The organism is Stenotrophomonas sp. AS1 (genome assembly GCF_048957655.1).
In the GTDB taxonomy this organism is placed as follows: domain Bacteria; phylum Pseudomonadota; class Gammaproteobacteria; order Xanthomonadales; family Xanthomonadaceae; genus Stenotrophomonas; species Stenotrophomonas bentonitica_A.
In genome coordinates this window covers 1-57,392 of sequence record NZ_JARVXM010000009.1, presented here as the reverse complement: position 1 = coordinate 57,392, position 57,392 = coordinate 1, and the positions used below count along the sequence as shown (strand labels likewise).

At 67.8% G+C, this 57,392-nt stretch carries 50 protein-coding genes and 1 pseudogene (1 of these 51 running past the window's edge); 16 read left to right on the top strand and 35 right to left on the bottom strand.

Annotated elements, in window-relative coordinates; all coding sequences use genetic code 11:
• The 9 genes from PV764_RS17375 to PV764_RS17335 all read right to left on the bottom strand — a co-directional run.
• A protein-coding gene (locus PV764_RS17375) for a catalase family peroxidase (RefSeq protein ID WP_019185541.1) crosses the window boundary here: on the bottom strand, positions 1-413 show its beginning. Its footprint begins 700 nt before the window's first position; 413 of the gene's 1,113 nt are visible here — the first part of the coding sequence; its start codon is at positions 411-413; its stop codon lies off the left edge, out of view.
• Between the two features lie 156 nt (positions 414-569).
• The gene (locus PV764_RS17370) at positions 570-1,940 is read right to left on the bottom strand and encodes a M17 family metallopeptidase (protein ID WP_046274361.1); all 1,371 of its coding nucleotides are present in this window, start codon (positions 1,938-1,940) and stop codon (positions 570-572) included.
• Between the two features lie 28 nt (positions 1,941-1,968).
• The gene (locus PV764_RS17365) at positions 1,969-2,679 is read right to left on the bottom strand and encodes an HAD family hydrolase (protein ID WP_019185543.1); all 711 of its coding nucleotides are present in this window, start codon (positions 2,677-2,679) and stop codon (positions 1,969-1,971) included.
• Between the two features lie 64 nt (positions 2,680-2,743).
• On the bottom strand, positions 2,744-3,220 hold the full coding sequence (locus PV764_RS17360) for a hypothetical protein (protein WP_421117163.1): 477 nt from the start codon (positions 3,218-3,220) through the stop codon (positions 2,744-2,746).
• An 84-nt stretch (positions 3,221-3,304) separates the two neighbouring features.
• A complete protein-coding gene (locus PV764_RS17355) occupies positions 3,305-4,396 on the bottom strand; it encodes an AI-2E family transporter (RefSeq protein ID WP_046274360.1) in 1,092 nt (363 codons plus the stop codon).
• 136 nt (positions 4,397-4,532) lie between these two features.
• Positions 4,533-5,006, bottom strand: a complete 474-nt coding sequence (locus PV764_RS17350; protein WP_399619924.1) for a protein sip-5 — start codon at positions 5,004-5,006, stop codon at positions 4,533-4,535.
• Positions 5,003-5,503: a phage holin family protein gene (locus tag PV764_RS17345; protein WP_019185547.1), complete on the bottom strand. Its 501-nt coding sequence runs from the start codon at positions 5,501-5,503 to the stop codon at positions 5,003-5,005. Before PV764_RS17345 ends, PV764_RS17350 begins: the two co-directional genes overlap by 4 nt.
• Before the next feature lie 8 nt (positions 5,504-5,511).
• The gene (locus PV764_RS17340; protein ID WP_019185548.1) at positions 5,512-5,877 is read right to left on the bottom strand and encodes a hypothetical protein; all 366 of its coding nucleotides are present in this window, start codon (positions 5,875-5,877) and stop codon (positions 5,512-5,514) included.
• Positions 5,878-5,988: 111 nt separating this feature from the next.
• On the bottom strand, positions 5,989-7,416 hold the full coding sequence (locus tag PV764_RS17335) for a Do family serine endopeptidase (RefSeq protein ID WP_399619928.1): 1,428 nt from the start codon (positions 7,414-7,416) through the stop codon (positions 5,989-5,991).
• A 555-nt stretch (positions 7,417-7,971) separates the two neighbouring features.
• Here PV764_RS17335 and PV764_RS17330 point away from each other — a divergent pair.
• Positions 7,972-8,976: a histone gene (locus PV764_RS17330; protein WP_421117162.1), complete on the top strand. Its 1,005-nt coding sequence runs from the start codon at positions 7,972-7,974 to the stop codon at positions 8,974-8,976.
• Positions 8,977-9,218: 242 nt separating this feature from the next.
• A complete protein-coding gene (locus PV764_RS17325; protein ID WP_046274108.1) occupies positions 9,219-9,929 on the top strand; it encodes a hypothetical protein in 711 nt (236 codons plus the stop codon).
• Positions 9,930-9,944: 15 nt separating this feature from the next.
• Here the strand turns inward: PV764_RS17325 and PV764_RS17320 are convergent.
• Together PV764_RS17320 and PV764_RS17315 are read right to left on the bottom strand one after the other, a co-directional pair.
• A pseudogene (locus PV764_RS17320) lies at positions 9,945-12,363 on the bottom strand (DPP IV N-terminal domain-containing protein).
• A gap of 169 nt (positions 12,364-12,532) precedes the next feature.
• A complete protein-coding gene (locus PV764_RS17315; RefSeq protein WP_019185562.1) occupies positions 12,533-12,892 on the bottom strand; it encodes a DUF1428 domain-containing protein in 360 nt (119 codons plus the stop codon).
• Between the two features lie 671 nt (positions 12,893-13,563).
• On the opposite strand from PV764_RS17315, the gene PV764_RS17310 reads away from it, so the two are divergent.
• Positions 13,564-14,136, top strand: a complete 573-nt coding sequence (locus PV764_RS17310) for an Ax21 family protein (RefSeq protein WP_019185563.1) — start codon at positions 13,564-13,566, stop codon at positions 14,134-14,136.
• Between the two features lie 132 nt (positions 14,137-14,268).
• A complete protein-coding gene (locus PV764_RS17305) occupies positions 14,269-14,691 on the top strand; it encodes an NUDIX hydrolase (RefSeq protein ID WP_019185564.1) in 423 nt (140 codons plus the stop codon).
• Positions 14,692-14,709: 18 nt separating this feature from the next.
• Here PV764_RS17305 and PV764_RS17300 read toward each other — a convergent pair whose 3' ends face one another.
• Genes PV764_RS17300 through PV764_RS17275 form a run of 6 tightly spaced genes read right to left on the bottom strand, consistent with a single transcriptional unit; the run spans position 14,710 to position 23,566 of the window.
• Positions 14,710-15,813, bottom strand: coding sequence for a sugar kinase (locus PV764_RS17300; protein ID WP_046274109.1), 1,104 nt, complete (start codon positions 15,811-15,813; stop codon positions 14,710-14,712).
• The gene (locus tag PV764_RS17295; RefSeq protein ID WP_046274110.1) at positions 15,810-16,991 is read right to left on the bottom strand and encodes a GDSL-type esterase/lipase family protein; all 1,182 of its coding nucleotides are present in this window, start codon (positions 16,989-16,991) and stop codon (positions 15,810-15,812) included. The genes PV764_RS17300 and PV764_RS17295 overlap by 4 nt, the downstream gene beginning before the upstream one ends.
• Before the next feature lie 30 nt (positions 16,992-17,021).
• A complete protein-coding gene (locus tag PV764_RS17290; protein ID WP_019185567.1) occupies positions 17,022-17,777 on the bottom strand; it encodes an SDR family NAD(P)-dependent oxidoreductase in 756 nt (251 codons plus the stop codon).
• A gap of 43 nt (positions 17,778-17,820) precedes the next feature.
• Positions 17,821-19,113, bottom strand: coding sequence for an MFS transporter (locus PV764_RS17285; protein WP_019185568.1), 1,293 nt, complete (start codon positions 19,111-19,113; stop codon positions 17,821-17,823).
• Positions 19,110-21,344, bottom strand: a complete 2,235-nt coding sequence (locus PV764_RS17280; protein ID WP_421117161.1) for an oligoalginate lyase — start codon at positions 21,342-21,344, stop codon at positions 19,110-19,112. Before PV764_RS17280 ends, PV764_RS17285 begins: the two co-directional genes overlap by 4 nt.
• The gene (locus PV764_RS17275) at positions 21,341-23,566 is read right to left on the bottom strand and encodes a polysaccharide lyase 6 family protein (protein ID WP_421117160.1); all 2,226 of its coding nucleotides are present in this window, start codon (positions 23,564-23,566) and stop codon (positions 21,341-21,343) included. Before PV764_RS17275 ends, PV764_RS17280 begins: the two co-directional genes overlap by 4 nt.
• A gap of 281 nt (positions 23,567-23,847) precedes the next feature.
• Between PV764_RS17275 and PV764_RS17270 the strand changes: the two genes are divergently transcribed.
• Together PV764_RS17270 and PV764_RS17265 are read left to right on the top strand one after the other, a co-directional pair.
• Complete coding sequence (locus tag PV764_RS17270) at positions 23,848-26,739, top strand: TonB-dependent receptor (protein ID WP_421117159.1); 2,892 nt, start codon at positions 23,848-23,850, stop codon at positions 26,737-26,739.
• Between the two features lie 89 nt (positions 26,740-26,828).
• Positions 26,829-27,572, top strand: coding sequence for a FadR/GntR family transcriptional regulator (locus PV764_RS17265; protein WP_088432357.1), 744 nt, complete (start codon positions 26,829-26,831; stop codon positions 27,570-27,572).
• A gap of 21 nt (positions 27,573-27,593) precedes the next feature.
• Here PV764_RS17265 and PV764_RS17260 read toward each other — a convergent pair whose 3' ends face one another.
• The gene (locus PV764_RS17260; protein WP_266085941.1) at positions 27,594-27,983 is read right to left on the bottom strand and encodes a DUF6165 family protein; all 390 of its coding nucleotides are present in this window, start codon (positions 27,981-27,983) and stop codon (positions 27,594-27,596) included.
• A 235-nt stretch (positions 27,984-28,218) separates the two neighbouring features.
• On the opposite strand from PV764_RS17260, the gene PV764_RS17255 reads away from it, so the two are divergent.
• The gene (locus tag PV764_RS17255; RefSeq protein WP_421117278.1) at positions 28,219-28,857 is read left to right on the top strand and encodes a TorF family putative porin; all 639 of its coding nucleotides are present in this window, start codon (positions 28,219-28,221) and stop codon (positions 28,855-28,857) included.
• Positions 28,858-29,019: 162 nt separating this feature from the next.
• Here PV764_RS17255 and PV764_RS17250 read toward each other — a convergent pair whose 3' ends face one another.
• Together PV764_RS17250 and PV764_RS17245 are read right to left on the bottom strand one after the other, a co-directional pair.
• Positions 29,020-30,195 (bottom strand): MFS transporter, encoded by a 1,176-nt coding sequence (locus tag PV764_RS17250; protein ID WP_019185575.1) that lies wholly within the window; start codon positions 30,193-30,195, stop codon positions 29,020-29,022.
• A 159-nt stretch (positions 30,196-30,354) separates the two neighbouring features.
• Entirely contained in the window at positions 30,355-30,825 is a 471-nt protein-coding gene (locus PV764_RS17245) for a DUF1456 family protein (RefSeq protein ID WP_046274114.1), read from the bottom strand.
• A 190-nt stretch (positions 30,826-31,015) separates the two neighbouring features.
• Here PV764_RS17245 and PV764_RS17240 point away from each other — a divergent pair, with 190 nt between their 5' ends.
• Together PV764_RS17240 and PV764_RS17235 are read left to right on the top strand one after the other, a co-directional pair.
• Positions 31,016-31,468 carry a hypothetical protein gene (locus tag PV764_RS17240; RefSeq protein WP_152663802.1) on the top strand — a complete coding sequence of 151 codons (453 nt, stop codon included), beginning with the start codon at positions 31,016-31,018 and terminating at the stop codon, positions 31,466-31,468.
• 97 nt (positions 31,469-31,565) lie between these two features.
• Positions 31,566-32,315, top strand: a complete 750-nt coding sequence (locus PV764_RS17235) for an SDR family NAD(P)-dependent oxidoreductase (protein WP_019185578.1) — start codon at positions 31,566-31,568, stop codon at positions 32,313-32,315.
• 213 nt (positions 32,316-32,528) lie between these two features.
• Here the strand turns inward: PV764_RS17235 and PV764_RS17230 are convergent, their stop codons facing one another.
• From PV764_RS17230 to radC, 4 genes are all read right to left on the bottom strand, one after another.
• Complete coding sequence (locus tag PV764_RS17230) at positions 32,529-32,885, bottom strand: VOC family protein (protein ID WP_102788887.1); 357 nt, start codon at positions 32,883-32,885, stop codon at positions 32,529-32,531.
• Between the two features lie 114 nt (positions 32,886-32,999).
• Positions 33,000-33,869: an SPOR domain-containing protein gene (locus PV764_RS17225; protein ID WP_399619972.1), complete on the bottom strand. Its 870-nt coding sequence runs from the start codon at positions 33,867-33,869 to the stop codon at positions 33,000-33,002.
• An 18-nt stretch (positions 33,870-33,887) separates the two neighbouring features.
• Positions 33,888-35,576: an arginine--tRNA ligase gene (argS, locus tag PV764_RS17220; RefSeq protein WP_019183971.1), complete on the bottom strand. Its 1,689-nt coding sequence runs from the start codon at positions 35,574-35,576 to the stop codon at positions 33,888-33,890.
• Positions 35,577-35,677: 101 nt separating this feature from the next.
• Positions 35,678-36,367, bottom strand: a complete 690-nt coding sequence (gene radC, locus PV764_RS17215) for a RadC family protein (protein ID WP_070426457.1) — start codon at positions 36,365-36,367, stop codon at positions 35,678-35,680.
• A 194-nt stretch (positions 36,368-36,561) separates the two neighbouring features.
• Here radC and coaBC point away from each other — a divergent pair, with 194 nt between their 5' ends.
• Genes coaBC through PV764_RS17200 form a run of 3 tightly spaced genes read left to right on the top strand, consistent with a single transcriptional unit; the run spans position 36,562 to position 40,646 of the window.
• Positions 36,562-37,821 carry a bifunctional phosphopantothenoylcysteine decarboxylase/phosphopantothenate--cysteine ligase CoaBC gene (gene coaBC, locus PV764_RS17210; RefSeq protein WP_070426458.1) on the top strand — a complete coding sequence of 420 codons (1,260 nt, stop codon included), beginning with the start codon at positions 36,562-36,564 and terminating at the stop codon, positions 37,819-37,821.
• Entirely contained in the window at positions 37,818-38,291 is a 474-nt protein-coding gene (gene dut, locus PV764_RS17205) for a dUTP diphosphatase (RefSeq protein ID WP_046272982.1), read from the top strand. The genes coaBC and dut overlap by 4 nt, the downstream gene beginning before the upstream one ends.
• A 12-nt stretch (positions 38,292-38,303) precedes the next feature.
• A complete protein-coding gene (locus tag PV764_RS17200) occupies positions 38,304-40,646 on the top strand; it encodes a phosphomannomutase/phosphoglucomutase (RefSeq protein ID WP_421117158.1) in 2,343 nt (780 codons plus the stop codon).
• 175 nt (positions 40,647-40,821) lie between these two features.
• Here PV764_RS17200 and PV764_RS17195 read toward each other — a convergent pair whose 3' ends face one another.
• The 8 genes from PV764_RS17195 to pyrE form a co-directional block, all read right to left on the bottom strand.
• Entirely contained in the window at positions 40,822-41,541 is a 720-nt protein-coding gene (locus tag PV764_RS17195) for a response regulator transcription factor (RefSeq protein WP_019183966.1), read from the bottom strand.
• Positions 41,522-44,182: a sensor histidine kinase gene (locus PV764_RS17190; RefSeq protein WP_019183965.1), complete on the bottom strand. Its 2,661-nt coding sequence runs from the start codon at positions 44,180-44,182 to the stop codon at positions 41,522-41,524. Before PV764_RS17190 ends, PV764_RS17195 begins: the two co-directional genes overlap by 20 nt.
• A gap of 37 nt (positions 44,183-44,219) precedes the next feature.
• A complete protein-coding gene (gene kdpC / locus PV764_RS17185) occupies positions 44,220-44,864 on the bottom strand; it encodes a potassium-transporting ATPase subunit KdpC (protein WP_399619986.1) in 645 nt (214 codons plus the stop codon).
• The gene (kdpB, locus tag PV764_RS17180; RefSeq protein WP_026069899.1) at positions 44,861-46,912 is read right to left on the bottom strand and encodes a potassium-transporting ATPase subunit KdpB; all 2,052 of its coding nucleotides are present in this window, start codon (positions 46,910-46,912) and stop codon (positions 44,861-44,863) included. Before kdpB ends, kdpC begins: the two co-directional genes overlap by 4 nt.
• Before the next feature lie 11 nt (positions 46,913-46,923).
• Positions 46,924-48,642, bottom strand: coding sequence for a potassium-transporting ATPase subunit KdpA (kdpA, locus tag PV764_RS17175; RefSeq protein WP_399619990.1), 1,719 nt, complete (start codon positions 48,640-48,642; stop codon positions 46,924-46,926).
• A gap of 12 nt (positions 48,643-48,654) precedes the next feature.
• On the bottom strand, positions 48,655-48,747 hold the full coding sequence (locus tag PV764_RS17170) for a potassium-transporting ATPase subunit F (protein WP_019183961.1): 93 nt from the start codon (positions 48,745-48,747) through the stop codon (positions 48,655-48,657).
• 233 nt (positions 48,748-48,980) lie between these two features.
• Positions 48,981-49,643 carry a hypothetical protein gene (locus tag PV764_RS17165; protein ID WP_046272986.1) on the bottom strand — a complete coding sequence of 221 codons (663 nt, stop codon included), beginning with the start codon at positions 49,641-49,643 and terminating at the stop codon, positions 48,981-48,983.
• 18 nt (positions 49,644-49,661) lie between these two features.
• Positions 49,662-50,321: an orotate phosphoribosyltransferase gene (pyrE, locus tag PV764_RS17160; RefSeq protein ID WP_046272987.1), complete on the bottom strand. Its 660-nt coding sequence runs from the start codon at positions 50,319-50,321 to the stop codon at positions 49,662-49,664.
• A 207-nt stretch (positions 50,322-50,528) separates the two neighbouring features.
• On the opposite strand from pyrE, the gene PV764_RS17155 reads away from it, so the two are divergent.
• The 3 genes from PV764_RS17155 (at position 50,529) to PV764_RS17145 (ending at position 52,930) form a co-directional block, all read left to right on the top strand.
• Positions 50,529-51,329 carry an exodeoxyribonuclease III gene (locus PV764_RS17155; protein WP_019183958.1) on the top strand — a complete coding sequence of 267 codons (801 nt, stop codon included), beginning with the start codon at positions 50,529-50,531 and terminating at the stop codon, positions 51,327-51,329.
• Positions 51,326-52,621: an AmpG family muropeptide MFS transporter gene (locus PV764_RS17150; protein ID WP_341986997.1), complete on the top strand. Its 1,296-nt coding sequence runs from the start codon at positions 51,326-51,328 to the stop codon at positions 52,619-52,621. The genes PV764_RS17155 and PV764_RS17150 overlap by 4 nt, the downstream gene beginning before the upstream one ends.
• An 81-nt stretch (positions 52,622-52,702) precedes the next feature.
• On the top strand, positions 52,703-52,930 hold the full coding sequence (locus PV764_RS17145) for a hypothetical protein (RefSeq protein ID WP_019183956.1): 228 nt from the start codon (positions 52,703-52,705) through the stop codon (positions 52,928-52,930).
• Positions 52,931-52,996: 66 nt separating this feature from the next.
• Here the strand turns inward: PV764_RS17145 and PV764_RS17140 are convergent, their stop codons facing one another.
• Complete coding sequence (locus tag PV764_RS17140; protein WP_399619998.1) at positions 52,997-54,124, bottom strand: anhydro-N-acetylmuramic acid kinase; 1,128 nt, start codon at positions 54,122-54,124, stop codon at positions 52,997-52,999.
• Between the two features lie 66 nt (positions 54,125-54,190).
• Positions 54,191-55,654, bottom strand: a complete 1,464-nt coding sequence (locus PV764_RS17135) for a M23 family metallopeptidase (protein ID WP_046272990.1) — start codon at positions 55,652-55,654, stop codon at positions 54,191-54,193.
• 168 nt (positions 55,655-55,822) lie between these two features.
• Between PV764_RS17135 and tyrS the strand changes: the two genes are divergently transcribed.
• On the top strand, positions 55,823-57,034 hold the full coding sequence (gene tyrS / locus PV764_RS17130) for a tyrosine--tRNA ligase (RefSeq protein WP_019183953.1): 1,212 nt from the start codon (positions 55,823-55,825) through the stop codon (positions 57,032-57,034).
• A 159-nt stretch (positions 57,035-57,193) separates the two neighbouring features.
• Here tyrS and PV764_RS17125 read toward each other — a convergent pair.
• Positions 57,194-57,392 (bottom strand): hypothetical protein (locus tag PV764_RS17125; protein WP_421117157.1); only part of this gene is annotated, 199 nt, incomplete at its 5' end.

Genomic DNA, 57,392 nt, shown 5'->3' with positions numbered 1-57,392 from the left:
CCATCATCGCTGACCAGCTGCAGCGCCATGCTCCGCACGCGGGCCTTGTTGTCGGCGCCATGCGGGTCGCCGCCGCCGATCGAGAGGCGGCCCAGTACCGGCACCTGGCGCTGCCGGAACACGCGTGCCGAACTCAGCGCCGCCCCTTCGGGCGTACCCTGGAAGACACCGCTGACGCACACGCCCTTGGTGTGCGCACGGCGGAAGCCGGGCTGCGGCGGACCGGTCGCCTCGATGGCATCGGTGAAGGTCTGTGCGGTGACGCGGTCGCGGCCGATCCAGCCGGCCAGCCAGGCAAAGGCCAGCACCAGGCCGCCGGCGATCAGGGCGATCAGCGCGATCCACAGCAGCGGTGAGGGAGGGCGTGGACCGCCCGGTTCGCGACCAGCGCGGGTATAGCCGAAGAGCGACATGTCCGGATTCCTGCCTTCACGATGCGTGTGGGGGGGGCGACAGGGGCATGGTGTCAGAACGCGGCGCAGGCCGATATTCACATTTTCGACAACTGTTGAAAACAACGATCCCCGCCGGAGCGGGGATCGTCGGGGTTCAGCCGCTGGTGCGCTGCCTCAGACGGCGTAGCGCGTCTTCAGCATCGCCCAGGCCGAACGCAGCGCCAGCGCTTCGCCACCGGCCGGACGGCCCGGGCGTTCGCCGTCGTTCCAGGCGTACACATCCAGGTGCGCCCAGGTCTGGCCCTCGGCGATGAAACGTTCCAGGTACAGCGCGGCCGTGACCGAGCCGGCCATGCGCGAGCCGGCGTTGGCCAGGTCGGCGATGTTGCTGTGCAGGTAGCGCAGGTACGGGCGCCACAGCGGCATGCGCCAGACCGGATCGCGGGTCGATTCACCGGCCTGCAGCCACTGCTGGGCCAGAGTGTCGTCGTTGCTGAACAATGCCGGCAGATCCGGACCGAGCGCGATGCGGGCCGCGCCGGTCAGGGTGGCGAAATCGAGCACGATCTCCGGCTGCTGCTCGCTGGCGTAGGTCAACGCGTCGGCCAAGATCACGCGGCCTTCGGCGTCGGTGTTGTCGATCTCAATGCTCAGGCCCTTGCGGGTGGCGATCACCTCGCCCGGGCGGAACGCATCCGGACCGATCGCGTTTTCTACCGCCGGGATCAGCAGGGTCAACTGCACCGGCAGCTGTTGGGCCATGATAAGCCCGGCCAGGCCCAGCGCATGCGCGGCACCGCCCATGTCCTTCTTCATGTTGCGCATGCCATCGCCCGGCTTGATGTCCAGCCCGCCGGTGTCAAAGCACACGCCCTTGCCGACCAGCGCAACGTGCGGCTGCCCTGCATTGCCCCAGCGCAGCACGATCAGGCGCGGGGCCCGGTGCGAGGCGCGGCCCACGGCGTGGATGGAGGGGAAGTTCTGCTCGAGCAGGGCATCGCCGGTGATCACCTCGATCTGCGCACCGTGGGCGGTGGCCAGTTCACGCGCGGCGTCTTCGAGCTGCTGCGGGCCCATGTCCTCGGTCGGGGTGTTGACCCAGTCGCGCACGCGCAGGCTGGCGGCGATCACATCGCGCACTTCGGCCGAAGGCGTGGCGGCCAGCTGGGCGGGCGCGCGGTTGGGCGTGCGGTAGCGCGCGAAACGGTAGCTGCCCAGCCCCCAGCCAAGCTGCAGCAGGGTCTCGATCTCCGGCGCCAGCGCGTCGGCCAGTGTCCACACGGTGCCTTCCGGCAGCGCGAACGGTGCATGCGCGTAGCTGTAGACATCGCCCGGGTCGCCGACACCGACGATCGCGCCGGCCAGGCCGTGCTCGCCGGGCAGCAGCACCACGCTGCCACCGCTGCCGTTGAAGCGCTGCGCATCCAGCCACGCGCCGAGCGCGTCGGACTGCCGTGCGCGCCAGCCGGCGTACTGCTCGCGGGTCATCACATGCAGCGGCAGCGCATGCGAGGTATCGGACGTGAAACCGTTGATCTGGGACATGGGATTCGAAGGCTCCTTGGGCGGCCGCTCAGGCATGCGGGACGGATGCGTTCGCATCCAGCCAGTCGGCCAGCCCGGTCAGGGTGTCGAACTGCAGATCGGGCTGCAGTGAAGGATGAGTCCAGGTGTGCTCGACGCGGTTGATCCAGCAGCCGCGCAGGCCCGCCTGCATCGCACCGACCACGTCCATCTCGGCGTGGTCGCCGACGTGCAGCACGTGGGCGGGGGCGACCCCCAGGCGCTCGCAGGCGGCGTGGAAGATGCTGGCGGCCGGCTTGGCCGCGCCGTGCTCGCGCGAGCCGAGCTGGAAGGTGAAGTGGTGCGATACGCCGATCCGCTGCAGGTCGGCATTGCCGTTGCTGAGGGCGGCCACCGGCACGCGCGCGGCGATCCGGGCCAGCGCGTCCATGGCATCAGGATAGAACTCCACCTGGTTGCGCGCGGCATAGAACGCTTCATAGGCCGGTTCCAGCAGGGCCGGGTCGGCGCCGCTTTTCTCCAGCGCCTCGCTCAGCGTCAACCGGCGCAGCGCGCTCAGGTCGTAGTGCAGATGCGGGTTGTCATGGAAGGAGCGCTCGCGCAGTTCACGCATCGCCGCCACCGGGTACATCGCGGCGGTGGCGGGGCTGTGCTGGAGCATCCACTCGTACAACACCTGGTCGATGCGGGCGCCGATGGGGGCGAACGGCCACAAGGTGTCGTCGAGGTCGAGGGTGATGGCTTGGACGGGAAAATTCACCCCGCCATTCTACGCCTGCGCGCGCGGGCTTTCATCGCGCGCGCAGGGAGTGCAGGGCTGTGCTTCAGCGCAGGTCGTAGGAACAGCTGATGGATGCCTGCCCGTCCTGCTGCCGCACGTTCAGGTCATGTCGACCCACCTCCAGGGTGTAGTCGCCAGCTACGCTGTCGCCCATCTTCGCCAGCGCGGCGATCTGCTCGACGCTGGCCGTGCTGAAGTAGGCGGTGTAGCTGTCAACGCCGTCCTCGCCGCTGGCGCCGTCGTACAGGTACAGGCGGTTCACCGGCTGGCCCAGCACAAGCAGCGGCGTGGTCAGCGCATACTCGCCATCGGACAGCTCGCCGTACGCCTGCAGCTCGGTCGGCTTGAGCACCTTCGCCAAGGCAGCGAACTGCGCGGGCGTCAGGTGACGCTGGCAGGTGACCGCCTCGACCAGCTGGCGGCCGGCAGCCTCGGCGCTGGGCGGGGTTGCGGCGAACGTCGGTGCGGTGAGCGTGACAAGGCCGGCGAGGGCAAGACAACGGACAGAGAGAGAAGACATCAGGGCCAGGATCCATCCAGAAAAGTGCGGGTAGTCTGGCAGCATCGGAGATTGCGCGGCGAGTCTGTCCCGGGCCTGACAGGCTTACTCCAGCAGCCGCGCCCAGCCCTGCGTGCCGTCCAATCGTGCCAGTACCAGCTTGATGCAGACCAGCAACGGCACCGCCAGCAGCAGGCCGACCATGCCCCACAGCCAGCCGAATACCATCAGGGCCAGGATCAGGATCAGCGGCGAGATCGCCATCCGGCGGCCGAGCACGATCGGCGTCACCACCTGCCCTTCCACCGTATGCAGGGCGAGATAGCAGGCCGCCGGCAGCAGCGCCTTGAACGGATCGCTGAATTCCACAAAGCCCATCAGCAACATCAGTGCCACGCCGATCAGCGGCCCCACATAGGGCGCGAAGTTCAGCAGGGCGGCCACGGTGCCCCAGAGCAGCGCCTCCTGCAGCGAGATGCCGAGCAGCAGCAGGATGCCGGAGAAGACCAGGCCGACCAGCGTGTTGATCACCGTGATGGTCAGGACATACCGGGAAACCTCGCGCTCGATCGAGCGCAGGATGTCGGCGGTGAACCGTTGCTGCTGGCGGCTGGGGAACAGGGCGATGGCGTGCTTCTGCAGGCTCTGCCCGTAGATCATGAAGAACAGGGTCAGCAGCACCACCGCCAGCACCGAGGCAGCCAGGCGTGGTGCGCGGGTCAGCACCTTGTAGGGATCATCGAGCTGGGTGCGCACGATCTGCACCCGGCGGCTGCCTTCGCCCCCGGCCACGCGCGCGAAGTTCTCCGCGGCCTGGTTGGCCTGCTGCACCGGCTTGGTCAGGTTCTGCACCTGGCGGGCGACCTTGCGCAGCTGCTGCGGTGCTTCCTGGGCCCATTCCATCGCCGGGCCGACCAGCTGCACGCCGAGCGCGGCGGCGCCGCTCAGGCCGACGCCGAGCACCAGCACCGCGCCGAGGAACCGGGGAATCCAGATCTTCTGCAGCATCCGCAGGATCGGGTTGCCGACCAGCGCGAAGAACATCGCCAGCAGGATCGGCAGCACCACGTCCTGTGCCGCCCACAAGGTGAAGGCGACGGCCAGGGTGGCCAGGATCACCAGCGACATCGGGGCGCGCGGGCGCGGCGCGGGCGGTGCGACGACGGCTTCGGCAGAAGGGGGAACCGGGACGCTCATTCGGGTCGCACACGGGAAAGGAGCGCCATTATTGGGCAAGCCGGGTGCGCGTGGCGTGTGGGGTGCGTGCAAACGAAGAAAGGCCCCGCGGCAGCTGCCGCAGGGCCTTCGGAAGATGCTGCCGACCGCAGTGCGATCAGCGTTCGGACAGATCCGTGGCTGCTTCAGCCGGTTGCGGCTGGGACGGCGAGGCCGGATCAACCCGCCGCTCCGGCCCGAGCCGTGGCGCTGCCGGTGCCGGTGCCGGTGCGGCCTGACGCGGGGACTGATCGGCCGCGTCATCCACCTTGTCTGCGGCCTGCTCGGCGGTATCGGCCGCTTCGCTGGCCTGCATCGAGGCGAACGCGGCCTGGGTGCTGGCGACCAGATTGGAGACCGAGCCGATCATCTGCAGCCATCGCGCGCCCTGCACTTTCGCACCGAGACCGGTGGGCTCCAGCTTGCCGGCCAGGAAGCCGCCGGCGAGACCGACGGTGATGATCCGCAACGGCGTCCATCCGGCGCGCCAGACGCTGCTGAGGGTGAACCAGCTGCTGCGGGTTTTCTCGACCCGCACCGCCACCACCAGCTCGGCGCGCTGGACACGTTGCCGCAACGCTTCGAAATTCATCGCTTCACCCCCGTGGTATCCACGTCGGCATCGGGATCTTCATCGCTGGGTTCGTCATACAAACCCAGCCGCGACAACTGGCGCCGCGTGGCATGCATGCCGGTATGGCGGAAGAAGAACGACACCCGCCACATCGCGTAGCCGGTGACCAGCAGGCTGACGATCGACGTGATCAGCAGCGAATGGAACCAGGACAGGCCCCAGCGCTGCATCAGGGCAATCAGCGTACCGGCCAGCAACAACCAGGCCGATGCACCGAACACGATCGCCACGCCGGCCCAGGCCAGTGCCCGGCCAAACGCGCTGCGCGCCAGCGCGAAATCGGCCGAAGCCAATCGTCGCAGGGAGCGCAGCGTGTGCTTGGCCGAATCGACTGTCTCACGGCCGGCCTCACCGACCTGACGGATGCTCTCGTCCAGGCGTGGTGCTTTTTCACCGCTGTCCGGTGGCGGGGTATCCGCGCCACCGGGAGCGGTCGACTGGGCTTGATCGCTCACGCCGCTGCTTACTTGTCGCCGCCGCTACGGGCCAGCTTGGCGATGATCCAGCCGGCCGCGAAGGCGACGCCGAAGGAGGCCAGCGGGCGCTCGCGGATCAGTTCAGCGGCGCTGTCGACCAGGTCCTTGCCCTTGTCCATCAGTGCATCGACCTGTTCCTTGGCGGCGGCACCACCGAACTCGGCCGCGGCCAGGCCGGACAGCGCGGTATCGGACAGTTCGGCCTTGACGTTGGCCTTGCCGATGCGCAGCTCGTCACCGGCAGCACCGGTCGCGCCCTTGATGGCACCGCCGGCAGCGGTGGCGGCCGACTTCAGGTGCGAGCCGGCTTCGCCCAGGTGTTCCTTCAGGTTCTCGGTATTGGTGGGGCTCATCGTGTTTCTCCTGCTATGCGATGGGGAAGGTGACCGCGGACGATCCGACGGCAACGAACACAAGGTAATAGCACCGGCCGGGTGTAAGCCACGTTACGGCTGCCGCCGCGTTCAGCGCATCACCAGCTGGCCACCGCCGTTTCCACGGATGATCCGCAGCACCAGCTGGGACGGACGCTGCTGGAAGTTGGCACGCCAGCTGGCGAGATCGGCAAACTCACCTGCCGTCGCCGCGGTGATCACATCGCCCTGCGCCAGCCCGGAGTTGGCGGCGCGGCTGCCGCGTTTGACCTCGCTGACCAGCACGCCACTCACGCCGGCCTGGCGCAGCGACTCGGGCAGATCGACGAAGGTGGCACCGCTCAGGCGCGGGTCGAGCGATTCCCCGGTGACCGCGCGCGCCTGCTCCTTGAGCGTGGCCTTGATCTGCAGCGGCTTGCCCTCGCGGCGCACGTCCAGGGTCAGCGTGCTGCCGACCGGCTGCAGGCCTTCCACGTTGTGCAGCGCCTGCGCGCTGTCCACGCGCTGGCCGTTGGCCGACACCACCACATCGCCCGGCTTGAGGCCGGCAGCGGCGGCACCGGAGCCGGCCAGCACGCGGGTGACCAGCGCGCCGCGCGTCTCGGTCAGGCCCAGGCCCTGCGCGATCTGCTGGGTCAGGTTCTGCGCCTCGATGCCGAGCGTGCCACGCACCACCACGCCGTGCTTGACCAGCTGGTCCACGACGTCGCGCGCCAGGTTGGAGGGGATCGCCAGGCCCAGGCCGATATTGCCGGCCATGCTGCCCTGCGGGTTGAAGCTGGCGGTATTGATGCCGACCAGCTGCCCTTGCAGATTGACCAGCGCACCGCCGGAGTTGCCCGGGTTGATCGAGGCATCGGTCTGGATGAAGTTCTGGTAGCCCAGCCCGCGGATGCCGCTGCGCCCCACGGCCGAAACGATGCCGGAGGTGACCGTCTGGCTGAAACCGAACGGATTGCCGATCGCCACCACGAAGTCGCCGACGCGCAGCTGCGCGCTGTCGCCGAGCTTGATCTCGGTCAGGTTGCCGGTCGGAATCCGGATCAATGCGACATCGGTATCGGCATCGGAGCCGATGAATTCCGCCTTGACCGTGCGCCCGTCGGCCAGGGTCACCTGCACGTCGTCGGCGTTGTCGATGACGTGGTGGTTGGTCAGGACCAGCCCCTCGGCGGCATCGATGATCACACCCGAGCCCAGCGATTCGTTGATGCGCTCCTGAGGCACTTCGGGGAACAGCCGGCGGAAAAAGGGATCGTTGAAGTAGGGGTTGCGCACCCGTACCACCTGCTTGGTGTTGACGCTCACCACGGCCGGCATCACCCGTTCCAGCATCGGTGCCAGCGACGGCACCGCCTGGCCGGCGACCGCTGCGGGCAGCGCGGCCGTGGTCGGGATCGTATACGCGGCCGGCGCCGCCTCGGCACGGTTGTCCAGGTGCGCATTGATGGCCGTGGCAGTGAACCCGCCGAAGGCAGCGGCGAGGGCGAGCGTGAGCAGGGTCGGGAGCGGTCGCATGGTCCGGCGGTTCCGTGTCGGAGGGGACGGGGCAGGGGAAAACACGTATACGGTAATTCAACCTGAATGAGTGTGTCCGCTACCGGCTAAACCCTGGATGAAATTCATTGCCGGCGTCGTCGCGCCGCACGACGGATGGGCGCCGGCAGCCAGGGCGATGTGTGCCGCTGGCCACCTGCAGAGCGGGTGCGCCACGATACCCGCGGCAGGGGAAGAACGTACCGGCAGGCGCGTCCATCGGCCGCGCCCGCGCCATCCAAACCAGCGCAAATACGCAGTACGAGGGCACGGAATGGATCAACTACGACGATCCATCATTGCATCGCCGGGCGCGGCGGACATGCGCATCGAGACACATCGCATGCATCTTCTGCGGGAACGCCGATGCTGTTTTCAAGGGGTTTCGTGCACGCGGCCGGTGCGTTGCTTGCTGTCGCCGATGAGGGTGCTACTGTCGACTTGGCACGTGCATCGCATCAAGACCGTTCCACGATGGACCGCGCCGGTATAGCATCGCCAGCGATTTGACTAACCAGGCCCCTTAGGAGGCACTCAATGAGCAACGGTAATGGTGTGACCACGGTTCTCTCGCAGACCGTCGAAGATGCAAAAGAAACCGCCACCAACGTCGGCGAGACCATCGCACACGTAGCGGAAGATGCAGTGGCTTCGGTCAAGAAGACCGCCAAGCGCGCGCGCAAGGCTGCCACCACCCAGGTCGCCAAGGTCAAGAAGGCCGTGACCAAGGTCGAGAAGACCGTCGCCAAGAAGGCTGACAAGGCGGCCAAGTCGGTCGGCAAGACCCTGGCCACCGCCAAGCAGAAGCTGGAAGCGGCCAAGAAGAACGCCAAGGCCGAAGCCACCGCGATCAAGAAGCAGGTCGCCAAGAAGAAGGCCACCGCTGAAAAGGCCGTGACCAAGACCACCAAGGCTGCCGGCAAGAAGGCCACCACCGCCAAGAAGGCCGTGACCAAGAAGGCGGCTGCTGCCAAGAAGACCGTGACCAAGAAGGTCGCCACCGCCAAGAAGGCCGTCGCCAAGAAGACCGCGACCGCCAAGAAGGCCGTGACCAAGAAGACCGCCGCCGCCAAGAAGACCGTCGGCAAGAAGGTCGCCGCTGCCCGGACCGCTGTTGCCAAGAAGTCGGCGACTGCCAAGAAGGCCGTGACCAGGAAGACCGCAGCGGCCAAGAAGGTTGCCGGCAAGAAGACCGCCGTCGCCAAGAAGACCGTCGGCAAGAAGGTCGCCACCGCCAAGAAGGCCGTTGCCAAGAAGTCGGCGACCGCCAAGAAGGCCGTGACCCGGAAGACCGCGACCGCCAAGAAGGTGGCCGGCAAGAAGACCGCCGTCGCCCGCAAGTCGGTCGGCAAGAAGGTCGCCACCGCCAAGAAGGCCGTGACCAAGAAGACCGCAGCGGCCAGGAAGACCGTCGGCAAGAAGGTCGCGACCGCCAAGAAGGCGGTGGCCAAGAAGGCCCCGGCCCGCAAGGCCGCTCCGGCCAAGCGTGCTGCGGCCAAGCCGGTTGCCCGCAAGGCACCGGCCAAGCGCGCGCGCAAGTAAGTCGTCCTAACGTGCTGCTCCTGCCTGAGGGCGGGAGCGGCATGGTGGGCACGGCCACGTGCCCGTCCCGGTCATTTCGGCGGTTCCGGTCGAGCGCATCGCGTCACTGTGCGATCAGGCTCCCGGATCATGCCCCACTGTTCCGTCTCTTCCTCGAATCCTGCGCTCGGTCGACGTTTGCTTGACGGTGCTTCCCTGCGTCTGTTGCTAACCTGACCGGCAGACGTCCACGGGAAGATGCAATGCGCGGTCTCGACTTCACCTCCTGGCAGGCCATGCTCTCCACCCTGGCTGGGCTGGCGATCATCACCCTGATCGGTGTCGGCATACGGCTGCTGGTCATGCAGACCATGCAGCAGCGCCGCGAGCGTGAGAACCGGCAGATCAACGAACGACTGCGCACGCTGATCGCGGCTTACAAGGTCCTGGGCGGTTCGTTCACCGGCACGCTCGATGTCGATCCTCGCCATCGCCGCGATTTCCGCGCGCTGCCCGGCGGCAGCGAAGCCGGTGATGCGCTGCACCTGCCGGCGGAGGCCGAGAACGGTGGCGAGCGTGCGCGGCGGATCCGTGATGCGGTGGAAGCGGCCCTGTCGGACATCGTCCTGCTGGGCACCGACGAGCAGGTGCGCCTGGCCGCCCACGCCGCCAACGAGATGGCCCAGGGTCGCCTTGTTCCCACGGCCGAGCTGGTGGTGTCGCTGCGCGACTTCATTCGTCAGGCGCTGGATCTGGATCCGATCCCGGCCTCGGTCACCATTCCGCGCCAGGGTCCCGCACGGCCCTCGGCCGGTGCGAAGGGCAAGGGCGATGCGGGTGACAAGGGCGGTGGCAAAGGGGGCGGAGGCGGAGGGATGGGCGGTGGAGGCGGGGGTGGCATGGGAGGAATGGGAGGAATGGGCGGTGCTGGCATGGGGGGCGGAGCGGAGGATGCCGCCGATACCCATCGCTGAGCGAGGCGCGTCACCTCACGGCGAGGCGGCCGCCCCGATCCGGTAGGGCGGCGGCGTCGCGCCCATCAGATGCGTGACGAAGTAATCCCACATCCGGCGCATGTAGTAATCGTCGTTGCGGAACAGTTCGTGGTCCTGGTTGGGCAGGTAGAGCAGGTCGTAGTCCTTGTTGGCCAGCGTGAGGGCGCGCGCCAACTGCAGGGTCAGCGCCGGCATCGCGTTCTCATCCAGGTCGCCGTAGACCAGCATCAGCCGACCCTGCAGGCGATCGGCCAGTGCATCGTTGGCCAGCGGCTGGAACAGCGCTGGCACTGCATCCGGTGCTGGGCGCACGGCGGTGCCGTCTGCATAGACCGGCTGGCCGCCGACCAGGCGGTCCATGCCGTGGATCGCGCCGCCGTACATGCCCTGGAAGCTGTGGCTGCCGGCCGAAGCCACGCCGACTTTGTAGAAGGTCGGATGACGCAGCAGCGCACGCGCCGCACTGTAGCCGCCGAAGGAATGCCCATAGATGCCGACCCGCGTCGGGTCCATGCCCGGATAACGTACGGCAAGCGCGCCGATCGCCGCGACGTGATCGTCCAGCTGCAGATCGGCCGCGCTCAGGAAGCTGGCATCGTGGAAAGCCTTGGAACGTCCGGGTGTGCCACGCGCATCGATGCTCACCACCACGAAGCCGAGCTGGGCCAGGCTGGAGCGCGCGACGGGGTTCATCGTCGCGGTGGCGTCGACGAAGCCCACCGGGGTATTGGTGATGTGCGGTCCGCCGTACATGGCATCGATGACCGGATGCCGTCCGTCCTCGCGGTAACCAGGCGGCAGATAGACCGTGGCCTGCAGTTCGGTGCGTCCATCGGCGGCCAGGACACTCACCCGCTGCGGTGGCGTCCAGCCGGCGGCGCGCACGGCGCGGTCGTCGCCGCGCTCCAGTTCCAGCACGACCCGGCCATCGGCCGTTGAGCGCAGCACGCTGACTGGCGGCTGGTCCACCCGCGAGTAGCCATCGACCACGTACGCCGCCGAGGGCGACAACAGGTGGGAGGGACGCCCGCCCATGAGCACACCGGTTCCGCCATCGATCGCATGATCGGCCGCTTCAGGTGTGAGAAGGACCGGCGCCCCACCATCCAGCGACACGCGGTACAGGCGTCGTTGATACGGATCACCCGGCTCGCGCCCGCCCGCAGTGAACAGCACCTGGCGACGCACCTCATCGACGCCGACCACATCGCGCACCAGCCATGCGCCCTTGGTGAGCTGGCGGACCACACGTCCATCGCGTCGATCGACCAGGTACAGATGGCCCCACCCATCGCGCTGCGAGAACCAGACGATGCCGTCGTCGTGCTGCAGGACATGCACCGCCGGCCGGTTGTAGGGATAGCTGTTGAGCTGCACGCGGGTATCGCTGCGCTCCTCCTGCACGGTGCGCACGCTGCCGGTACTGACATCCACCTCGACCAGACGCAGCCGTGCAGGGTGGTCATAGCGCGCGATCGCCGTATAGACCTTGTCGGCATCGGCCGACCAGCCCCAGCACGCCAGCTTCGGTCAATGCATGCCAGCCCTCGGGAACGGAGATGCTGCGTGTGGCGCCATCCACCTCGCTGACGAACCACGCATCGCGGACCTGCTCGACGTCGCCCAGCAGGCCCAGCCGTACTTCGTGCACGACCGGGCGGAAGCCGGTGGCCGGCGCGGTGGCCAGGTAGGGATAGGGCAGGACGCGGCGTTCGTCGTAGCGCACGCCGAACAGGCGCTGGCTGTCCGGAGACCAGGTCACCGCGAACGGTGGTATCTGCATCCGGCCTTCCCGGCGCGGAATGCCGCGCAATGCAAAATCGGGCAGTACCCCATAGCCGTACGAAGGCTCACCATCAAGAGTGAGCGCCCGTCGTTCGCCGTCGGCGCCGCGCCGCAGCCACAGATTGTCCTGCTCGACCCGCACGCTGTGCCGACCGTCAGGCGCAGGCAGGTCGCGCGGATCGGCGGCAGGCGATGACTGCACCTTGCACGGCATCGGCAGCGTGCATGCCGCCACCCGCTGTGCGTCCACGCGCAAGGTAATCCGTAGTCCATCGTCGCCGCTGGCGACGCGGTCCACCTGCTGCATGACGTTGCCCGGATCAGCGACCCCGGCAGCCTGCAGCGCCGTACGCATCACGTCGTCGTCAAACAGCGCCGCGCGCGTGGAGCCCACCGGATCGACCAACACGTAGCCGGTGCGGCCATCGTCCTCTTGGCGGGCATACCAGAAGCGGCCGTCCTGCAGCCAGCGCGGCGCGACGCTGGCATTGCGGACCTTGCCGCGCAGCTGCTGGTCGAGCACGCGCTCGGCGCGCTGGTACTGCACCAGGCCCGGCGCCTCGGCCCCGGCCGGTGGGCTGGTGATCGCGGTGACCGCCACGCCGAGAAAGAGCAGACAGTGAAACATCCCCGAACGTGGTGCGGCCATGCGTATCGCTCCCTGATGACGGTCGCCCCGCAGGCGGCATCGTCATCATGGCGCGCGCTCCTGCCAGCCTGGAGCACCGAGCATGCCGGTGCTCCAGCGCGCACTCAAGCGGCGCTGCGGCAGCGGGTGCGCCCCTCGGGGCCCCCGCTCACTGTGTCAGTTCCACCACCGGCACGAAGCCACCGTAGATCATCCGCTTGCCGTCGAACGGCATCGGATTGTTCTCCGGGTTCATCCGCGGGTCCTCCATCATCTTCTGCATACCGGCATCGCGGGTGGCTTTGTCCGGCCATTCGATCCACGAGAACAGCACGGCTTCATCGTCCTTGGCCGCCACCGCGCGATGGAAGTCGGTCTGCTTCCCATGCGGGACATCGTCGCCCCAGCACTCCACCACGCGCAGCGCGCCATGCTCGATGCAGATCGCATCGCCCATGTGCGCGTGTTCCAGGAATTTCGCTTTGTTCGCGGTCGGCACGGCAAGTACAAAACCATCGATGTAGGCCATGGCAGAGCTCCAGATGACGCGCCGGGATGGGCGTCTTCAAGACATACGACGAACCGGGGGACGGAATCTCGACACTGCGCCCGCTGGCCTTTGCGGCCAGTGAAGTTGTCCAGACGGGTCATGGAGTGAACAAATTCAGCATCCGCTACGTCCTTTAGGGCTGCCTTTGGGACAAATGTCAGAAAAGTCTGAGTCATTGAGGGGAACATCCTGATAGTCCAGCTGACGCATTCAGCTCATGATGGCCTTGCCGGGCAGGACGCCCCACGGCGCCCTGCGGTCCAACGCCCCACGGCACGGACCTCGGTGCATCCAGGAGGATGGACGCGTTAGCCGATAACTCCCCAAGAGCGGCTTCCCCAGCGCGTGACGCCCCGAAAGGGCACCGTCGTGACCAGAATCCTTTCCGGCGCCGTCCACCTGCGCGCCGCGCCTTCCCCTTTGCATGACGCCCCCGCGTGATCCCCGCGGCAACGGGCGCTCACGCCGTCCTCGCCTGGAAAAAGTCACGCGCGTATGCCAGAGCGCGTCTGAACGCCGCCCCAAAATTCACTTTTGTGGACGCGGTCAACTTCAGGGCGGGTTGTGTCGAATAACGGAGAATTTACATTCCCGATGCAGTCCGGCCTCCATGCCGGGTGCAAGTAGTCCAAGACATAAAGGTGTACCCCATGAAGACTTCGTTGATTGCTCTGGCCCTGGCCGCCGCCCTCCCGTTCACCGCTTCGGCGGCTGAAGGCCTGTCCTACAACTATGCTGAAGCCGACTACGTCAAGACCGACGCAGATGGCGGCAAGGCCGATGGTTGGGGCGTGAAGGGTTCCTACGCCTTCCACCCGAACTTCCACGCCTTCGGTGAGTACAACCAGCAGAAGACCGACATCGGCGACTTCAAGATCGACCAGTGGCGCGTGGGCGTTGGCTACAACCAGGAAATCGGCAACAGCACCGACTTCGTGGGCCGCGTCGCCTACAACAAGTTCGACCCGAAGGAAGGCCAGGACTTCAACGGCTACAGCGCTGAAGCCGGTATCCGTACCGCCTTTGGCCAGCATGCCGAAGTCTATGCCATGGCTGGCTACGAGGATTACAGCAAGAAGCACGGCGTCAATCCGGATGGCCAGTTCTACGGCCGCCTGGGTGGCCAGGTGAAGTTGAACCAGAACTGGGGCATCAACGGCGACATCAAGATGGATCGCCATGGTGACAAGGAATGGTCGGTCGGCCCGCGCTTCAGCTGGTAATTCCAGCGTGACCGCATCGCCACGCGCCTGACCGGCGTGGCAGGAAAGGCCCGGCATTGCCGGGCCTTTTTCGTGGGCGCGATCCAGGCACGGGGCCCGAGGGATAATGAAGCACCGCCATGGAGATGCCCGATGCCCCCGTCCTCTGACCTGCAGCACCCACGCCTCGGCTGCGGCGCCGTCATCCAGCGCGATGGCGCGATCCTGCTGGTCCAGCGCGGGCGTCAGCCTGAGCAGGGCCACTGGGGCCTGCCCGGCGGCAAGGTCGATTGGATGGAGACGGTCGAAGATGCCGTGGTGCGCGAGGTGCAGGAGGAAACCGGGCTGCGCGTCGCAGTGACGCGTTTGCTGTGCGTGGTCGACCACTTCGAGCCGACATTGGGGCAGCATTGGGTGGCCCCGGTGTATCTGGTGCGTGCGCTCGACGCGACCGTCGCATCGGTGAAAGAGCCCGAGGCGTTGCTCGGGCTGGGCTGGTTCATGACGGATGCGCTGCCGGCGCCGCTGACGCTTTCTGCGCGGAAGGCCCTGGAACACCTCTCGATCGCGAACTGAGCTGCACCGTGGCGGCGCTCAGCGCCGCGCCGCCGCCCCATCGCCGCGCGCCACGGCCTCCACTTCAGCCAGGCTGGTGACAGCGCAATCGCCCGGCGTGGACATCGCCAGCGCGCCATGCGCGGCGCCCAGGTCCACCGCTGCCTGCTCGCCCTTGCCGCTGAGCAGGGCATGCACCACACCGGCCACGAAGGCGTCGCCACCGCCGACACGGTCGAGCAGGTCTACTTCGCGCGCGTCGGAGACATACAGCTGCGCCCGCGTGCGCAGCGCACCGGCCCACCCATGCCGGGCCGCCGTGGCGGCGTCGCGCAGCGTGAACGCCACCGCCTGCAGCGCCGGGAACTGCGTCATCGCGCGCACGGCGGCTGCCTCGGCCGGACCGACATCCATCGGCGTGTGGCGGCGACCGAGATCGCTCAGGTCCATGCCCAGGCATGCGGCGAACGAATACTCATCGCCGATCAGCAGATCGCATTCGGCGGCGATGGCGCAGTTGGTGTGCCGCGCGGCCTCCGGGTCCGGATGGCTGTTCCAGAGGCTGGCGCGGTAGTTGAGATCGTAGGAGACCGCCACGCCGTGCCGGCGCGCAGCACGCACCGCCGCAATTGCCGTCGCCGCGCTGTGCTCGGACAGGGCGGCGAAGATCCCACCGGTATGCAGCCAGCGCACGCCGTGCTGGCCGAACAGCGCGTCCCAGTCGAAGGCCTCCGGCTGCAGTTGCGAGGCCGCCGAGTACGCGCGGTCGGAAATGCCCAGCGGCGCACGCGCCCCGAAACCACGCTCGGTGAAGTTCAGGCCCATGCGGGTGTTGCGGCCGATGCCATCGTAGTCGCGCCAGAGGATCTGGCTGGCATCCACGCCACCGGCCTGGATCAGCTGCTGGGCGAGCAGGCCAAGCTCGTTGCGCGGCAGGGCGGTGAGCACCCCGGTGCGGTGTTCGAACGTGCTGCACAGGCCACGCGCCACGTTGTACTCGCCGCCGCCTTCCCACACGGTGAACTGGCGCGCGCTGCGGATCCTGCCCTCGCCGGGATCGAAGCGCAGCATCACTTCGCCCAGCGCCAGTGCGTCCCAGCGCTGGCCGTTGTCGGGTGCGACAACGAAGGTCTGGGCCGTCATCGTACCGGGCACCCGAGCAGGGCCAGATCGATGCCGTCGGCCATGCGCCGGTAGCCTTCATCGTTGGGATGCAGGTGATCGCGGGTGATGTCCTCGGGCAGGTTCTCCGGGTTGGCCGGGTCGCGCAGGATCCGGTCGAAGTCGATCAGGCCATCGAAGCCGCTGCGGCCACCGCGCATCCAGGCGTTGAGGGTGGTGCGGGTGGCGGCCGCGATCGGCTCGTAGCGGTCCGAACCACCGAACGGCGTGATCGTGGCGGCGATCGGGCGGATGCCGTTGCTGTGCAGGCGTTCGGCGATCTGCCGGTAGCCCAGCACCATGTCCTCGGCGTTGCGGCCGGGCACGGGTGGGGTGCCGCCGTCGTGGCGGATGTCGTTGATGCCTTCGAACAGGATCACGCGGTCCACGTTCGGCAGCGCGATCACGTCGCGGTCCAGCCGCGCCAGCGCGCTGTGGCTGCGGCCATGGTCCATCACCTTGTTGCCGCTGATGCCGGCGTTGACCACCACCACCTGGTCCGGGCAGGCCTGCTGCAGGCGGGCGGACAGCAGTGCGGGCCAGTCGCCGTTGCTGCCGCGGGTGGCGGTGGCCCCTTCGGTGATGGAGTCGCCCAGGGCCACCACGACGATCGGCTTGCGGGTGCGTTCGGCCAGCACGGCCGAGACCACGTTCTGCCGGTAGGCGAGTTTGACCGCATCGCCGACCGTGGCAGCGCGGCCCTCGGCAATGCGCAGCGCGGTACGCCGGACGGCCGGGCGGGTGGCATCCGGGAAGTACACGGTGAGCGAGACGTCGGCCAGCGCCGGTGCGGTGATCGCGACCGGGTCGCTGAGCAGGGCGGCGCCGACCGGCACCACCACCTCGCCACGTCCATTGAAAGTGACCGGCCTGGCCGCGTTGGCGGTGCCGGTGAGGTGGGCCGAGGCACTGCCGATATGCAGCGGCGCCTGGCCGAGTTCATTGCTGATGCGGAAGCGCAGCGCCCTGGCCGAACTGGCCAGGCGCATGTCCTGGCGCACGGTCTGGTTGGCAAACTGCACCGGGGCTTCGGGGGTGCCATCGAGACGGTCCGGGGCCGGCGAGGCGGTCCAGGCCGGCACCCAGACCTGGGCCTGGGCGGGCAGCGCCGCAGCGCTGGTAGCGAGTGCAAGAGAGAATGCAGTGATCCAGCGCAGCATGGCGGCCCTCCCAGGCGGTCAGCAGGTCAATCAGGAGAAGTAGGTGCCGCCGTTGACGTCGACATTGGCACCGGTGATGAAACCGGCGGCGTCCGAAGCGAGGTACACCGCGGTATCGGCGGCTTCCTGCGGACGGCCCTGACGGCGCAGCGGCGTATTGCCGGCCACCGCGGTGCGCACTTCCGGCTTGGTGAATTCATCATGGAAGCGGGTCGCGATCATGCCGCAGCACAGCGCGTTGACGCGGATGCCGCGCGGCCCCAGTTCCTTGGCCATGGCACGGGTGAAGGTCATCACCGCGGCCTTGGCGGTGGCGTAGATCGCCGCGCCGGGGCCACCGCCATCGCGGCCGGCCTGCGAAGCGAAGTTCACGATCGCGCCGCCTTCGGGCATGTGCGGTACCACCGCATGCGTGGTCAGGTAGACCGAGCTCATGTTGAGGTCCATCACCTTGTGGAAGAAGGCCTCATCGATCTCGGCCAGCGGACGGCGCTGGACCATGCCACCGGCGACGTTCACCAGCACGTCGATCTGCGGGCCGAACGCGGCCTGGGTCGCGGCGACCATCGCCGCCACCGCCTTGGCATCGGTGACATCGGCGCGATGCACGATCGCGGTGCCGCCGGCGGCTTCGACCTGCTTGAGGGTCTCCTGCGCGCTGGCTTCGTCGTTGGCGTAGTTGATGCACACCTTGGCACCGGCCGCGGCCAGCTTGAGCGAGATCTCGCGGCCGATGTCACGGCCGCCACCGGTGACGATCGCCACCTTGTCCTTGAATTGGGTCATGAAACACTCCTGTGATGCGTTGGGGGAAAGGGAAGAAGGGAACTCAGCGGCGCTCGACCGGGCCGTGGATTTTTTCCACGCGACCGGTGACCAGCCACAGCGCCAGCAGGGAGGCCGGCACCAGGGCCGCCACCAGGATGAAAATCGGTGCGTAGGAGTCGTGGGTCATCGCCGGCACCAGCCAGGTGGTGATCAGCGTGCCGGCCACCGCGGCCATGCCGCCCAGGCCAGCCACCGAGCCGACCGATTTGCCGCTGAAGATGTCGCCGGGCAGGGTCTGGATGTTGCCGATCGCGATCTGGAAGCCGAGCAGCACGAAAGCGATGGTGATCACCGCCCAGACCGGATCGGTGGCCAGCACCGCACCGATCAGCGCCGGGGCCATGATCGCGCCGCCCAGGGTGATCACCACCTTGCGGGCTTTATCCACGCTCCAGCCGGCACCGATCAGACGGCCGGACAACCAGCCGCCGCCGAGGCTGCCGATCATCGCGCCTACGTAGGGCACCCAGGCGAAGATGCCGATCTGCTTGATGTCGAAACCGAAGGTATCGGCGAGGTAGATCGGCAGCCAGGACACGAACAGCCACCAGATCGGGTCCAGGAAAAACCGCGAGATCAGGATGCCCCAGGTCTGGCGGTGGCCCAGCAGCTGGCGCACGTTCGGTACGTACTCGGCCACCGGCACCGCCGGCTGCTCGGTCGGCGCATCCAGGATCAGTGCACGCTCGGCCGCGCTTACCCACGGGTGTTTGTCCGGGCCGGCGCGGTAGATGATCAGCCACGGCAGCAGCCAGATGAAACCGATCGCACCGATCAGGATGAAGGTCCCGCGCCAACCCAGCCACAGGAACAGCACGGCGATCAGCGGCGCGGAGATGATCGCGCCGATCGAGGCGCCGGCGTTGAACACGCCCTGCGCCAGTGCGCGTTCCCGCGCCGGGAACCACTCGGCATTGGCCTTCACCGCGCCCGGCCATGCACCGGCTTCGCTGATGCCGAGCATGGCGCGCACAATGCTGAAGGACAGGATGGAGTGGGTGACCGAGTGCAGCGCGATCGAAATCGACCACACCGCGATCGAGAGCGCAAAGCCCAGGCGCGTACCGATGATGTCGAACAGGCGCCCGAACACGAACTGGCCGGCGGCGTAGAACAGCATGAACACCGTGACCAGCAGCGCGTAGTCTTCCTTGGTCGCGCCGACATCCTGCGAAATCTGCGGCCACATCACCGCCAGCGCGTTGCGGTCGATGTAGTTGATCACCGTGGCGACGGCGATCAGCGCCACGATCAGCCAACGGACATAGGTGCGGGCCTGCGTGGTGACCTTCATTTGCTGTCCTTGCCGGTGGCGGTATCGAAGCGCTTCCAACCGCCGTCCCAGCGCCAGCTCTGGCCATCGCCACTCACTTCATGCGATCCGCCCTGGGTGGGGTCGTCGGCGATGCCCAGCGCCAGCCGCTTGCCGCCGGCCAGGTCGAGCACCAGCACATCCGCATCCTTGCCACGGTAGTGGGTGAGGCGATCGATGCGGCTGTTGGCGCCGCGCACGGTCTCGGCGGTGCCGTCGTACTGGCCGTGCGGTTCGAGCACACCGTAGAACGTGGTGGCGGCCTGGCCATCCACGCGCTGCAGCAGCATCGGCTCACGGCGCAGGTTGAACGATGGATCATTCGCGCCGCTCTCGCCGATCAGGGCGCGCGAGGGTGCGGTGCTGGCGAACCGGTAGGTATAGAAGCGACCGTCCAGCAGCCAGGTCAGGCTGCGCGCATCGCGGGTCGGCTCGCTGGCCGCATCGACCCACACATGCTGGTAGCCGTTGGCCTTGCCCAGCACCGGACGCGCGGCGACGGCGGACTGGGTCTTGAAGCCGACGTCCATGATGTGCCCATTGAAATGCAGCGGCAGGTCATAGCGCGCGGCCTTGCTGCCGGTGACGCGCAGCAGGTCCAGCACCACCGGCTCGCCCAGCGATGGGTGCGAGAGCAGCGCCTGGGTGCGGGTGAAGCTGACCCCGTCGTAGGCGCCTTCCATCCGCGCGGAGGCGATCTGGGTATCGTCGCTGACCGCGAACAGCAGCGGCGTCGGCGCCAGCGGCTGGCCCTTCTTCCAGTCGCCACCGAAGTGGCTCTGCTCGTTCACCACCAGCGTGTTGTGCGCGATGGTCTGCCGGGCCCAGCTGTTGTTTTCCGGCAGGTAGATGCCACCGGCCTTGGCCTCGATGTTGAGGAAACGCGCGGCACCGTAATCGGTGACCACGCGCTGGCCGTTGTCGTAGAACAACCAGTTGAGCTTGTCGAAGTGGCCGTGGCCCATGCCCTGCTTGGTGTTCTTCATCACCAGCGCCTGGCCGTTCTCGCCGCCCATGCGCAGGATCGCCAGGCCGCCCTCGGTGCCATCCGGGCCATCGCGCAGCAGGGTCGGCACGAACGCAAACGGTTTGGCCTTGTTCTCCGCCAGCGCCTGGGCCACCTGCAGGCCTTCCGGCGAGAGCAGCACGCGCTTCTGCATCCTGGCTACCGACAGCAGGCGGGCATCGCGGGTCTGCGCGTAGGCGATGTCGATGCCGGCCACCAGTTCCTCGGTGTCCAGGCCTTTGTCGAGGATGGCGTCGTTGATCGGGATGAAGTAGCCGCCGTAGCTGCTCTGCACCAGCGCATCGACCGCCTTGAGCAGCACCCCGTCGCGGCGCTTGAAGATGCCGCGCTGCGGTTCGTTGCGCTCGATCGCGTTGGCGAACAGGATGAACGGCGCCAGCGCATACCGCTGGTAGTACGGGCCTTCCTCGTAATAGCCATCCGGCGAGAACAGCTGGTCGACCTGCTTGAGGAAGCCGGCGCTGCCATCGCGTTTGCTGCCCTGCAACGCCTTGTCGACGTAGCTGGCATCGCGCAGCACGTAGCCGGTCATGCCCACGGCCGCCACGGCCCAGGTGGCGTGGTTGTGGATCTTGTCGAAGTTCTCCGGCGTGCCGGACAGGAAATCGGCCATCGCGCGGAACACGTTGTCGTCGATGGTCGTGCGATCCGCGTCACTGAGCGTGTCGCGGATCGCGTCGTAGCCCTGCGCCGCGCTGACCAGCCACACCGAATCGTTGAGGGTCTGCCAGAACAGCCGGCCGGGAATCTGGCCGCGGCCCTGCGGGTGCGCGCCCAGCCCCGGGTAGAGCTTGGCGTAGCCCAGCAGCAGGTCGCGGGCGAAGGTGGCGTAGGCCTTGTCGCCGGTCAGGCGGTACAGCGCGCCGGCGGCCTGGATGGCCTGGTAATTGCGCTTGTGTTGTTCGTGCGTGTAACCGCCGCCCTTGTCCTTGGGCACCGGCACGTCGATGCCGGCCTTCATCATCGCGCGCACGCGCTGTTCGGCGCGCTGCTGTTCCTTGGCGAACAGTGGCGAGCGCGCACCCTCGGCACGCATCTGCGTCCACTGCGCAGCAATGACCAGCACCGGTGCGGTGGCGGACGCCGCGGGCGCCTGCCGGACGGCGGGTGCGGCCTGTGCGGCGGGCAACGCAGCCCCGCCAAGCGTGGCGGCAAGCAGCAGCATCAGGGGCGGGGCGTGATTCATGGCAGGGCCTCAACAGGGGTATCGGACAGCAACGGCGCGGTGGCCGTCAGCGGGTTGTCGCCCATGCGCAGGGTCGGTTCCCCGACGCGATGGCTGAAACGGATGCGGCCGCTGCGGTCGAAGCGGTTGTCGCGGATGCTGGCGAACTGCACGCCATGCAGGCGCAGGCTGGTGTCATCGGCGACGCCCACCTGCTCGAACTGGTTGCCGTGCACCTGCAGGGCCGGGCCGAAGGTGCTCTCGTCGGTGCCACCGCGATACAGGTTCAGGACCGGCCCACCGGTGCGGCGGAAGCGGGAGTCCAGCAGATCCACCTGCTCGGCGTTGTAGGTGCCCAGATCATCGGTCTCGGCGGCCGCGGCGATCACGCTGCCGGTGATGTCCTCCACCGTGACGTTCGAGAGCGCGATCCGCGCGGCCAGGCTGCCCTTGCCGGTGGCGATCACATCGAAGGCCTTGTTGGCGGTCAGCCCGTGCACGTGGCTGTCTTCCAGCAGGAGCGTGTAGTTGAACGCCTGGCTGCCCGGCGGCACGCGGATCACCGCATTGCCGGCCGCATCCGGTGCGAGCGCACCGTCGATGTCCAGTCGCGCCAGTCGCAGCGAACCCCCCGCACTGATCTCGAACAGGCTGGGCCGCGAGAACTGCACGCTGGCCTGGCCACGCGCGGGACCTGCCACGCTCCAGGGATGGTCCACCGCGAGCACCTGGCTCACGGTGTAGCGGCCACGCTGCAACTGCAGCCGGTCGCCCGGGGCGCTGGCAGCCACGGCGGCGGTGAGGGTGTCCTCCCCCGGCGCGACCGTGCGTACCGCGCCGCTGTCCAGGGCGGTGGTGGTCAGCGTCTTGGGGTACCAGTCCACGCCGACCTGGTCGCGGGTGATCGGGGCCAGATCGCGCGGGGCCCCGGCATCGATCGCCGCGGTGGGGTAGAGCAGGCCGTTGGGCGCGCGCTGCAGGGTCAGGGACTGGCCGCTGACACCGCCGGGGAAGCCGGGCGATACGGCCGGGCTCTGCACGTTGCCGGCGAAGGTGATGCCGGAGAGGTCACCCTGCGCGCGCAGCAGCTCGCGTTTGCCATCGCCGATGAACAGGTTGCCGGCGATGCGGCTGTTCACCGGCATCGCATTGCGCTCCTCATCCAGCCCCGCGCCCAGCAGCACGGTGCCGACCTGGATGAAGCTGTTGCGTTCGATCACCGCGTGATCGATCTGCTCGTACCGGTTCAACGGCGCGTCGTGGGTACCGGCCATCACACTCAAGGCCGCGGCGAAGTTGTCGCCCGCGATGCCTTCGAAGTAGTTGTCGCGCACGGTCTGGTGGCGGTTGATCACACGCACCCCGCCGGTATGCGCCTTGCCATGGCCGAGGAACACATTGCGTTCGACCCGATTGCCGTGGCCGTGACGCAGCACCAGCGAGCCGCGCGAGTCCTGGAAGACGTTGCCCCGGTAGATGTTGCCGCCGGACTTGTTGGAGACGATCTCCACCTCGCCATCGCACTGCTCGAACCAATTGTTCTCCACCACGGTGCGCGAATCGGACTGCGAATCGTGGCTGGTGCCGATGCGCATCGTCTCGCCGCCGTTGGAACCGAGGTTGGGGCGCGGGCCGAACCAGTTGTGGTCGATGCGGTGCTGGTTGTCCAGGCCGCTGGTGGCGTTGCGCACCACCACCAGGGTGGTGCCTGCATTGGTCTTGCCGACCAGCTGGTTGTGGTCGAAACGGTTGTGCTGCCCGTACAGCGCCACCCAGTGATCGGACTGCTGGCGGTCCGGTTTGTTGTAGCGGTCGATCACGATCCCGCTGACCCGGCTGTGGTTGGCCCACTCACTGGCCGACCGCCGGAACGAGACCACTTCGCCACCGGGCGCCCAGCCATCGCGGAAGACCAGGTTGGACACCTCCAGATGCTCCCCGGCCAGACGCAGCTGGGATTGGCCGCTGAGAATCACCTTGCCGGGGGTCTGGGCCGTCAATCTAATTGGTTGACCAATTTTGCCGGTTCCCCGGAAAAGCAGGTCCACGTCACGCCAAACGCCGTCGGCCAGAATCACCGTATCGCCGGGGGCAAGCGCGCGGGTGGCGTTGGCATAGGCAGTGGCGTCGCGCACCAGGTAATCGGCGGCCGTGGCCGGGAATACGGCCAACGACAGGCTCAACAGCAGGGCGTTGGCCATGGGACGCAGCACCATCGGTGCATGCGAGTGTTGCAAAGTCACGGGGTTACCCTCCCAGATGAACCGTGGCGACTGACGCGAACCACGATCCTAACAGGTTGCCGGGCGCGAGCGTCAACCACAATCACATACCACTTTAGGCGCATGTGGTCTGCGGTTTGCGCATTTTTCTGCTGCGTCCGCACATTAATTCAGCGCAAAGTGGTCTGGACGGTGGTGCGGGGTAGACTTTAGTACCAATTCATTGACATTGGTTCATCAGTCGTGAATCTTCCGGATCGAATCCGTGTAATCGGACGATCCATCCTGGGAGGGAGATCACGATGTTGCATGACCGCCGTACGGCCTCGCCACGAGGCCTCCGCCACACCGCGCTGCACAGCGCGCTGTTCTATGCCCTGTGCGCCACCGCGGCCCTGCCGCTGGCACACGCACAGGACGCCGATGCCCCGGCCTCGCCGCCGGGGCAAGCCACCACGCTGGATCAGGTCCAGGTGACCGGCATCCGCGGCACCATCCAGACCTCGATCGACAAGAAGCGCGAGGAGACCGTGGTCTCCGACGTACTGGCGGCCGAGGACATCGGCGACCTGCCGGCGCTGTCCATCGGTGAAGCGATCGAAACCATCACCGGCGCCTCCACCCACCGCGAAAAAGGCGGTGCGTCGGAAATTTCCATCCGCGGCCTGGGCCCGTTCCTGGGTTCGTCCACCTTCAATGGCCGCGAGGCCACCAACGGCAGCGGCGACCGCTCGGTGAACTTCAACCAGTTCCCGTCCGAGCTGATCAACACCGTGGCGATCTACAAGACCCAGCGTGCCGACTTCGTCGAAGGCGGTGTGGCCGGCACGATCAACATGGAGACGGTTAAACCGCTGGAGTACGGCAAACGCACGTTCCAGCTCGATGGCCGTGGCACTTGGCAGGACTACGACGACCGCCTCAAGGACAAGGACGGCGTCGGCTGGCGCGGTACCGCCAGTTACATCGATCAGTTCGACATGGGCAACGCCGGCAAGCTCGGTGTCTCCATCGGCGTACAGGCGCTGGAAGGCAGCAACCCGGAAGAGATGTTCTCCAGCAGCTCCACCTGGGTGGCCTGCGATGGCCGTGAAGTGGTCGGCGCGACCCGCAACTGCACCCAGGTCAACGGCAACCAGGTCGCCAATGGCGTGCCGTACTACCTGGTGCCCAGCAGCCGCATCTATCGCCAGTTCATCGAACACGACAAGCGCGATTCGCAGTTCGCCGCGCTGCAGTGGCGCCCCAGCGACCTGGTGGAAGTGAACCTGGACTACCAGCACTCCAAGCGCGATTACACCGAAGACCGCTCGGATCTGTCGCTGTCTTCGATGATGCGCAACCTCAACAACCGCGTGGTCACCGATGATGGTGCGCTGCTGCACCACACCGGCAGCACCACGGTCGATTCCACCGGCAATTTCCTGGAGCGCCAGGAGGAATACACCGGCGGCGGGCTCAACGTGATCTTCCGGCCGAGCCCGGCGTGGACGCTGTCCACCGATCTGTCCTATTCCAACACCCAGCGCGATCAGATCGAACGCAGCACCCGCCTGCGCGCCGGCCGCACCGACGTCAACGGCAGGCCGGTCGGCGGCATCAAGAACACCCGCTATGTTGATTACACCTACGATTACAGCGGCGATGTGCCGAGCATCACCCTGGATCCGGCGTTCGATGTGAACAATCCGGACAACTTCACCGACTCGGCCCTGGTGCGTCGTCGCCAGCAGCACCGCGAGCACACCATCCGTGCTGGCCGCTTCGATGCCACCTTTACCCCGGAAAGCGGCTTCTTCACCGCCATCAAGGGCGGCCTGCGCCGCTCCGAGGCGACCTACACCGATTACACCGATACCGTGGATGTGACCACCACGAACGTCGCGGCGATCCGCGCCGCCAACCTCGCTTGCCGCCAGGCGTTCCCGCAGGACGATTTCCTGGCCAATGCCAGCGGCAACACCATCGACCAGTGGGCCAGCTTCGACAGCCGCTGCCTGTTCAAGGCGTTCACCGGCGTGGACGATACCGGTCTGAGCGCGGACCTGCGCAACCCGGCCAACAACGATGTCACCGAGAAAACCAGCGCGCTGTACCTGATGGGCGACTACAGCGCCGAATGGTTCGGCCTGCCGGTGACCGGCAACATCGGTGTGCGTGGTGTGCGCACCGAAGTGCGCTCGGTCGGCCTGCGCAGCGGTCTGGATGTGATCAACAATCCCGACGGTACCGTGACCCTGGAACCCACCGGCGATTTCACCTCGCAGGTGCTCAAGTCCAGCAATACCGAATGGCTGCCCAGTTTCAATGCTGCCTTCGAGCTGCGCCCGGACCTGCTGCTGCGCGTCGGTGCCTATCGGGCGATGTCGCGGCCGGACCTGGCCGCCGAAGGCTTCGGCCGCACCTTCAACCTGGGTGAGGTGGATACCGAGTTCAACAGCGTGGGCGATGCGCTGCGCAGCATCACGGCCACCGGCAACCCGCGCGCCAAGCCGTTGATGTCGTGGAACGGCGACCTCTCGCTGGAGTGGTATGCCAACGAAGACACCATGTTGTCCGGTGCGCTGTACTACAAGCAGTTCAACGGCGGCTCGATGCCGGTGATCGTCAACGAAACCTTCGATATCGATGGCCAAAGCGTGACCGTGCCGGTGGAGCAGCTGGCCACCAGCGACCAGAAGAGCGATCTGTTCGGCGTGGAGTTCACCGCCTCGCACAGCTTCTCCTACCTGCCGGGGATCTTCTCCGGGCTGGGCGTGAAGGCCAGCTACAACTACGCCGATTCCAACTTCAAGACCGAAGACCTGCGCCTGGGCGAATCCACCGACCCGGCCACCGGCGTGGTGACCCCGGGCATCGTCGAGCCGGCCAACATCTTCGGCCTGTCCAAGCATGTCGCCTCGGCGCAGGTGTACTGGGGCCTGGGCAAGCTCGACCTGCAGGCGATCTACAAATACCGCTCCGACTATTACCAGCAGTTTGTCGGCGACCCGTCGCAGAACCGTTATGTGCGGGACAATGGCTCGCTGGACTTCCGCGCCACTTACAAGGTGAACAAGCACCTGTCGCTGTCGCTGTCGGCCAGCAACCTCACCGATGAGCCGCGGGTGTCGGATATGCCCATCCTCGGCAGCTTCCGCGAGTACACCACGTACGGGCGGCGGTATTATCTGGGGGTGCGCTACCGCTTCTGAGGTCAGTGGCGCGGTTTTTCCGACCGCGCCGCTCTCTGAAGGCGCGGTCGCGTGTCGGTCCCCAGCCACCTGTCAGCAGGCCTTTGATGATGTCCGAACCCCGTCTGTACCAGTCCATTGCCGCCGAAATCGTCGCGCTGATCGAGAAGGGCGAATTCCCGCCGGGCTCGCGCCTGCCGGGCGAACGCGACCTGGCCGAACGCCTGGGCGTGAGCCGGGTGACGGTGCGGGAGGCGGAAATCGCGCTGGAAGCGCAGGGCCTGATCACCATCAAGACCGGCTCGGGCGTTTACGTGAAGGCCAAACCGTCACAGGCGCCGGGCGCACTGCCCGATGTCTCGGCGTTCGACCTGACCGCCGCCCGCGCGGTGATCGAGGCCGAGGCCGCAGCGATGGCGGCCAGCCGCATCACCGATGCCGAACTGGAGGACCTGGCCGGCCTGATCGCGGCCATGGTCGACCCCAATTCGGGCGAAGCGGCGGCCAGCGAGGCCGACCGCCAGTTCCACCTCTCGATCGCGCGGATCGCCGGCAACCCGGTGGTGGAGCACTGCGTGCAGCTGATCTGGCGGATGCGCAACGAACTGCCGCGGGTCAAGCAGGTGTATGCCAACGTCTGCCACAACGACGATGACACCCGCGACGAGGAACACACCCGGATTCTGGACGCCTTGCGCCAGCGCGACCCGGCAGCGGCACGGTCGGCCATGCGCAACCACTTCCAGCGTCTGTTCGAATCGATGCTGGAAGCCACCGAGAACGAAGCGCTGGCCGAAATCCGCCGGCGGACCCAGCAGGACCGCGAACGCTTCATGGCCGCGACCGGGCACTGAGCCCGGCGCGCGCCGGCGCGATTACTCGCCCTGGTACTGCTTCTCTTCGACCAGCTGCGAGCCGGCGATGCGGTTGATCTCGTTCTTCACCTTGACCCGCTCGCCATTGGTGCCATAGACACCGCGCGCCAGCTGGATGAAGGCATCGTCGAAGACCTGCGCTGCTTCCTTGTCGCGCAGCTGGTCCTGGATTTCCCACATGCGCTCGTTGATCGCCTTGAGCTGCGTCTTCAGTGCTTCCAGCCCCGGCTGAGCACTTACCTGCTGCTGCCACAGCGGCCACAGGCCCTCGAGTTCCTTGCGGACGTTGGCGTTCTTGCCGGCATCGGTGATGCGTTCGGCCTTGATTTCCAGGATGGTGATCTTGTCGATCAGCTCGCCAATCGATACCGGGGTCAGGATCGCGTCCACGCCATTACTCGCAACAGGTCAGAGTGGGCATGATACCGCGCACCTCCCGGCGCCACCCTGACGCAGGATTTACAGAAACGTTGCGCCGATCGCGCGGCGGCGCCATGGCGACTTTACGCGGTGCCCGCGGACACTGTCGCTCTCGACGGCGCAGCCGTCATCTGGAGCGGGACACGTGGTGGGTAAACAATCAAAACAGCGCCTGCGCGGCGGCGTGGTGCTGGTGGGGCTGATCATGAGCGGGGCGGCGGCGGCCGCTGTGGAAGGCAATGCGACGCTGACCTCGAACTATGTCTGGCGCGGGAGTTCGCAGAGCGACGGCGATCCGGCCGTGCAGGCCGGCGTGAAGCTCAGCGCGCCCAGTGGCTGGTACGCCTCGGCCTGGGGCTCGGGGGTCTCGTTCCGGCCGGACAACGGCGCGCGCAGCGAATTCGATGTGGTGGCCGGCTGGAGCGGTGGGGTGGCGCCGGACTGGAGCGTGGACGTCAACCTGACCCGCTACGTCTATCCCTCCACCACGGTCGATCTGGACTGGACCGAGCTCAACGGCAGCGTGACCTGGCGGCAACGCGCCTGGCTGCAGGTCGGGGTGTCCGACAACGCGCTGGCCGGCGGCCACGGTGGCACCTATGCCCAGCTCGGCGGACGCCTGCCGCTGGGTGAGCAGTGGCGCATCGAGGGCGCGGTGGGCCACTACTGGCTGGACAGCGCGCAGGCCGATGACTACCTGCATGGCCAGCTCAGCGCCATCTGGAAGGTGCACGGCCCGTGGGAGCTGCGCCTCACCGCGCACGACACCGATGGTGCGGCCAAACGCCTGTTCCCCGGCAACGCAGGCTCGCGCGTCGAGTTCGCGGTACAAACCGCCTTCTGACGGAGCGCCCACCCACCCCGCGCGGTAGAGCCGACCGTTGGTCGGCTGCTCGAGCCAACCTCACCCGATACTCCAGACGTCGGGTGCGAATCCCACCGGGTAGAGCCGACCGTCGGTCGGCTGCCCCAGGCGGCGCGCAATGCCGCCGATCAACGTTCGGCTCTACCGGCGTACTACCGCCACCGTCCACACCGCGATCGCCACCATCGCGACGCCGGCACCGGTCACGCACACGCCGGTCCAGCCGAAGCGATCAAAGACCTGCGCCGAGACCAGTGAGCCCAGCGAGCCGCCGATGAAATAGCCGGTCATGTAGCCGGCATTGAGCCGGTTGCGGGCGTCCGGACGCAGCGCATAGACCACGTTCTGGTTGCTCACGTGCAGCAGCTGCGCGGCCAGGTCGAGCACGATCACGCCCAGCACCAGTGCGATCAGCGAGTGCGTGGAAAAGCCCAGCGGCAGCCACGATGCGGCCAGCAGCACCAGCGCCACGGTCGTCGCCAGCGCCGCCTTGCCCCGGTCGGCCATGCGCCCGGCCACGCCCGCGGCCAGCGTGCCGGCCGCACCGACCAGCCCGAACAGGCCGATCGTCGCATCGCTGTAGCCATACGGTTCGGCGGCGAGCAGGAACGCCAGTGGCGTCCAGAAGATCGCGAACATCGCAAAGCTCAGCGCACCCAGCACGGTGCGCAGGCGGAACACCGGTTCCTGCGCGAACAGCGTACCGATCGAGCGCAGCAGCTGCAGATAGCCCAGCCCGGCGGTCTGATGGAAGCGCGGCAGATGCCGATAGAGCATGCCCGTGGTCAGCACCAGCGCGGCCGCGGCGATCCAGTACACGGTGCGCCAGTCGCCCAGCGAGGACAGTGCCCCGGCCACGGTGCGTGCCAGCAGGATGCCGAGCAGCAGCCCGCTCATCACCGTGCCCACGACCTGGCCGCGTTCTTCGGGCCGCGCCAGCGTGGCCGCGAACGGCACCAGCACCTGCGCCACCACCGAGAACAGGCCGGTCAGCGCGGTGCCCACCAGCAGCCACACGAACTGATGGCTGAGCGCGCTCAGCACCAGCCCCGCCGCGGACAGCAGCGACATCACCACGATCAACCGGCGGCGCTCGAACAGATCGCCCAGCGGCACCAGCAGGATCAGGCCCGCCGCATAGCTCAGCTGGGCGACGGTCACCACCGTGCCGGCCCGCGCGAAGGACACGCCGAACTGGCCGGCGATGGTATGCAGCAGCGGCTGCGCGTAGTAGTTGCTGGCCACGGCCACGCCGGTGGCGAAGGCCATCAACAGGACCTGCCAACGGCTGAGTGGCGAGGGCGCGTCGTTGCTCATGACGGGCTCCGGGAAAGAAGGGGCGCCAGTGTCCGCCTGATGGGCGAAAGGGGGAAATGAAACGTCTTCATCCCATGCATCTGAAATCCAGATGGCTCACCCACGCCAAGCAGTTGAGGCGCGTGGCCCCTGCATCGGAGCCACGCATCAACGACGTCTTCAGGCGCCGCGCACGCGCAGGGTCAGGCCCTTGAGGAAATTGCGCAGCATCTGGTCACCGCAGGCGCGGTAGTTCTTGTGGTCCGGCTGACGGAACAGCGCGGACAGTTCCGGCTTGGAGACCGAGAAACCGGCGGCGTCGAACACTTCGTGCATGTCCACGTCCTTCAGCTGGAAGGCGACGCGCAGCTTCTTCAGCACCAGGTTGTTGGTGATGCGCTTTTCCACCGGGCGCGCCGGCTGGCTCTCGTCGCGGCCGCGGAAATGCACGATCAGGCCATCCAGGAAATGTGCCAGGGTGCGATCGTCGCAGGGCACGAAGCCTTCCTCGTCTTCCTTGCGCAGCCAGCCGGCCACATCGGCCTTGTCGACCACGAAGGCTGGATCGGCCAGGGCACAGGTGTCGGCGATCATGCCGTCGCTGAGGTCGAGCATGTAGCGGATGCTGCGCAGTACATCGTTGTTGATCATGGGACGTCCAATACCGCCGGCGCGGCTGCGCGGCTGGCGGCCATTTTACCCCGTGCCGGGCGCGCGGCCGGCTGCGACCGGTGGTCGCTGTCATCTGGCTGCCACGAAAGTGACGCACAGTGCCGCGATTAGGCATCGACAGGCAGTGGAGCAGGCAATGCGCAGGTGGCAGGTTCTCGGGTGTGTGGGCATGTTGCTGGCGGCCCCGGCGTGGGCGCAGGCCCCCTATGTGGCGCTGGAGCAGCGGCTGGATCCGCAGGCGCTGGCCGACGTCGGGCTGACCCCGGCCCAGTTGCAGGCCCTGAACCGCCTGCTGCGCCAGGCCCAGGCCGATGCCCCCGCCCCGGTGGCCGTCGCGGCGGCACCTGCCGCAGGCCCGGGTGTGCCGACGCCGGCCCCGATGTTCCCCGGGCTGGACGACGGCCCCATCAACGCCAAGGTCACCGGCCAGGTGGACGGCTGGGCCCCCGGCACGGTGTTCACCCTGGACAACGGCCAGCAGTGGCAGGTACTCAAGGGCGAGATGAAGCTCAAGACCGCCCGCAGCAACCCCGGGATCGTCGTGGTGCCCGGCATCGCCGGGCGCTGGTTCCTGCAGGTGGATGAAGACCTGCCCAAGGCGCGGGTGTTCCGCATCCGCTGACGGGACGACCCGTGGCGCCGGTCAGCCGGGTGGCGCCCGGCGCCACACCGGGCGCGCATCGGTGCGAAAATGGTCGGGATCTTCACGGAGTACCTCGATGACCCGTACCGCTCTGATTACTGGCGCCACGTCCGGCTTTGGCGCCGCCGCTGTCCACCGTTTCGCCCAGGCCGGCTGGCGCGTGATCGCCACCGGGCGCCGTGCCGAGCGCCTGCAGCCGCTGGTCGACGCCTACGGTCCCGAGCGCGTGCATGCCGCGGTGTTCGACGTGCGCGACAGCGTGGCGATGGAAGCGGCTCTGGCCGCCCTGCCGGCCGGTTTCGCCGACATCGACCTGCTGGTCAACAACGCCGGCCTGGCCCAGGGCACCGCCCCGGCGCAGAGCGCCTCGCTGGAAGACTGGCGCACCATGATCGACACCAACGTCACCGCCCTGGTGACGCTGACCCATCGCCTGTTGCCGCAGCTGGTCGCGCGCAAGGGTGCGATCATCAACATCAGCTCCGTTGCCGGCGTCTACCCGTACCCGGGCGGCAATGCCTACGGCGGCACCAAGGCCTTCGTCAGCCAGTTCTCGCTGGGCCTGCGCTCGGACCTGCACGGCAGCGGCGTGCGCGTGACCACGATCGAGCCGGGCATGGCCGAAACCGAGTTCACCGTGGTCCGCACCCATGGTGACCAGGCCGCCTCGGACAAGCTCTACACCGGTGCCAACCCGATGACCGCCGACGACATCGCCGAGCAGATCTTCTGGGTCGCCTCGCTGCCGGCGCACCTGAACATCAATCGCCTCGAAGTGATGCCGGTCAGCCAGTCGTTCGCCGGCTTCCAGGTCGCGCGCGACTGATCCAAGGGTACCGCTGGCCAACACCTCGGCCACACCCGAACGGGAAAACACCTCGGCCGCACGCCCGAACCGGCGAACGCTTCGGCCGCACGCCCGAAACCGGTAGAGCCGACCGTTGGTCGGCTGCCCTTGGCGCATACCCACCGCTGACGGCAGCCGACCAACGGTCGGCTCTACCTGCATCCTGGCAGCCGACCAACGGTCGGCTCTACCTCAGGCGGCCGTCCACACCGCCAACTCATACCCATCCGGATCGCGGAAATGAAACCGCCGCCCACCCGGAAAATCGAACGCCGCCTGGCAGATGTCCGCGCCGGCCGCTTCCACCCGCTGCTGCGTGGCTACCAGGTCATCGGCATACAGAATCACCAACGGCCCACCGGCGCGCACCGGCGCGTCGGTAGTGAACCCACCGCGCAGGCGGCCATCGTAGAACTCGGTATAGCCCGGGCCGTAATCGGTGAACGACCAGCCGAACACGCTGCCGTAGAACGCCTTGCTGCGCGCGATGTCAGCCACGTTGAATTCAATGTTGTCGATCCGGCGATCATTGCCGTGTGCGGTGCTCATGGAGGCGTCTCGTTGAAAGGTAGCCCCGTAGAGCCGACCGTTGGTCGGCTGCCCTGGGCGGTAAAAAAAACGCCAGGCAATACCCGGCGTTCCTGTATATGTCGCGGCGCGCGGCTACTGCGCCTTGATCGCCATCGCCTGAAGCCCCGTCCCATCCAGCTTCTGCTTCGCCTCGGCCAGCTCCCCGGCGCTGCCATACGGCCCCATGCGCACGCGGTACACCGTCTTGCCGTTGATCTGTGCCGATTCCACCCGCGCGGCCAGGCCAATCATCGCCAGCTTGGCCTTGGTGGCCTCGGCATCGCCAGACGCGCCGAATGCACCGGCCTGCAGGATGTAGCGCACGTTGCTGGCTGCCGGCTCAGCCGCCCCGGCAGCCGGCGTCGCCGTCGCCGCCGCCGGCGTCGGTGCAGCCGGAGCCGCCGCCGCGGTCTGCGCCGGCGTCGTCGCCGGAGCCGTGGTCGCCGCCGGGCGCTCCGCCACCGGAGCCGGCAGCGGGGCGGCGCTCACTGCCGCAGGCGAGGTGGTCGCGGCGGTGCTGGTCGGCGCCGGTGCGGGCGGCAACGGGCGGCCTTCCAGCGCGGCCTGCGCGCGCTGTGCTTCGGCCTTGGCACGGCGCTGGTCTTCGGCGCGTGCGCTTGCGGCCAGCTCCGCATCGGACATTTCCACTTCCTTGCCGGGCAGCAGAGTGTAGAAGTCGTACTGCGTCGCCGCCGGCTTGGCCGGCTCGGCAGGCTTGGCGGCACCCGGCTTGGGCAGCTCGGTGCCGACGTCGGTGTCGGCATCGCTCACCGGTGCCGGCTGGGCGTTCGGGTCCGGCTGCGGGCCGACCCGCAGGAAACCGTCACCGTCGTTCTTGAACAGGTTGGGTGCCGCCAGGAACACCACGGCCGCAATCGCCACACCCGCGACCAGCCACACCCATCCCGGGGTGCCCTGGTTGCTGTTGCGCCGTGCCTGGCTCTTGCCGCGTCGTGCTGCCATTTACTGCTTCTCCACTGCTTACATTTTTTCCGGGGCGGATACGCCCAGGATGTTCAGACCATTGGCCAGGACCTGGCGCGCGGCGCAGGCCAGCGTCAGCTTGGCGTTGCGTTCGCTTTCGTCGGCCACCAGTACCTGCGTGCCGTGATACCACGTGTGGAAGGCATGCGCCAATTCACGCAGGTACTGCGCGATCAGGTGCGGTTCCAGCGCCAGGCCGGCCGCCTCCACGACTTCCGGGAAGCGCGACATTTCCACCATCAACCACAGCGAGGCCTCATCGCCCAGCGAGGACAGCCCGGCCAGCCCTTCGGCCGGCGTGTAGCCCAGGCCCTTCTCCTGCGCCTGGCGCAGCAGGCTGCAGACGCGGGCATGCGCGTACTGCACGTAGAACACCGGGTTGTCGTTGCTCTGCTGGCGGGCCAGATCGATATCGAAGGTCAGCTGCGAATCGGGCTTGCGCGCGATCAGGAACCAGCGGGTCGCATCGCGGCCGGCTTCTTCGATCAGGTCGCGCAGGGTCAGGTAGCTGCCGGCACGCTTGGAGAGCTTCACTTCCTCGCCGCCGCGCATCACCGTCACCATCTGGTGCAGCACGTATTCCGGCCAGCCCTTCGGGATGCCGACGTCCAGCGCCTGCAGGCCGGCGCGCACGCGCGCCAGCGAACCGTGGTGGTCCGCGCCCAGCTCGGTGATCGCGCGCTCGTAGCCGCGCTGCCACTTGCTCAGGTGGTAGGCCACGTCGGGCAGGAAGTAGGTGTAGGTGCCGTCGGACTTGCGCATCACGCGGTCCTTGTCGTCACCGAAGTCGGTCGAGCGCAGCCACAGCGCGCCGCCTTCCTCATAGGTGTGGCCGGCCGCATTGAGCTGGGCAACGGTCTCTTCGACCTTGCCGTCCTTGTACAGCGAGCTTTCCAGGAAGTAGATGTCGAAATCCACGCCGAACGCGGCCAGGTCCTGGTTCTGCTCGTTGCGCAGGTAGGCCACGGCGAAGCGACGGATCGCATCGAGGTTGTCCGGGTCGCGCTCGCCGACCACCGAATGGCCTTCCAGCTCCACGGTGGCGCCGGCCAGGTAAGCCTTGGCCACATCCTCGATGTAATCGCCGCGGTAGCCCGCTTCCGGCCAGCCGGCGTCGTCGGGCTTGAGGCCCTTCGCACGTGCCTGGGTGGACAGCGCCAGGTTCTCGATCTGCACGCCGGCGTCGTTGTAATAGAACTCGCGCTTGGCGTTCCAGCCGTTCACTTCCAGCAGGCGCGCCAGGCAGTCACCGATCGCCGCCGCGCGGCCGTGGCCGACATGCAGCGGACCGGTCGGGTTGGCCGACACGTATTCCACGCCCACGGTGCGGCCGTTGCCGCTCAGGTTGTGGCCGTAATCGGCGCCTTCCTTGAGCACACTGGCCGCTTCGCGCTGGTAGGCGCTCGGGGCAAGGTGGAAATTGATGAAGCCCGGGCCGGCGATCTCGACGCGGGCCACGTCATCGCTCTTGGGCAGCGCATCAAGCAGCGCCTGGGCCAGGGCGCGCGGATTGCTGCGCGCCGGCTTGGCCAGCAGCATCGCGGCGTTGGTGGCGAAATCGCCGTGCTCACGGGTCTTCGGGCGTTCGACCACGAATTCCGGGGTCAGGGTATCGGCCGGCAGAGTGCCGTTGGCGCGCAAGGCTTCGATGCCTTGGCTGATCAGGGCGCGGAGGAGATTTTTCACAAGGCCTGCTTTGGGACTGGAGCGGCGGAATCGGCAATTTTAGCCCAGAAGCCACCCCGATCCATTGAACCGGGGCCGAGCGGCGGCGTTTCCCGCCCGGATCAGGCCGCTGCGATGCCCATCCAGCCGCGCGCGGCCATCGATACCGGGGCCCCGTCGCCGATCACGACGTGGTCGAGCAGGCGGATGTCCACCAGGGCCAAGGCCTGCTGCAGCAGCGTGGTGATCCGGCGGTCTTCCAGCGAGGGTTCGGCACTGCCGGAAGGGTGGTTGTGGCTGACGATCACCGCCGCCGCGTTGTGCAGCAGGGCGCGCCGGACCACCTCGCGCGGGTAGACCGCCGCCGCGTCCACCGTGCCGCTGAACAGCTCCTCGCAGGCCAGCGTCCGGTGCTGGTTGTCCAGGAACAGCGCGGCGAACACCTCGTTGGGACGCGACCGCAGCCGCTGCTTGAAGTAGCGCCCGGCGGCGGCGGGGTCGCGCAGGCTGTCGCCCCGGGCCAGCTCGGCGGCCAGATGCCGGTGCGCCAGTTCCAGCCCGGCCACCAGCTTGCAGCTGCGGGCCGGGCCCAGGCCGGGCAGGGCGGCCAGCGCGGTGGCCGGCAGATCAAGCAGGTTGCGCAGGGGGCCGTGGGACTGCAGCAGGTCGCGCGCGGTCTCAACCGCATCGCGCCCGCGCAGCCCCGAGCCCAGGAAGATCGCCAGCAGCTCGGCATCGGACAGGGCGCCGGCGCCCTGGGCGAGCAGCTTTTCGCGGGGACGCTCGGCACTGGGCCAGTCTCGGATCGACATGGCCTCAGTCTCCGCCGATACCTTGCCCGCCACCATCGGTGAACCAGGCGCCATCGTGTCGGTAAATGCAGGGAATCGTGCCAAGTCCGGCGGTTGCTTATGACGAAAACCTGCCTCCTTATGCCGCTGGCGCATCAGGCGGCCTACAGACCATCGGGTAAGCTAATCGCCTCGGTTCGACAGGAACACCCAAGGTGGCTGACTCCCCCCAGGCTTCTCCGGCGGCCGCGCGCCCGTTGGAAGGCCAGAAGCTGTTGTTGTGCGTTGGTGGCGGGATCGCTGCCTACAAGTCGCTGGAACTGGTGCGCCGCCTGCGCGATGCCGGGGCCCAGGTGCAGGTCGCGATGACCGCCGGGGCCCAGCAGTTCGTCACTCCGCTCAGTTTCCAAGCGCTGTCCGGCCAGCCGACCCGCACCACCCTGTGGGACAGCGCGGCCGAGCAGGCCATGGGCCACATCGAGCTGGCGCGTTGGGCCGACCGCATCGTGGTCGCGCCCGCGACCGCCGATCTGCTCGCGCGGCTGGCCAATGGCCACGCCGATGACCTGGTCACCACCTTGTGCCTGGCCACCACCGCGCCGCTGACCGTGTGCCCGGCGATGAACCACCGCATGTGGCTGCACCCGGCCACCCAGGCCAACATCGGCCTGCTGCGCGAGCGCGGTGCCCAGGTGATCGGGCCGGAAGACGGCCCGCTGGCCGAAGGCGAATCCGGCCCCGGCCGGCTCACCGAACCGCACGCGATCGTGGCCGCGCTGGCCACGCTGCAGGCACCGGCCCCGGCCGAGCCGCCGGCCGCCAGTGAACTGAAGGGCCTGCGCGTGCTGATCAGCGCCGGTCCCACCTATGAAGACATCGACCCGGTGCGTTACGTCGGCAACCGCAGCAGCGGCAAGATGGGCTATGCCCTGGCCGCCGCCGCCGCCCGCCTCGGCGCGCAGGTGGTGCTGGTCAGTGGCCCGGTCCAGCTGGCCACGCCTGCCGGTGTGCAGCGTGTCGATGTGCGCTCGGCCGCACAGATGCGCGAAGCGGTGCTCGCGGCACTGCCGGCCGACATCTATATCGGTGCGGCCGCCGTCTCCGATTACACCCCGCGCCAGGTCGCCCCGCAGAAACTCAAGAAGACCGCCGGCACCCAGAGCCTGACCCTGGAGCTGGTGCGCACCCCGGACATCCTGGCCGAGGTCGCCGCGCAGACCAACGCGCTCAAGCTGGTGGTCGGCTTCGCTGCCGAAACCCACGACGTGGAGAAGTACGCGCGCGGCAAGCTGGTGGACAAGCGCCTGGATCTGGTGATCGCCAACCAGGTCGGGATCAGCACCGGCGGTTTCGAAAGCGATGAAAACGCGGCCACGGCCTACTGGCAGGGCGGCGAACAGGTGTTCCCCGGCACCTCCAAGGCCGTGCTGGCCGAACAACTGTTGTCCTTGATTGCCCAGAGGTTGCACGCATGACCATCGATTCCTCCCTCCAGCCCCTGCAGGTCAAGCTGCTGGACCCGCGTTTCGGCGACGAATGGCCGCTGCCGGCCTATGCCACCGAACACAGCGCCGGGCTGGACCTGCGCGCGGCGCTGGAAACCGAGCTCACCCTGCAGCCGGGCGATACGGCGCTGATTCCCAGCGGTATCGCGATCCATATCGCCGATCCGAACCTGGCCGCGGTGGTGTTGCCGCGCTCGGGCCTGGGCCATCGCCACGGCATCGTGCTGGGCAACGGCACCGGCCTGATCGATGCTGATTACCAGGGGCCGCTGCTGATCAGCGCCTGGAACCGCGGGCGCGAGCCGTTCACTCTGCAGCCCGGCGATCGCATCGCCCAGCTGGTGGTGCTGCCGATTGCACGCGTGGCGCTTCAGGTAGTGGATACTTTCACCGACAGCGCCAGGGGAACGGGTGGATTCGGCCATACCGGGGTGCGCTGACAGGGGAGCTTGATGAGCAAGGCGAAGGCGGAAGGACGGCCGCGGTTCACGACAGGGCGCTCGGTGCCGCTGTTGGCCGTGCTGCTGGTGCTGTTGGCGGGCTGGTTCGGGTGGAGCGGTGTGCGCCAATGGCGCCAGGCGGCCGTTGGCGCCGAGCTTGAACAGTCGCGTGACCGCGTGGTCGAGGGGCTGCAGACGGCGGTGACGGGTCAGCTGGGCAGGTTCGGCAAAGTGCTCAAGACCGGGCCCGTTGCCAGTGCACTGGCCAGCGGCAACGCACAGGGGGCGGCCGTGGCCATCCGCGAAGGCTGGCCGGGCGTGGAAGACGTCCAGGTCCTGACCGCCGATCTCGATGCGGCCTACGCCGATCCGAAGGCCTTCGGTTACTCGCGCCTGGCGCTGCTCGAAGCCGCCATCGCAGATGACAAGCCGGTGGCCCGCGTCGTACGCGATGCCGGTGGGCAGCGTCTCGGCCTGGCGGCCGCCGTCGATCTGGGCCCGCAGGGTGCGGCGGTCGTCTATGTGCGCCAGCCATTGCTGCGTTTGACCGGCGTGTTCGATCAGGTTGCCGTGCCCGCCGACGGTTACCTCGCACTGCGCCAGGGCAACCACAACGTCGTCGAACAGGGCAGCCGCGCGCTGTCCGGCGGCGCTGAAGCGTTGGCGCGCCCGATCGGCACCAGTGGGCTGCGCCTGTCTGCAGCGGTGCCGGACATCGAACCGGGCCCGTTGGGGCTGGGGGCGATCTCCAGTGCGATCGTGGCGCTGTTGCTGCTGCTGATCGCGGTGCTGCTGGTGCTCGGCAAAGGCAAAGTGCCCTTGCCGCGCCGCCGCGGTGCGGATGACGGCGCCGCCGACGCCGGCCCGACCCTGAGCGAAAGCCTCGCCCAGGCACCGCTTGCGGTGGAGGCCGTCGACACCAGCGACGAGGCAGCACCGCCGACGCCGTCCGTGCCGGGCGAATCCGTTGCCCCCGATATCTTCCGCGCTTACGACATCCGCGGCGTGGTCGGCCGCGAGCTGACCCCCAAGGTCGCCGCCCTGATCGGGCAGGCGATCGGTTCGGTCCTGCAGGTGCAGGGCCTGCGCGACATCGTGGTGGGTCGCGATGGCCGCCTGTCCGGCCCCGAACTCACCGCCGGTCTGATCGAGGGCCTGCGCCGCGCCGGCTGCAACGTCACCGACATCGGCCTCGCACCGACCCCGGTGGTGTACTTCGCCAGCTACCACCTGCGCGCCGGCAGCTGCGTGGCGGTGACCGGCAGCCACAACCCGCCGGACTACAACGGCTTCAAGATCGTGGTCGGCGGCGAGACGCTGTCCGGTGATGCGATCACCGAGCTGTACCACCGCATCCGCGATGCGCAGCTGCACGTGGCATCAGAACCGGGCAGCTTCCAGACCCGCGAGGTCAATGCCGATTACATCCAGCGCATTGCCGATGACGTGCAGCTGGACCGCCCGCTCAAGGTGGTCGCCGATGCGGGCAACGGCGTGGCCGGCGAACTCGCCCAGCCGCTGCTGGAGGCGATTGGCGCCGAGGTCATTCCGCTGTACTGCGATGTGGACGGCAGCTTCCCGAACCACCATCCGGACCCGAGCGACCCGCACAACCTGGAAGACCTGATCCAGACCGTGAAGCGCTTCGACGCGGATATCGGCCTGGCCTTCGATGGCGATGGCGACCGGCTTGGCGTGGTCACCCGCGAAGGAAAGATCATCTATGCCGATCGGCTGTTGATGCTGTTCGCGGCCGACGTGCTGATGCGCAACCCGGGCGCGCTGGTGATCTACGACGTGAAGTGCACCGGCAAGCTGTCCGACTACGTGCTGCGCAACGGTGGCAGCCCGCTGATGTGGAAGACCGGCCACTCGCTGATGAAGGCCAAGATGCGCGAGACCGACGCCGAGCTGGCCGGGGAGATGAGCGGCCACTTCTTCTTCAAGGAACGCTGGTTCGGCTTCGACGACGGTCTGTACGCCGCCGCGCGCCTGCTGGAGATCCTGGCCCAGCGCGATGAGACGCCGTCGGAGGTGCTCGACGAGCTGCCCGACAGCGTCTCTACCCCGGAGTTGAAGGTGCCGGTCGATGCGGGTACCCCGCACGCGCTGGTGTCCTTGTTCGTCTCCTCGGTGCAGGTGGAGGACTCGCCGTTCGCCGGCGCGCGCCTGTCCACCATCGATGGCCTGCGCGCCGATTTCCCCGATGGCTGGGGCCTGGTGCGCGCATCCAATACGACGCCGGTGCTGGTGCTGCGTTTCGAAGCCGACGACGAGGCGGCACTGGAGCGCATCAAGGCACTGTTCCGCGCGCAGCTGCAACCGCTGCTGCCGGGTGTGGAACTGGGCTTCTGATCTGTGGGTACCGACCGTGGCGATCAGCGGTAGTGCCGGCCGCTGGCCGGCGCTTCGCATTCCTTGAACGTGACGTGGAGCCGGCCAGCGGCCGGCACTACCGTGCATCTGCGCCACGTGCATGTACATCCATGCCATGCCCATGCAGCTCCACGCCATGCGTGGATGCCGTCGATCACCCCTTGAAGCGCAGCCCCACGCCGGGCTCGGTGAACAAATAGCGCGAATCCAGCGCCGAATCGCCCAGCTTGTGGCGCAGCTTGCCGACCAGGATCCGCAGGTAGTGGGTGTCGTGCTGGTGGGTCGGCCCCCAGATCTCCTGCAGGATCTGCGGCTGGGTCACCACCCGCCCGGCGTTGCGCAGCAGCAGCGACAACAGTGCGTACTCCTTGCGGGTCAACGCCACCGGCGCGCCGTCCAGGTGCACTTCGCGCCGGACCAGATCGATATGCAGGTGGCCATCATCGAACTGCGGCAGCACGCCTTCGCTGGACACCGTGCGCGAGCGCAGCAGGGCACGCACGCGCGCCATCAACTCCTGCGTGCCGAACGGCTTGGTGACGTAGTCGTTGGCACCGGCATCCAGGGCCCGCACCTTCTCGGTCTCGCTGGCGCGCACGGTCAGCATGATCACCGGCACCTGGCTCCACTGGCGCAGCTCGCCAAGTACCTCATGGCCTTCCATGTCGGGCAGGCCGATATCCAGGATCACCAGATCCGCCCCTTCGCCGACCAGTGCTTCCAGCCCGGCCTGGCCGGTCGCGGCCTGGGACACGCGGTAGCCCTGCGCGCGCAGGCTGATCTCCAGGAAGCGCCGGATCTGAGCTTCATCATCGATCACCAGCACGCGCGCCGGCGGCACGCCGTGGGAAGCCTCAGGAATCGTCGTTGTCATCGGCGGGGTGGGGATGCAGCAAGGGCAGGGTGATGCGGATCAGGGTACCGCGTCCGTCGCGGCCCGGCAGCGCCTGTACGCTGCCGCCATGCGCGCCGATCATGCCCTGGCAGATGGTCAGGCCCAGCCCGGTGCCATGCCGGCCACGGTCGCCGCGCTCCACGCTGTAGAACATGTCGAAGATGCGCGCGCGCTCCTCGTCCGGGATGCCCGGTCCGGCATCGAGCACGTCGATGCGCAATTCGCCCTCGACCAACCGTGCCTGCACCTCTACCGCCGCGCCGGGCGGGGAGAACTTGGCGGCGTTCTCCATCACGTTGAACACGGCCTGTTCAACCAGCGCCGGATGCACCCAGATCGGCGCCAGCTCAGCGGGTATGTCCAGCTTCAACAGCACATCGGGCTGATAGCGCTGCAGGCGGCGCGCGGCCGAGCCGACCAGCTCGTCCACGCCGATCCAGTCGCGGTTGATCTGCAGCCCGTCATGGCCCAGCCGGGTCATGTCCAGCAGGTTCTGGATGTAGCGGTCCAGGCGCTCGCCTTCCACCAGGATGGTGTCCAGCAGGGCGCGCCGGTCGCTGGCGTCCATCGCATCGGCATAGCTGGAGAGGCTGTCGGCCGAGCCGATCATCGCTGCCAGCGGCGAGCGCAGGTCATGCGACACAGACGACAGCAGCGCCGAACGCAGCCGCTCGGTCTCGTTGCTCACATGCGCCTTTTCCAGGTCGGCCACCAGCTGGGTGCGCAGCGCGGCCTGCGCGATGTCGTCCACCATCGCTTCGGCCAGCTGCCGTTGTTCCGGTGTCAGCCGCGGTGCCTCGCGCGGGAAGCGCATGCCGGCCACGCCGATCGCGCGGTCGTCGCCGTCCAGCAGCGGCAGGAACCACCAGCCAGCACCGGCCAGGGTATCGGTGAAGCGTCCGCTGGGTTGGCCATGCCGGTGCGCCCAGTCGGCCGCGGCCAGATCGGTGTCGCCCGGTGCGGCGCTGCCGCTGGCACTGGTGTACTGCCCGATGCGCAGCCACGCCGGGGCGTCCATCGCCTGTTCCAGTGCCTCGCGGCCGGCCTGCGCGACCTGCTCGTTGCTCGCCGCACTGGCCAGTTGCCGGCCCAGTGCCTGGCGCGCATGCGCGTGCCGGTTGGCCGCGCGCAACGCGACCACCTGCATGCGCAGGCGCGAGGCCAACCGCCCTGCCACCAAGGCAGCGGCCAGGAACAGGAAGACCGTGATCACGCCCTGGCGCGCACTGATCGCGAAGGTGAAGCGCGGCGCGATGAAGAAGAAGTTGTAGGCCAGGAAACACAGCGCGGCGGCGATCACCGCCGCACTGGTGCGGCTGCGCGCGGCGACCATCACCACCGCCACGATGAACACCATCGACAGGTCGTACAGCCCGATCCAGCGCTCGGCGACCAGCGCCACCAGGCAGGCCGCCGCCGTGGCGCCGAGCGCCAGCAGCGCGTCCTTGCCGGCGCTGCGGCTGGGAATGGACAGCCCCGACCGCCGCGCCCGCGCCCGCGCCTGTGGTGTGCCGATGATGGTGATCTCGAAATGCGCGCCACGACGGATCAGCTGCTGGGTCAGCGTGCGGTTGAGCATGCGCGCCAGCGGCCGCTCGCGCGTGCGGCCCAGCACCAGCGTGGAGACCCCGTTGTGTGCGGCGTGATCGAGCAGCGCATCGGCGATGCTGGAGCCATGCAGCAGTTCGGCCTCACCCCCGAGGCGGCGGGCGAGGGCGAAGGCGGCATCGATCTCGCGCCGGGTCTGCTCGTCGTGCGCGCGCGCCTGCACCGTCACCACCGTCCACGGCGCATCGCGCCGCTCGGCGATGCGCCGGCCGACCCGCACCAGGTACTCGCTCTGGCCGCCGCCATCGATCGCCACCAGCACGCGGCGGCGCAGCGGCAGGTTGCCTTCGCCGCGCGCGGCACGGGTCTCGCGCAGGCTGCTGTCCACGCGGTCGGCGGCTTCCTGCATCGCCAATTCGCGCAGTGCGGTCAGGTTGGCCGGCGAGAAAAATGCCTGCAGCGCCTGCGCCGCCTGCTCCGGCACATAGACCTTGCCCTGCTGCAGGCGCTCGATCAGTTCGCGCGGCGGAAGGTCCACCAGCACGATGTCGTGCAGGCGGTCGAGTACCGCATCCGGCACGGTCTCGCTGACGCGCACCCCGGTGATGCGCATGACCACGTCGTTGAGGCTTTCCAGGTGCTGGATGTTGACCGTGGTCCACACGTCGATGCCGGCATCGAGCAGTTCCATCACATCCTGCCAGCGCCGTTCATGGCGACTGCCGGGCACATTGCGATGCGCCAGTTCGTCGACCAGCACCAGGGCCGGGCGACGCGCCAGCACCGCGTCCAGATCCATTTCTTCCAGCGCGTGCTGTTGGTACTCGCGTTGCAGCAGCGGTACCTGCGGCAGGCCCGCCAGCAGTGCCGAGGTCTCGGCGCGGCCGTGGGTTTCCACCAGCCCGATCACCACGTCCACGCCGCGGCGCAGCTGCTCATGCGCGCGGGTCAGCATGCTGAAGGTTTTGCCTACCCCCGGGGCCGCGCCCAGGAACACAGTGAGCTTGCCGCCGGCTTCGCGCTGCAGGGTGTCGACCAAGGCATCGGCCTGGCGGGTACGGGAGTCGCTCATGGGCGGGGATTGTGCGCCGCTTCGCGCGATCCCGGCATCACGGTCGGGCCTTGAGATCCTCCAGCGCCAGGTTCAACGTCATCACGTTGACCCGGGACTGGCCGAACACGCCCCATTGCGGGCCCAGCGTGTTGGCCTGCACCAACGCGGCGACGCGCTCGGCCGGCAGGCCACGGCTGCGTGCCACGCGGGCCACCTGCACCTGCGCGGCGGCCGGGGAGATCTCCGGGTCCATGCCGGCGCCGGACTGGGTTACCAGATCGCCGGGCACCTGCGCGGCAGGCACGCCTTCGCGTGCGGCCACCGCCGTGATCGCCGCCTGCACCCGTTCCTGCAGCGCCGGGTTGCTGCGCGCCATGTTGCTGCCGGCCGCGGCCATCGGGTCATAGTTGGCCGCCGAGGGCCGCGCCTGGAAGTAGCCATCGCCGACGAACGGCTGGGCGATAAGCTGCGAGGCACGCACCTGCCCGTCGCGGATCAGCAGGCTGCCATCGGCCTGCGCCGGGAACAGCAGCCGGCTCACGCTGGTCGTGGCCACTGCATAGGCCAGGCCGAGCAGCAACAGGCTGCTCACGCCGAGCACGAGGGCCGGGCGCCAGGCGCTGTCCTGCTGCAGGTGGAGGGAGGCGGCCGCGCGATTGCGCGCCGAACGGGGAACAGAAGCAGCTAACGAGCGGTTCATGCGCCGAACACCGAGACAAGGAAGAGGTCGATCAATTTGATGGCCGCAAACGGCAGCAGCACGCCGCCCAGGCCATACACCAGCATGTTCCGGCGCAGCAGTGCGGTCGCCGTGGCCGGGCGGAAGCGCACCCCGCGCAAGGCCAGCGGGATCAGCGCCGGGATCACCAGGGCGTTGAAGATCAGCGCCGCCAGCACCGCATTGCGCGGGCTGGACAAGTGCATCACGTTCAGCGCCGCCATCGCCGGCAAGGTGGAGGCGAACAGCGCCGGCAGGATCGCGAAGTACTTGGAGACATCGTTGGCCAGCGAGAACGTGGTCAGCGCACCGCGGGTGATCAGCTGCTGCTTGCCCACTTCCACCACCGCCAGCAGCTTGGCCGGGTCCGAATCCAGGTCGACCATGTTGCCGGCCTCCTTGGCGGCCTGCGTGCCGGAGTTCATCGCCAGCCCGATGTCGGCCTGGGCCAGCGCCGGGGCGTCGTTGGTACCGTCGCCGACCATCGCCACCAGCCGCCCACCGGCCTGCTCGGCGCGGATGCGGGCCAGCTTGTCTTCGGGGCGGGCCTCGGCGATGTAGTCGTCCACACCGGCTTCGGCGGCGATCGCCGCAGCGGTCAGCGGGTTGTCGCCGGTGATCATCACCGTGCGGATGCCCATCGCGCGCAGCTGCGCGAACTTCTCGCGCATGCCGTGCTTGACCACGTCCGACAGCTCGATCACGCCCAGCACATGGCGGCCTTCGCACACCACCAGCGGGGTGGCACCGTTGCGCGCCACCTGTTCCACGCGGCCCGGCAGCTCCGACGGCACGGTCCCGCCCAGCTCACGCACATACGCGGTGATCGCATCGGAAGCGCCCTTGCGGATGCGGCGGCCGCCGTCCAGATCCACACCGGACATGCGGGTCTGCGCAGAGAACGCAAGATAGTCCGCACGGTCCGGCTCGGCGGTGGTGCAGCCCTGCTCACGCGCGAGACGCACGACCGATTTGCCTTCCGGCGTCGGGTCGGCCAGCGAGGACAGCAGCGCTGCTTCGCGCAGCTGCGTGGCATCAATCCCCGCCAGTGCATGGAAGTGCGTGGCCTGGCGGTCGCCATGGGTGATCGTGCCGGTCTTGTCGAGCAGCAGCACGTCCACGTCGCCGGCCACTTCCACCGCCTTGCCGGACTTGGCCAGCACGTTGGCGGCCAGCGCCCGGTTCATGCCGGCGATACCGATGGCCGGCAGCAAGCCGCCGATGGTGGTCGGAATCAAGCACACCAGCAGCGCGATCAACAGCAGCGGATCGACCTGCACACCAACGAACGCACCGATCGCCGGCAGCGTCGCCACCACCACCAGGAAGGTCAGCGTCATCGCCGCCAGCAGCAGGGTCAGGGCGACCTCGTTCGGGGTCTTCTGGCGGTTCGCGCCTTCCACCAGGGCGATCATCCGGTCCAGGAAGCTGTGGCCCGGCTCGGCGGTGATGCGCACGATGATCTGGTCGGAGAGCACCTTGGTGCCGCCGATCACGCTGCTGCGGTCGGTACCCGCTTCGCGCAGCACGGGGGCCGATTCGCCGGTCACCGCCGCTTCGTTGATGGTGGCCAGGCCCTGCACGATCTCGCCATCGGCCGGGATCAGTTCCCCGGCACTGACGATCACATGGTCGCCCGGGCGCAGTTCGGCCGCCGGGACCTGGGTCTCGCTGGCCCCGGCATGCGCGGCCGCCAACCGGCGCGCGCTGAGGTCCTGCCGGGCGCGTCGCAGCGAGGCGGCCTGGCCCCGGCCGCGCGCTTCGGCCACCGCCTCGGCGAAGTTACCGAACAGCACCGTCAGCAGCAGGATCGCGGTGACCGCCAGGCCGAAGCCCAGCGGCGCATTGCCGGTCAGCGTGACCAGGGCGCTGACCACTGTGCCGACCATCACCACGGCCATCACCGGGCTGTGCAGCAGGTGCCGGGGCGAGAGCTTGATGACGGCGTCGCGCAGGGCACGGCGCCAGCCGGCGCCGTCGAGCAGGCGCTGGCGGCGATGGGAAGAAACGTTCAACGGATACGTACTCATGGAAGGCGGTCTCAGTGCAGCGTCAGCGACAGGTGATCGGCGACCGGGCCCAGCACCAGCGCCGGCATGAACTGCAATACGGTGAGGATGACGATCAGCGCGATCAGGGTCAGCGCGAAGGTCGGGGTTTCAATCTGCAGCGTGCCGGCCGATTCCGGCGCCCGCCGCTTGGCCGCCAGCTGCGCGGCCACGATCAACGGGATCACCAGCACGGGGTAGCGGCCCAGCAGCAGCACCAGGGTGCAGCTCAGGTTCCACCACACCGTGGCATCGCCGAGGCCTTCAAAGCCCGAGCCGTTGTTGGCGAACGCCGAGGTGTACTCGTAGAACACCTGGCTGACGCCGTGGAAGCCGGGATTGGAGGTGCCGGTGATCGACGGGATCGCCAAGGTCAACGCGGTGAAGCCCAGGATGGTGATCGGCTGCAGCAGCACCAGCAGCGCGAGCAGGCGCACCTGCGGCGTCTCCAGCTTGCGACCGAACAGTTCCGGGGTGCGGCCGGTCATCAGGCCGGCCAGGAACACGCCCAGCAGCAGGTACACGATGAACTGCTGCAGCCCACAGCCGATGCCGCCCCAGATCGCATTGACCAGCATGTTGACCATCGGCACGGCGCCGGCCAGCGGGCTGAGCGAGTCATGCATGCCGTTGACCGAACCGTTGGATACCTGGGTAGTGATCGCGGCCCACAAGCCCGTGCCATCGGCACCGAAGCGCACTTCCTTGCCCTCCATCAGCAGCGGGCTGGCCGCAGTGGCCGAGTGGCCTTCCAGCCACACCGTGGCGGCGATCGACACACTGGACATCGCCAGCATGCAGCCGAACACCAGCCCGGCCAGGCGCTTGCGCCCGGTGAAGGCGCCGAGCATGAAGATCACCGCGATCGGAATCAGCAGGATGCCGATCAGTTCCAGCGCGTTGGACAGTGGGGTTGGGTTCTCCAGCGGCATTGCGCTGTTGGGGCCGTACCAGCCACCGCCATTGGTGCCCAGCTGCTTGGCCGCGACCATCGCCGCGACCGGCCCGAGCGGCAGCTTCTGCGTGTCCATGCCGGCCGAGGCGTCGATCGGCGTGGCCTGCGGACCGCCGGCGAGGGTGGCGGGCACGCCCTGGCTGGTCAGCAGCAGCGCCCACAGCAGGCACAGCGGCAGCATGAAGCGCACGCTCGAGCGCACCACATCGGCGTAGTAATTGCCCACATCGACGCGGCGGTCCGCACTCAGCAGCGCAGCCTGGTCGGCCGGCACATCCTCGGGGCGCGCGCCGAACAGCGCACGCAGGGTGGCCACCACCAGCGCCAGGCCCATCATCGGCGTCACCACCTGCAGCCCGGTGATCGCGGTCATCTGCGAGAAGTACGACAGCTGCGCCTGCCCGGAATAGTGCTGCTGGTTGGTGTTGGTCAGGAACGACACCATCGTATGCAGCGCGGTATCCCAGCGCATGTTGGGGATCTGGTCCGGATTGAACGGCAGCCAGGCCTGGGTCATGAAGACGGCCTGCACCAGCACCGCGATCACCACGTTGCTGAGCAGGAAGGCGCCCACGTAGCCACGCCAGGACATGCCGCGCGCCGGGTTCACTCCCAGCAGCCGGTAAAGGGGTTTTTCAACCAGCCCGAACAGCGCATCGCCACGCATTGGGCCACCGCGCATCAGCCGGGCCAGGTACAGCCCAAGCGGAAAGGCCAGCACGATGCTGGCCAGCAGGATCAACAGGATCTCGGTCATGGTCGGCTCCGGTCAGAAGGTTTCGGGCCGAAGCACGACGTACAGCAGATAGGCGGCGGCAACGAGCACCAGCACGCCGCACAGCAGGGAAAGCCAGGCAGACATGGTCGTGGCCTCAAACGCGGGAAAGGGAGCGCACGGTGCGCGGGGCGCCGGCAGGAAAGACAGACAGATACGGGCTCATGGGACGTCCAGGTGGAACCACTCCACGTCAGGCGCTCATGGTCTGCCTGCACGGCATAAACGCTCCACGCCCGAAACCGGCGCCCCGCGTAAAAAGTGCATAAAAAAGGCGGCCCCAAGGCCGCCTTCGTTTCAACGCCATCGCACCTCCGCCCTTACCCGCGCGGATCGCTCCCCACACCCTTGAGCAACCGATAGCGCTGCAGCGTGCTCTCGATCTCCACGTCCAGCGCCCGGCGCTGCTGCTCGAACGAGGCCTGCATGCGCCGCTGCGTCACCAGCTCGGCATGCCGCTGGCGGATGCGCTCGGCCTGTTTGTCCGGCACCGGCTGCCCATCCAGCTCGCGGTTGCCCGCACTGGCCAGCAGGGTGACCAGCGCATCACGCACGCTGGCCACGTTGTAGCTGGCGGTATGGATGTTGTTGTCCAGGATGCCGCTGCGCTCGGCGAACACTCGGCGCAGGTCGTCCTCGCTCTCGTACGTGGCCAGCATCGCCTGCTCGGTACGCTGGCGGGTCTGCTCGGCGGCCAGGTCCAGGCGCTGCTGCGCGGCCTGCGCCGCGGCATCGGCGCGTTCCTCGTCGGTCAACGCGCGCTGCACTTCCCCACTGCGCATGCCGCTGCGCAGGTTGAACTCCTCGCGCGCACTGTTCACCGCCTCCTGGGGCAGGGCATCACTGCAGATCCGCTCGCTGCCCTTGTTCCAGCAGTACAGCTTCTTCGGCGCTGCGTCGGCCGCGCGCTTCTGCGCCTGGGCAGGCAACAGCGGCACGGCCAGCAACAGGCCGACAACGGTGAACGTGGCAAACCTGGACATGGTGAAAGCCCCCTGCTCTCAACGCGTAGGACGGCTGCCGTAGCGGGAACGATAGTCCTCCAGCGGCTGCCGGTAGCCCACAAGTTCCGGATTTCCGGAGGCAAAATCAAGCAGGTCGGCCAGCGTGGCCACGGCGACCACCGGAATGCCGGCTTCTTCGGCCACGGCCTGCGCGGCCGAACGGCGGTCGGTTTCCGAGGCGATCTCCTGGCGGTCCAGGGCCACCACGATGCCGGCCGGGGTGCCACCGGCGCCCTTGATGATCGCCAGTGCTTCGCGGATCGCGGTGCCGGCGGTGATCACGTCATCGACGATCAGCACGCGCTTGCCATTCATGTCCGCGCCGATCAGGTTGCCGCCTTCGCCGTGGTCCTTGGCTTCCTTGCGGTTGAACGACAGCGGCAGGTCGCGGCCGCGCTGGGCGAATTCACAGGCGGTCGCGGTGGCCAGCGGAATGCCTTTGTAGGCCGGGCCGAACACGACATCGAACTTCAGGCCGGTCGCTTCCACGGCATCGGCGTAGCAGGCCGCCAGCTGGGACATGCGCGCGCCGGAATCAAACCGGCCGGCATTGAAAAAGTAGGGGCTCAGACGGCCGGACTTCAGGGTGAACTGGCCGAAACGCAGGGCATCGGCGGTCAGGGCCAGTTGCAGGAAACGGTGGCGATGGTCGCTCATCAAGACTCAATTCAATTCATTTGGAGCGCAAATCGTAATGCATGCCCGCACTTTTCCGCTCGCCGGGCCCTGCGGCCCGGTGTCGCACGGGCTGGCGAGACGGCTTCGCCAGATGGCCGCAGGCGGTAATGCCGTCCGTTTCCAGCCAGCCCCTGCAAGGGCCGAAACGGTATGCTCTTGCGGGTATCGTTCCAGACCCGGGTCAGCATGCGCATCATCAGTTTCAACGCCAACGGCATCCGTTCCGCCGCCACCAAGGGCTTTCTCGAGTGGTTCCGCGCCCAGGACGCCGACGTCCTGTGCATCCAGGAAACCAAGGCCCAGGAAGACCAGCTGACCGACCCGATGTTCCGCCCGGACGGGCACCACTGCTTCTACCGCGACGCCATCACCAAGAAGGGCTACAGCGGCGTGGCGATCTACAGCAAGCGCGAGCCGGACCAGGTGATCACCTCGCTGGGCTGGGCCCCGTTCGACGATGAAGGCCGCTACATCGAAGCCCGCTACGGCAACCTCAGCGTGGTCTCCTTCTACATCCCCTCGGGCAGCTCCGGCGATCTGCGCCAAGGGTTCAAGTACGAGGTGATGGAGTGGCTGCGCCCGATCCTGGCCGGCTGGCTGGCCAGCGGCCGCGACTACGTGCTGTGCGGCGACTGGAACATCGTGCGTTCCGCGCTGGACATCAAGAACTGGAAATCCAACCAGAAGAACTCCGGCTGCCTGCCGCCCGAACGCGACTGGCTCAACGGCCAGTGCGTGGATGCCGACCAGGCGCTGGACATCGCCGCCGGCCAGGGCTGGACCGATGCCTACCGCCTGCTGCACCCGCAGGGCGAGGACTACACGTGGTGGAGCAACCGCGGCCAGGCGCGTGCCAACAATGTCGGCTGGCGCATCGATTACCAGTTCGTCAGCCCGGGCCTGCGTGACCGGTTGCGCAGCTGCTCGGTCTATCGCGATGAACGCTTCTCCGACCATGCGCCGTTCACGGTGGACTACGCCCCATGACCGAAGCGGTCGAGCCGGTGTCCTACAAGGGGTGGGCGGGGATCAAGCGCGCCTTCGGCACGCCCTCGGCGCTGACGATGGCCTTCCTGGGCTTCGGCAGCGGCCTGCCGTTCCTGCTGATCGCCTCGCAGACGCTGTCCACCCGCCTGCGGGATGTCGGCCTGGACCTGGGCAGCATCGGGCTGATCAGCCTGGCCAGCTTCTTCTATCTGATGAAGTTCGTCTGGGCGCCGCTGATCGACCGCTACGCGTTCCCGTTGATCGGCTTCCTCGGCCGACGCCGCTCGTGGCTGCTGGCCTCGCAGATCGGCGTCACCGGCGGGTTGTTCGCGCTGGCCTTCGTCCGGCCCGAACTCGGCGTCACCCCGCTGGTGCTGTGGGTGCTGGTGGCTTCGTTCGCCGGTGCGACCCAGGATTCGGTGGTGGACGCCTACCGCATCGAGATCGCACCGGAGAGTGCCCAGGCGGCACTCGCCGCGACCTATACGCTGGGCTATCGCATCGGCCTGATCCTGGCCGGCGCGGGCGCGCTGTACCTGGCCCAGTTCGAGAGCTGGATAGTGGCCTACCTGGCCATGGCTGCGTTGATGATCCTGCCGATCATGACCACGCTGCTGTGCCGCGAGCCGGAGCAGCCCGAGGTGCGCATCCAGCGCCGGATCGATTTCTTCGGCGCGTTCTGGCAGCCGATCGCCAGCTTCTTCAGCACCAATGGCGTGGTGCTGGCGCTGGTGCTGCTGGCCTTCGTCGGGCTCTACAAATTCCCGGACCAGGTGATCGGGGTGATGGCCGGTCCGTTCTATCTGGATTCGGGCTTCACCAAGGCCGACATCGCTACCGTCTCCAAGCTGTTCGGCGTGTGGATGGGTATCGGCGGTGCATTCCTTGGCGGCATCGCGGTGGCTGCATTCGGCTTTCGCCGCATGTTGCTGGTCGCCGCGCTGGGCGTGGCGCTGTCCAACCTGGCGTTCCTGCTGATGGCGCACAATCCGGGCCAACTGTGGGCGTTCTATGCGGCGCTGAGCGCGGACAACCTGTTCCAGGGCTTCGCCGGCACGGTGCTGGTCGCCTTCATGTCCTCGCTGACCGACCGCAACTTCACCGCCACCCAGTACGCGCTGCTGGTCTCGCTGGCCAACCTGCCGGGCAAGTTCGTCGGCGGCGTCTCCGGTTACATCGTGGAGGCGAGCTCGTACAGCACCTTCTTCATCCTCAGCGCCACCACGGTCATCCCGACCCTGCTGCTGCTGATCTGGCTGTGGCCACGGATCCGGGACCGCAGCTCGGCCTGAGTGGTTTGCGTGCCGGCAGAGCCTGATGGATCATGCCGGCACAGTCGCCGCGGGGTTGGCGGCGCGCCAACGGGGAGAACGATGGCTGATCTACTGCTGCGGGATATGGACCCGCTGTTGCTGGAACGTATCCGCCGCATCGCAGTGGCGCGTGGCTGGTCCCGCGAGGACACCTGCGTGGCATTGCTGGAACAAGGCCTGTTCGCCAGCGAACTGGAGGTCCGCAGCGGCTTCCACGATCCCGAAGTCGATGCGCTCGCCGATGCCATCGCGGCACTGCAGGCGCTGCCGGACGCGCAGGGGCTGTAACGGCGGCACGCGCCGAGCCGCGCATCGGCGATCACCGCCGCACGCAGCGCCCGCCGCTGTGGCGCCTCAGGCCGGGTGGATCGCCCCGAGAATCCGAGGTCCGCGCGCGCCACTCACGCTCGGCAGATTGCCCGGCAACCCGGCCAGGGTGCGCTGCGCCAACCACGCAAACCCCATCGCTTCCAGATAATCCGGATCCAGCCCGTGCACCGCGCTGGACTCGATCACCACGCCCGGCAGGCGTGCGCCCAGGCGCCGCAGCAATTGCGGATTGCGCACGCCACCGCCGCACACCAGCACCCGCTGCGCGCCCGGCAGGTGCGCCAACAGCGCATCGGCCACCGTCGCGGCGGTCAGCTCCAGCAGGGTCGCCTGCACATCCGCGCCGGAGACCTGTCCCTCACCCAGTTGCGCCTGCGCCCAGTCCAGGTGGAACTGCTCGCGCCCGGTGCTCTTGGGCGGCGGCAGCGCAAACCACGGATCGGCCAGCCACCGCGCCAGCAGCGCCGTATCGACCTGGCCGCTGGCCGCGAATGCCCCGTCGGCGTCGAACGGTTCGCCGCGGTGGCGCTGGCACCAGGCATCCATCAGCGCATTGGCCGGGCCGGTATCGAAGCCGCGCGGGGTGCCCTGGCGCGGGATCAAGGTGAGATTGCCGATGCCGCCCAGGTTGAGCACGGCGCGGTCTTCGTCGCTGTCACCCAGCATCGCCAGGTGGAACGCCGGCATCAGCGGCGCGCCATGGCCGCCGGCGGCCACATCGCGGCGGCGGAAATCGGCCACGGTGGTGATGCCGGTCAATTCGGCGATGCGGTTGGCGTCGCCGATCTGCATCGTGAAGGCAGGATCGGCCAGCGGCCGATGGCGTACGGTCTGCCCGTGCGAACCGATGGCGTGCACCTGGGTGCGGTCGATGCGCGCGCTGTCCAGCAGCCGGTTGGCAGCCGCGGCGAACGTGATCCCGACCTCGGCATCGAGCCGGCCCAGCGCGTCCAGCGAGGTGATCGTGCCGCCTTCGCCCAAGGCGATCAGCTCGGCGCGGATCGCCGGATCCCACGCGTGGGTCAGGCCATCGACAAAGCGGCAGCCGCCCTCGGCGGGGAACTGCACCAGCGCGGCATCGATGCCGTCGGCGCTGGTGCCGGACATCAGGCCCAGGTAGAGCGGGGTGGTGGGATCAACAGCAGAGGTCATGGCCAGGCGGTCCAACGGGTTGCATGCAGCTTCCGCGCAACCCGTTGCCGCCGTCAATCGATGCGATCAGCCGCGGTTGGATTTGACCGGCTTGCCGGCCTTCGCGGTGGCCGTATCGGCCGACGTGGCAGCCGGCGCCGGGCTGGCGTCGGCGTAGATCAGCTTCTCCATGCCCTGGATGCGCGCCAGTGCCGGCGCGGTCTGCGCACGGAAGGCGGCCAGCTCGGCACCCTGCAGCGGCTCCGGCGGCGGCATCGTCACCGACAGCGGGTTGCGGTGCACGCCGTTGACGCGGAATTCGTAATGCAGGTGCGGGCCGGTGGCCATGCCGGTCGAGCCGACGTAGCCGATCACGGTGCCCTGGGCCACGCGCTGTCCGGTCTTGATGCTGCCAAAGCGCGACATGTGCCCGTACAGCGTGGTGTGGCCACGGCCGTGGTCGAGGATCACCACGTTGCCGTAGCCGCGCTGCACGCCGGCGAACTGCACGCGGGCATCGCCGGCGGCCATGATCGGGGTGCCGGTGCGCGCGGCGTAGTCCACGCCCTTGTGCATGCGCATCTTGCCCAGCACCGGGTGCTTGCGCGCGCCGAAGCTCGAACTCAAGCGCGCGAACTGGATCGGCATGCGGATGAAGCTCTTCTTCAGGGGACGGCCGCTGGCATCGAAGTATTCGGACTTGCCGTTGCGGTCGAAGCGGAAGCCGCTGTAGGTCTTGCCACCCGAGCTGAAGGTCGCCGCGAGGATCTTGCTGGTGTCCACCTTCTCGCCTTCGCGCCAGGTTTCGTCCATCACCACGCTGAAACGGTCGCCGGGCTGCAGGTCCTTGGAGAAGTCGATGTCGTACTTGAAGATCTCGTCGGTCATCGTCGCGATCGCCGAGGGCGAGAGCCCGGCCTTGCGCGCGGCGGCGTACAGCGAACTGGTGATCTCGCCACTGGCGACCACCCGGCGGGTCGAGGTCTCGCGCTTGCTCACCGTCTCGGTGATCTTGTCGCCGGCCAGGGACAGCTCGACGCGGTTGTCGGCATCGCGGTCGAAGCGGATCGTGCGCAATTCACCGGACAACGGCAGGTCGAAGGCGATCTCCGCGCCGGGGCGCAGCTTGGTCAGCGACTCGCGCACACCCGGGTGCTCCAGCACCTGGTGCATCACCGTGGCCGGGATCCCGGCCTGGTCGAACAGATTGCTCAGGGTCTGGCCGCGCTGCACGCGCAGCACCTGCCAGCTGTCGCCGGGGGTCTGCTGCTGGCGTTCCAGCGACAGCGGCGGCAACGGCAGCGCCAGGGTCGAATGGCTGACCGAGTAGGGCGAGTCGATGGTGTGCGAGAAGCCCGGGACGATCGTGGCCACCAGGGCGCCGATGGTGGCGAACAGGCTGGCGTGCATCCAGTGGCGGCGGGTCCAGCGCTGGTTGAAGGCCGCGGGAAGATGCTGTTTGAGCTTCCGATGGAGGGCGGTGTCGTGGAGGACGTGGAGACGTTCCTTGAAGCGCTGCTTGCGCGCGCGGCCTTGATCGGAATTGAGCATCGTCGGTCTGTTCCTGGCTGGCCCGGGAGCGCGGGCCCAAACGTCGGTAACATAGACAGGTATAAATACCGCGTCAAACCCTTGTGCCTATTGGCTTTTGTGAAGCACCTGCGGTTAACTTGTACTTAACGTCATTCATATAAATAAGGCATTGCCGGGAGTTGTCACGTGTCCTCGATTGAAGAAGCCATTGCCCTGATCGGGCGAGGCGCCGATGAGATCCTCAAATCCGACGAACTGCGCCAGCGTCTGGAAAGCGGCCGTCCGCTGCGGGTCAAGGCCGGCTTCGACCCCACCGCCCCGGACCTGCACCTGGGCCACACCGTGCTGCTGAACAAGCTGCGCCAGTTCCAGGACCTTGGCCACCAGGTGATCTTCCTGATCGGCGACTTCACCGGGATGATCGGCGACCCGTCCGGCAAGAACGTCACACGCAAGCCGCTCACCAAGGAAGATGTGCTCGCCAACGCGCGTACCTATGAGGACCAGGTCTTCAAGGTACTGGACCGCGAAAAGACCGAAGTGCGCTTCAACTCGGAGTGGTTCGGCAAGATGGCCGCCGCCGACATGATCCGCCTGGCCGGCCAGCACACCGTGGCGCGCATGCTCGAGCGCGACGACTTCGCCAAGCGCTATGCCGCCCAGCAGTCCATCGCGCTGCATGAGTTCCTGTACCCGCTGGTGCAGGGCTACGACTCGGTCGCACTGGAAGCGGACGTCGAACTGGGCGGTACCGACCAGAAGTTCAACCTGCTGATGGGCCGTGGCCTGCAGGAGCACTACGGGCAGAAGCCGCAGATCGTGCTGACCATGCCCCTGCTGGAAGGCCTGGACGGCGTGGCCAAGATGTCCAAGTCGCTCAACAACTATATTGGTATCAGCGAACCGGCCATCGACATCGTCACCAAGACCATGAAGATCGGCGACGACCTGATGTGGCGCTGGATCGAGCTGCTCTCCTTTGATATCAGCCAGGCCGAGGCCAAGGCGCTGCGTGAGCAGGTCGAGGCGGGCGGGTTGAACCCGCGCGAGGTGAAGCTGCGCCTGGCGCGTGAGCTGACCACCCGCTTCCATGACGCCGCCGCGGCCGAGCAGGCCATCGCCGGCTGGAATGCCGCCGTGACCGGGCAGGGCGATGTGACCCTGCTGCCGCTCCAGGAAGTGACCATTCCGGCCGAAGGCCTGCGGATTGGTGCGCTGCTGACCGCTGCCGGGCTCACCCCGAGCAACTCCGAAGCGTCCCGCAAGCTCAAAGAGCGTGCGGTGAAGGTGGACGGCGAGGTGGTGGAGGACGCCCAGCAGGTGTTCGCGCCCGGTTTTGAAGGCCTGCTGCAGGTCGGCAAGCGCACCTTCGCACGCGTCCTGCTGGTCGCGGCCTAAGTGGCACAAGGGGTCCGGGCGATCCGGCCCCCTTCCAGCATGAATGGGAGGGAGGCGACGTGAAAAAATGTCGCTTACCCCCTTCACAAACGATGCGGATAGGGACATACTTTCCCTCCCCCGACGCAGGGGCCACCGCAAGGCGGCAACCGCGAAGGATCAGGACTTCAACTTCTTCGAAAGAAGGTGTTGACGGAAACGAAAAGCCTGACATAATAGGCGGCTCGCTTCGACGAAAAGACCTTCGGGTCGCACGACGAAGCAGCGTCGGCAACAACGTCTCACTTCGGTGAAACGGCCTTGAAAAAAGGTGTTGACGAGGCGGAAAAGCCGGCTATAATGGGCGGCTCGCAACGAC

Bases quoted from the DNA above. Each gene is read 5' to 3' on its own strand.
- PV764_RS17360 (WP_421117163.1), bottom strand. From the start codon at position 3,220: ATGTCTTCTCTCTCTGTCCGTTGTCTTGCCCTCGCCGGCCTTGTCACG.
- radC (WP_070426457.1), bottom strand. From the start codon at position 36,367: ATGTCGATCCGAGACTGGCCCAGTGCCGAGCGTCCCCGCGAAAAGCTG.
- PV764_RS17145 (WP_019183956.1), top strand. From the start codon at position 52,703: ATGGCTGATCTACTGCTGCGGGATATGGACCCGCTGTTGCTGGAACGT.
- PV764_RS17155 (WP_019183958.1), top strand. From the start codon at position 50,529: ATGCGCATCATCAGTTTCAACGCCAACGGCATCCGTTCCGCCGCCACC.
- PV764_RS17255 (WP_421117278.1), top strand. From the start codon at position 28,219: ATGAGCGGGGCGGCGGCGGCCGCTGTGGAAGGCAATGCGACGCTGACC.
- PV764_RS17350 (WP_399619924.1), bottom strand. From the start codon at position 5,006: ATGAATTTCGAAGCGTTGCGGCAACGTGTCCAGCGCGCCGAGCTGGTG.
- PV764_RS17315 (WP_019185562.1), bottom strand. From the start codon at position 12,892: ATGGCCTACATCGATGGTTTTGTACTTGCCGTGCCGACCGCGAACAAA.
- pyrE (WP_046272987.1), bottom strand. From the start codon at position 50,321: ATGAGCGACCATCGCCACCGTTTCCTGCAACTGGCCCTGACCGCCGAT.
- PV764_RS17355 (WP_046274360.1), bottom strand. From the start codon at position 4,396: ATGAGCGTCCCGGTTCCCCCTTCTGCCGAAGCCGTCGTCGCACCGCCC.
- kdpC (WP_399619986.1), bottom strand. From the start codon at position 44,864: ATGAACCGCTCGTTAGCTGCTTCTGTTCCCCGTTCGGCGCGCAATCGC.
- PV764_RS17240 (WP_152663802.1), top strand. From the start codon at position 31,016: ATGTTGCTGGCGGCCCCGGCGTGGGCGCAGGCCCCCTATGTGGCGCTG.
- PV764_RS17135 (WP_046272990.1), bottom strand. From the start codon at position 55,654: ATGCTCAATTCCGATCAAGGCCGCGCGCGCAAGCAGCGCTTCAAGGAA.
- PV764_RS17150 (WP_341986997.1), top strand. From the start codon at position 51,326: ATGACCGAAGCGGTCGAGCCGGTGTCCTACAAGGGGTGGGCGGGGATC.
- PV764_RS17285 (WP_019185568.1), bottom strand. From the start codon at position 19,113: ATGAAGGTCACCACGCAGGCCCGCACCTATGTCCGTTGGCTGATCGTG.
- PV764_RS17325 (WP_046274108.1), top strand. From the start codon at position 9,219: ATGCGCGGTCTCGACTTCACCTCCTGGCAGGCCATGCTCTCCACCCTG.
- PV764_RS17165 (WP_046272986.1), bottom strand. From the start codon at position 49,643: ATGTCCAGGTTTGCCACGTTCACCGTTGTCGGCCTGTTGCTGGCCGTG.
- PV764_RS17265 (WP_088432357.1), top strand. From the start codon at position 26,829: ATGTCCGAACCCCGTCTGTACCAGTCCATTGCCGCCGAAATCGTCGCG.
- PV764_RS17190 (WP_019183965.1), bottom strand. From the start codon at position 44,182: ATGAGCGACTCCCGTACCCGCCAGGCCGATGCCTTGGTCGACACCCTG.
- PV764_RS17290 (WP_019185567.1), bottom strand. From the start codon at position 17,777: ATGACCCAATTCAAGGACAAGGTGGCGATCGTCACCGGTGGCGGCCGT.
- PV764_RS17270 (WP_421117159.1), top strand. From the start codon at position 23,848: ATGTTGCATGACCGCCGTACGGCCTCGCCACGAGGCCTCCGCCACACC.
- PV764_RS17195 (WP_019183966.1), bottom strand. From the start codon at position 41,541: ATGACAACGACGATTCCTGAGGCTTCCCACGGCGTGCCGCCGGCGCGC.
- PV764_RS17230 (WP_102788887.1), bottom strand. From the start codon at position 32,885: ATGAGCACCGCACACGGCAATGATCGCCGGATCGACAACATTGAATTC.
- PV764_RS17245 (WP_046274114.1), bottom strand. From the start codon at position 30,825: ATGATCAACAACGATGTACTGCGCAGCATCCGCTACATGCTCGACCTC.
- PV764_RS17335 (WP_399619928.1), bottom strand. From the start codon at position 7,416: ATGCGACCGCTCCCGACCCTGCTCACGCTCGCCCTCGCCGCTGCCTTC.
- PV764_RS17330 (WP_421117162.1), top strand. From the start codon at position 7,972: ATGAGCAACGGTAATGGTGTGACCACGGTTCTCTCGCAGACCGTCGAA.
- PV764_RS17300 (WP_046274109.1), bottom strand. From the start codon at position 15,813: ATGACGGCCCAGACCTTCGTTGTCGCACCCGACAACGGCCAGCGCTGG.
- PV764_RS17305 (WP_019185564.1), top strand. From the start codon at position 14,269: ATGCCCCCGTCCTCTGACCTGCAGCACCCACGCCTCGGCTGCGGCGCC.
- kdpA (WP_399619990.1), bottom strand. From the start codon at position 48,642: ATGACCGAGATCCTGTTGATCCTGCTGGCCAGCATCGTGCTGGCCTTT.
- PV764_RS17225 (WP_399619972.1), bottom strand. From the start codon at position 33,869: ATGGCAGCACGACGCGGCAAGAGCCAGGCACGGCGCAACAGCAACCAG.
- PV764_RS17340 (WP_019185548.1), bottom strand. From the start codon at position 5,877: ATGAGCCCCACCAATACCGAGAACCTGAAGGAACACCTGGGCGAAGCC.
- PV764_RS17235 (WP_019185578.1), top strand. From the start codon at position 31,566: ATGACCCGTACCGCTCTGATTACTGGCGCCACGTCCGGCTTTGGCGCC.
- PV764_RS17200 (WP_421117158.1), top strand. From the start codon at position 38,304: ATGAGCAAGGCGAAGGCGGAAGGACGGCCGCGGTTCACGACAGGGCGC.
- PV764_RS17370 (WP_046274361.1), bottom strand. From the start codon at position 1,940: ATGTCCCAGATCAACGGTTTCACGTCCGATACCTCGCATGCGCTGCCG.
- PV764_RS17310 (WP_019185563.1), top strand. From the start codon at position 13,564: ATGAAGACTTCGTTGATTGCTCTGGCCCTGGCCGCCGCCCTCCCGTTC.
- dut (WP_046272982.1), top strand. From the start codon at position 37,818: ATGACCATCGATTCCTCCCTCCAGCCCCTGCAGGTCAAGCTGCTGGAC.
- PV764_RS17250 (WP_019185575.1), bottom strand. From the start codon at position 30,195: ATGAGCAACGACGCGCCCTCGCCACTCAGCCGTTGGCAGGTCCTGTTG.
- kdpB (WP_026069899.1), bottom strand. From the start codon at position 46,912: ATGAGTACGTATCCGTTGAACGTTTCTTCCCATCGCCGCCAGCGCCTG.
- PV764_RS17295 (WP_046274110.1), bottom strand. From the start codon at position 16,991: ATGCTGCGCTGGATCACTGCATTCTCTCTTGCACTCGCTACCAGCGCT.
- PV764_RS17280 (WP_421117161.1), bottom strand. From the start codon at position 21,344: ATGAATCACGCCCCGCCCCTGATGCTGCTGCTTGCCGCCACGCTTGGC.
- PV764_RS17170 (WP_019183961.1), bottom strand. From the start codon at position 48,747: ATGTCTGCCTGGCTTTCCCTGCTGTGCGGCGTGCTGGTGCTCGTTGCC.
- PV764_RS17140 (WP_399619998.1), bottom strand. From the start codon at position 54,124: ATGACCTCTGCTGTTGATCCCACCACCCCGCTCTACCTGGGCCTGATG.